Below are 41426 nucleotides of genomic sequence, written 5' to 3'. Positions count from 1 at the left end.
TGTGTGGTGGCCGGGTGTGACGCGCCACCGCAGTACACCCAGGCCCACCACGTCACCTGGTGGTCCCGAGGCGGCACCACCGACATCGACAACCTCGCCCTGGTCTGCACCACCCACCACACCGCCATCCACGACGGCACCATCGACCTGACCATGAGCAACGGCCGCGCGCACACCATCCCACCTCGGTGGCTCGACCCGGCACAGAGACCGAGACTGAACCGAGTCCACGACCGACCACCGTGAGGTGGCAGCACGCCGGTTTCACCGTGGGGGGCGGCGTTGCCCCCTGTGGTGACCCGGGCGCTAGCATGGCCGGGCTCGGGCGCGTCCCTCCATATGCGAGCGGTGAGCGCCGATGCCGTCGTCTAAGGAGTACGCCATGCGCCGCTCTGCCTTGCCTCGGGTTGGTCTCGTACGTGGTGTCGCCGTCGTTCTCGGCCTGACCCTCGTCCTGGCCGGCTGTGGTGGCGGCAAGGATGCCGAGACCGGTCCGATCACCTACGGCGGGTCCACGTGGCTCGGGCACTATCCGGCGATGGTCGCGGTCGAGCAGGGCTTCTTCGAGAAGGCCGGGGTCGATGTCGACTTCAAGAGCTTCGACACGTCGAGCGCGCGGATGACGGCGGTCGCGTCGGGCGACGTCGACTTCGCCTCGACCGGGGCGGTGTCCGCGCTCTCGCTGATGGCCTCGGGTGACGACTCGTTCGTGCTCATCGGCAGCCAGGACAAGTATCTGCGGCAGGAGGGGCTGGTCGCGCAGCGCTCGGTGAAGACCATGGCCGACCTGCGGGGCAAGCGCATCGGCGTGCCGTTCTCGTCGTCCAGTCACGTGATCCTGCTCGACATGCTCGACAAGGCCGGGCTCGACCCGAAGAAGGACGTCAAGCTCGTGAACATGGACGGCACGGACATGGTCCAGCCGTTCCGCTCCGGGCAGATCGACGCGGCGACCGTCTGGCAGCCGAGCTTCGCCGAGCTGCGCAAGCTGCCCGGTGCGCACGTGCTCGGCTACGACACCGACACCTCGTTCTTCAAGCAGTATGGCTTCGCGCCGGGACCCGACGTTCTCGTCATGCGCAAGGAGTTCGTCGAGGACCAGCCGGAGCGTGCGCGCAAGGTCGCCGACGCGTACTTCCAGGGACTCGACTGGTTGAAGGCCGACGCCAAGCGTGCCGTCCCCGTGCTCACCGGGTACACCAAGCTCGAGGCGAAGGAGCAGCAGGACTACCTCGCCGACGTCACCTGGCTGGGCAAGGACGATCAGGTGAAGTTCATGGCGGCCGACGGCGAGTTCGTGAAGTCACTCGACGACCTGGCCGCGCTGATGGCCAGGCACAAGCTCATCGGGCAGGCACCGAAGGTCGGCGACTGGGTCAACACCGATGTCTACTCGGGCGGCTGACCCCGCGGGCGACGAGCGGACGGCGCCCGCTCGTCGCCGTGGCGTGAGCCGGTGGCGCTGGCCGCTCGTCAGCGCGGTGTCGGCTGTCGGGTTCGTCGTCGTGTGGGCGGCCGTGACGTCGAGCGGTGTGGTGCCCAGCCTGTTCCTGCCGTCGCCGCAGCGGGTCGTGACCGCCGGTGTCGAGCTGCTCGGCAACGGCGCCCTGCTCGCGGACATCGGTGCCAGCATGCGCCGGGTGCTGGTCGGCTTCGTCGCCGCGGCCGTCGTGGGCGTCCCCGCCGGTGCGTTGCTGGCCCAGTCCCGGTGGGCAAAGGCCGTGTTCGACCCGCTCCTGTCGCTCATCCGACCGCTGCCGTCGATGGCGTGGATCCCGTTGACGCTGCTGTGGCTCGGCATCACCGAGGCGCAGAAGTACACCATCGTGTTCATGGGGACGGTCGCGCCGCTCACGCTCGCGATGTACGCGGCCGCGTCGAGCATCGACCCGGTGCTCGTCAAGGCCGCGCGCAACCTCGGTGCGTCGAAGCTCGCCGTGCTGCGACTGGTGGTGCTTCCCGGTTCGCTGCCGCACATCCTGTCGGGGCTGCGGGTGATGCTGGGCGTGTCGTGGACCTGCGTGATCTCCGCCGAGCTCGTGGCCGCCGACAAGGGCCTCGGGTTCCTCATCATGAACGCCCGCGAGTACTTCCGCACCGACCAGGTGCTCGTCGGCATGGTGCTGATCAGCATGGTGGTGCTCGCCACCGACCTCGTGTTGAACCTCGTGGAACGGAGGCTGCTGCGGTGGCGCGAGTGAGCGACGACGCCTCGGCGGTGGCCGTACGCGGACTGACCAAGACGTTCCGGAGCAACAAGCGCGAGGTCACCGTGCTCGACGGCATCGACCTCACCGTCGAGCAGGGTGAGCTCCTGGTCATCCTCGGCGCGTCCGGGTGTGGCAAGACGACCCTGCTGAACATCGTCGCCGGCTTCGAGGAGCCCACGGCGGGCACGGTCGAGGCGCTCGGCGAGCCCGTCCGCGCACCCGGCCCCGACCGCGTCATGGTGTTCCAGCAGTACGCGCTGTTCCCCTGGATGACCGTCATCGACAACGTCGCGTTCGGGCTGCGGCTCGCCGGCGTCCCCCGCGCGGAACGCCGGGAGATCGCGCGCCGCCACATCGCGATGGTGAACCTCGAGGGCTTCGAGGACGCGTACATCAAGGAGCTGTCCGGCGGGATGAAGCAGCGCATCGCCATCGCGCGCGGGCTGGCGACCGACCCGCAGGTGCTGCTGATGGACGAGCCGTTCGCCGCCGTCGACGCGATGACCCGGTCGATGCTGCAGACCGAGCTCGTCGACCTGCACACGCGCACGCACAAGACGATCCTGTTCATCACGCACTCCGTCGACGAGGCGTTGCTGCTCTCGACCCGCATCCTCGTCATGTCGTCGCGACCCGGTCGGGTGCTCGAGCTGATCGACAACCCGCTGCCGCGACCGCGCACGCAGGATCTGATGGCGAGCCAGGAGTTCCAGGAGCTACGTCGCCGGGTGTGGCATGCCGTCGAGAACGAGGTGCGGAAGACGTCGGGCCTGCCCGTCGCGTCCGAGTAGCCTGCGCGGGTGGTTGTGGGTGGCGATCGGAACGACGTGCGCCGGCGGCGAGCCGTCGCGCAGCGGCTGCACCGGCCGCCGGTCTCCGGTGTCGGTGAGCTCGTCCGCGGGCTGCTGGCCGTACAGGCACAGGACGTCCGCGCGTATCCGCACGCGTTGCGCGCCAGGGCGACCGGCCTGGCGATGGCGGACCTCGACGCCGCGCGCGAACGCGGTGAGGTCGTGGTCACCTGGCTGATGCGCGGCACCCTGCACCTCGTCAACGCCGAGGACGCCGCCTGGCTGCACGCGCTGACCGCCGGCCGGCAGGCGACGTCCGGGGAGCGGCGTCTCCGCCAGCTCGGCGTGGCCGAGGTCGCCGACCGGGCGGTGGAGGTGGTGGACGAAGCGCTCGCCGACGGTGCACCGCACACGCGGGCCGAGCTGACCGAACGGCTGGCCGGGATCGGCGTGCCGGCGCAGGGGCAGGCCGCGATCCACCTGCTCGGCCTCGCCGCACGGCGCCAGGTCTGCGTCCTCGGCCCGGCGGTCGGCGGCGAGCCGGCGTACGTGTCGTGGCGCGCGTGGCTCGGCGACGCGGACGTGCCGGTCGACGATCCGCACGCCGAGCTGGCCCGCCGCTACCTGGCCGCCCACGGTCCGGCGACCGACGCCGATCTCGCCACCTGGTCCGGGCTGCCGCTGCGCGACGTCCGTGCGGGTCTGCGGGCGATCGGCGACGAGCTGGTCTCCGAACCGGACGGGCTGCTCGCTCTGCGCGGGCCCATGCCCGACGAGTCGCCGCCGCTTCCGGCACGACTGCTGCCGGCGTTCGACCCGTACCTGCTCGGCTGGCACGACCGCACGTTCGCCGTCGATCCCGCGCACGCGACGAAGGTCGCTCCCGGCGGCGGTGTCGTCAAGGCGAGCGCCGCGGTCGACGGCCGGCTCGTGGCGACCTGGCGTACGTCACGGCAGTCCGGCGCGTTGCGGGTCACCCTGGAGCCGTTCGAACCGCTGGACGGTGACGTCGAAGCCGCGCTCGGTGAGGACGCAGCAGAGGCAGGGCGCTTCGAGAGCTGACCGGTGTCCGGGACCGGGAGCGGGCCCGTCGGGGGCACCCTCACCGTGCCCTGACACGGTGAGGGTGCCGTTCACGTGTTGCGGCGGCGGGGTGACGACTGGCAACTCAGTCCGCCTGCCAGCACCGCCACGATCTCGCTCTCCGGGTCGGCCAGGTGGGTGACGTCGGTGCTCGGGTCGTGGCGGACCAGGACGAGGTCGGCGCGTGCGCCGGGGGTCAGGGTGCCCAGCTCGCCCGCGCGGTCGAGCAGGTCTGCCGCGACGCAGGTGGCGGACCGCAGGACGTCCCACGGCTCCTGGACGGCCGCGCGGAGCGCGAACTCCTCGTTCTGCCTGCGCCGCATCGCACCGAGCAGGTCGGTGCCGAACGCGATCGAGGCGCCGGCGTCCGTCGCGAGCTGGAGGGCGTGCAGGCCGGCGTCGTGCACGTCGCGGACCTTCGCGAGGTTCTCCTCGGTGAAGCCGTCGCGGGTGCCCTCCTCGAGCAGGGCGGCGTACGTCACCAGCGTCGGCACGTAGTACGCGTCCGCGGGGGCGAACCGTGCCGCCGTCTCCTCGTCGAGCAGGTTGCCGTGCTCGATCGTGCGCACGCCCAGGGCGAGCGCGCGCGCCACCGCCGCGGCGGTGTACGCGTGTGCCGCGACGTAGATCCCCGCGCGGCGGGCCTCGTCGACGACGGCGCGGATCTCGTCGTCGCTGTACTGCAGGGCGTCGATCGGGTCGGTGGGGCTGGCGCAGCCGCCGGACACCATCACCTTGAGGTGGGTGGCGCCGCGCCTGATCTCGTCTCGTGCGGCCCTGCGCACCTCCGCGACGCCGTCGGCGATCCGGCCGATCCCCGGGTGAGCCTGACCGTCGTCCCAGGCGTATGCGCCGCGCGGCCGCAGGTCGCCGTGCCCGCCGGTCTGCGACAGCGCCTTGCCGCAGTGGAAGACGCGCGGGCCCGGCAGCAGCCCGGCGGCCACCGCCTGGCCGAGCCCGTAGTCGGCGCCGCCCGCGTCGCGCACCGTCGTGAACCCGCGCGCCAGCGTCGCCCGCATCTCCGCGGCCGCCGACAGCGCGACGTACGACGGGGAGCTCTGGGTGAGCTCGTACTCGTCGGCGGTGACGGCCGTGAGGTGGACGTGGCAGTCGATCAGGCCCGGTAGCGCGTACAGGTCGCTGCCGTCGACGTCGCCGTCACGCTGCGGCGAGCCATCGTCCGCCTCGACGGACACGATCCGGCCGTCCTCGATCCGGATCCTGCGGTCCGCGGTGACCATACGGTCGCGCGGCTCGACGACGGAGACGTGCCGGATGTCGAGGACGCGCTTGCTCACGAGGGGAGGTCCTGCCTTCTCGTCGCGCCGTCGGCCACCATGAAACCGTAGTCGCCCGGCCAGACGCGGGTGAACGGCTCCCTGGTGAGTACGAGCACCGTCGGCTGGTACGGCGCGGTGATCGTCTCGAGCGTCTCGAAGGTGTGCGGGTCGACGACGCGTCCGAGCACGGTGTCCTTGTCGATCTCGTCGAGCAGTGACGTGGTGGGGAACTCCGAGAGTAGCGCGCCGCCGACCGTCGGGCGCAGCACCGACAGGGTGGTCACGACGTACTGGTCCGCGGGTGGCGGGGTCGGCTCGCCGGTCAGCATCCCCAGTGTCCGCAAGACGTTCAGGCCGCCGGCGACGCCGCGGTCGAGGTACGCGCCCGTCCGTTGGCCGCCGCCGCCGAGCTCGCTGACCATGCACGCGATGCCGTTCTCCAGCGCCCATCCCGTGGCCGAGCCCTCGTACGCCTCGTGGTGGTAGAGCAGTGTGCACCCGTACGCCCGTGACATCTCCGCACCGGCGCGGTGGATGTACGCGTACTCCACCGTCGGGTGGGTGCCGCCGGAGTGGAAGTCGATGAAGTGGTCGGCGCCGTCGAGGATCTCGATGAGCACCGCGGCGAGCTGCTCGGTCAGTGATCCGCGCCTGTCGCCGGGGAAGATCCGGTTGAGGTTGAGGCCGTCCTGTGGCGTGTGTCGCGTGCCGGATTCGTAGGAGTACGGGTTGGCGACCGGTACGGCGGTGACCGTGCCCGAGAGCTGCTCGGGGTCGATGCTCTCGACCAGGCGGCGCACCGTCTCCGAGCCCATCGGCTCGTCGCCGTGGATGCCGCCGAAGAGCACCATGCGGGGACCTGGCCGCGCGCCTTTGATCGTGTGGACGGCGAGGCTCAGGTGGTGGCCGTTGCCGAGGGTCGTCACCGGTACCTGCCGAAGTTCACGTCCTGGTGTGGAAGCCACGATGGCTCAGTCCTTCCTGTTGACGAGTGTGGTCAGCGCGCCGGAACGGGCGAGCAGCGCGGCGACGACGGCGGCGCCGAGCACGGCCGCGGCGATGAGGATGGCCGACAGCGCCGCGAGCGTGGGGTCCTGGTACTTCTGCATGTACGTGAACATCCAGACCGGCACGGTGGTCTGGTCGGGCGTCAGCAGGAACACGGTCATGTCGACCTCGTCGAAGCTGATGATGAACGCGAACAGCGCCGCCGCGACCACCGCGGAGCGCACCTGCGGCAGCGTCGCGAGCAGGAACGCCCGCAGCGGACGGGCACCGAGGTCCGCGGCCGCCTCGTCGAGCGTCGCGTCGGCGCGCACCAGCGCCGCCGTCATCACGATCACCACGAACGGCAGCGTGATGACGACGTGGGTGAGCACCAGCCCCGCGACGCCGCCGAACAGCCCGATCCGGTGCAGGAAGATGAACCCGGCGAAGCCGAACGCGACCTTGGGCACGACCGTCGGCGACAGGCTGAACGACTCCACCAGCCGCGAGCCGGGCGCCCGGTGACGCACCAGCGCCAGCGCCGTCGCCGTCCCGAGGGCGGTCGCCAGGATCGTCGCGGGCACCGCGACCTGCAGGCTCAGCACCGTCGCCGCGCCGAGTCCGTCCTGGGCGAGCAGGTTCGCGTACCAGCGCGTCGACCATCCCGGTGGCGGCCAGGCGCCGTACGCGACCGACGAGAACGAGTTCACGACGATCACCACGAGGGGTGCGAGCACGAACACGAAGACGGCGACCAGCCAGGCCGTCCAGCCCGGCCCTGCACGATGCGTCGACGCGGACGCCGTCACGCCGCCGCTGCTGCGCCTGATCCTGCGTTGCATCGCGCTGAACACGGCGAGCGCGACCACCGCGATCGCGAGCAACGTGTACGACGTCACCGCGGCCATCGCCCAGTCGACGTTGTTGACGTCGTCGTAGACCGAGGTCGCGAGCACGCGCACGCGCCCGCCGCCGAGGAGCGCGGGGGTGGCGAAGGAACTGATCGACAGCGCGAAGACGAGCTGACCGCCGGCGATCACGCCGGGCAGGGTCAGCGGCACGCTCACCCGCCGGAACCGCGTGAACGCGCCCGCGCCGAGGTCGCCGGCCGCGTCGCCGAGGGCGGGGTCGAGCTGGCGCAGCGAGCTGAGGACGGGGAAGACCATGAACGGCAGCAGGATGTGCACGAGCGCGAGCACGACGGACGTCTGCGTGTAGAGCAGCGGCACCTGGCCGAGGCCGAGCGCGGCGAGCACGGTGTTCACGAGCCCGCTGTCGCCGAGGATGAGCTCCCAGCCGTACGTGCGGGCAATCACGCTGGTGAGCAGCGGCGCGAAGACGACGAACAGGCCGACGTACCGCAATGTGCCCGACCGGATGCGGTGCAGGGCGTACGCCGTCGGCCACCCGACGAGCGCGGTGACGGCCGTGACGACGAGGCCGAGCTCGACGGTCTGGCCGACCACCTGCCAGCGGTACCCGGTGGTGAGGAACTCGGCCCACGTCGCCACGGTGCCGCCGACGTCGGAGCCGTCCGGGAGGGTGCGGTGGAAGCTGTACTCCAGCAGGGTGAGCATGCCGCCCACGAACACGGCGAGCAGCAGCACCACCGTCGGGGCGGCGAGCAGGTAGCCGGTGCGGGTGTGGCGGTCAGATGCGAGACGTGACATCGCGTTCCCACTGCTGCTGCCAGTCGGCAACGTGACGCCCGACGACGTCGAAGTCGATGTCGATGAACCCGTCGCGTGTCTTCTCGCTGAAGGCGGGCAGCCCGCGGAGGCTCTCCGGCAGCTTCGCCTTGCTGTTGGCGGGCGTCTCGACGCTGACCTCGGCCCAGCGGCTGCACCACTTCGGCGAGATCATCTGGTCGATCATGTCGTGCGCGACCTCGAGCTGGTCCTGGCTCGAGTCCTTCACGGCCTGCAGGTACACAGGTTGCTGGATCGCGCCCTCGTCGGGGACGACGTAGGTCAGCGGCGCGCCCGACCTGATCCACTGCTGCGAGGTGCCGGCGAAGTACGAGGTCAGCGGCGCGGTGCCGTTGCTCAGCACGTTGAGGTACTGCGGGTTCGACTCCACCATCAGCCGGATCTGCTTCGCGTTCTTGCGCCAGATGTCCCAGCCGGGAGCAATGTCCTTCTCGCTGCCGCCGTTCAGGCGTGCGGCCATGACGAGCGCGTACCAGGGTCCCTTGAACAGGCACAGCTTGCCGCGGTACGTGTCGTCCCACAGCGCCTTCCACGACGTCGGCCCGTCGGTGATCTTCTCCTTGTTGTAGACGAGGCCGTACTGGTCGGTGCCGATCCCGATGCCGTACCCGTCCTCGCGCTGCATCGACTCGTAGATCTCCTCGGCGTGGGTCAGCGCACCGTAGTCGAGCTTCTCCCACATGTCGTCGTCGACTCCCTGCACGGTCGTCGTCGGGTTGAAGAAGCCGAGGTTCACCAGCGGGGACTCGGGGTCGGCCTTGCGCTGCGCGAGCATCTTCGTGTAGCCGACGGTGTTGGACTGCTCGTAGATCGCGATCTCCACGTTGCGGTGCTTGCGCTGGTACTCCTCCGCGAACTCCTTCGGCATCTTCGCGAGGTCGCCACCGAGGAACGCGAACAGCGTGACCTTGAGCTTGCCCTTGCTGCCGCTCGACGAGCCGCCCTGCGACGGTTCGATGCCGCTGCAGGCGCTGCCGAACGCGGCGGTTCCGGCGAGGGCGGCGCCGGCCTTGAAGAGACCCCGGCGGGAGGTTCGGTGGTCGAGAACGTTCTTGTCGGCTGCCATGACATGTCTCCTTGGCGGTGGTTCTCGGGGTTCGGGAGTCAGGCGTCGAGTACCGCGGTCACATGGCTCTGCCAGCCGGCTTCGACGCGTTGTCCGGGCGTGGGATGGAAGGCGGCGTCCGCCGACAGCTCCGAGCTGATCCGCGGCCCGGCGTCGAGCTGGATGGTGTAGCGCACGACGGACCCCTGGAACACGACGTCTCCGACGACGCCGGTGAAGCGGTTGTCGTAGCCGTCACGCAGTTCCTCGGCGATGGCCACGTGCTCGGGACGTACGCTCGCGATCCTGCCGGGGGTGGGCAGGGTGACGGTGATCCCGCCGGACTCCAGGGTCTCGCCCACGTCGGGGCCCTCGAAGAGGTTGGTGTCACCGAGGAACGTCGCGGTGAAGCGGGTGCGCGGCGACCGGTACAGCTCGCGCGGCGGACCGACCTGCTCGACCCGGCCGGCGTTCATGACGGCGATGCGGTCGGACATCGCGAACGCCTCGCCCTGGTCGTGGGTGACGTAGACGAAGGTGGTGCCCGAGTCCTGCTGGATGCGCTTCAATGCGGCCTGCATCTGGATGCGGAGGTTGAGGTCGAGGGAGCTGAGGGGCTCGTCGAGCAGGAGCAGCGCCGGCTCGTTCGCGAGAGCCCGCGCGATCGCGACGCGCTGCTGCTGCCCGCCGGACAGCTGGTCGGGGTAGCGGTCGCCGTAGCCGGCGAGGTCGACGAGCTTCAGCATCTCGGTGACCTTCGCCGCGACGTCACGACGTCCGCCGCGTCGCAGGGACGGCCCGAACGCGATGTTCTTCGCGACCGTCAGGTGCGGGAACAGCGCGAGGCGCTGGAAGACGAGGTTCGTCGGGCGGCGGTGCGGAGGCACGCGTTCCATAGCCACGCCGCGGATCAGGACGGTACCGGCGCTCGGCCGTTCGAGCCCGGCGAGGATGCGGAGCAGGGTGGTCTTGCCGCATCCGGACGGGCCGAGCAGCGAGAAGAACTCGCCGCGCCCGACGGTGAGGTCGACCCCGTCGACCGCGACGACACCACCGGGGAACTCCTTGCGGATGTCGCGCAGCTCGGCGTCGGGGAGCGTCTCGGTGGGCATCATGAGTCGTCCATTCGAGCGAAGGCCTTGTCCGCGACCTCGACCAGCCGGTCGACGTCGGACACGGTGTGCGCCGTCGAGAGGGCCGCGTGGAGCAGCGGCTTGCCGGGCAGGACCATGTGCTCGTCCGCCGCGACCTCCCGCAGCAGCCGGTAGCGCGTCGCGTTGGTCGTCGCGGCGGACCGGTAGTCGGTGACCTCACCGTCGAGGAAGTACGGCTGGAAGTGCCCGCCCGCACCGGCGATCCTGGCGACGATGCCGTACCGCTGCGACAGCTCGGCGAAGCCGTCGCGCAGGCGCCCGGTCAGGTCGTCGAGTCGTCGCTGCGCCGACCCGTCGGCGAGGCGTGGCAGGGTCGCGGCAGCGGCGGCGACCGCCACCCCGTGGCCGTTGTACGTACCGACCCAGCCCACCGGGCCCGAGCGGGCCGGGTTGGTGAGCTCCATCAGCTCCCGGCTGCCCTCGACCGCGGCGAGCGGGTAGCCGTTGGCGAGCGCCTTGCCGTAGCAGGTGAGGTCGGGCTGCACGCCGTACGTCTCGCGGGCGCCGCCGGGGGCGAGGCGGAACCCGGTGAGCAACTCGTCGAAGACCAGCACGACGCCGAGTTCGGCCGTCAGTGCGCGGACGCCGTCGAGGTACGCCTGCGTGGCCGGCACGAACCCGATGTCGATGAGCACCGGTTCGAGCACCACGGCGGCCAGCTCGCCGGCGTGGGCACGCAGCAGCCGCTCGGTGGCCGGCAGGTCGTTGAACGGCAGCACCAGGGTCTGCTCGTCGGAGAGCCCGCCGGACGAGGGCGGCGCGTGCGGCGCGTCGGCAGGACCGCGTTCGTGGTCGCCCGGCCACGTCGACACCCACAGCGCGTCGGACCAGCCGTGGTACGCACCCTCGGCCTTCGCCACGCGCCGCCGTCCGGTGGCGTGCCTGGCGATCCGCAGCGCGTGCAGCAGTGCCTCGGTGCCGGTGTTGGCGAGCCTCACCTGGCCGAAGTCGGGGATGATCGCGGCGAGCTGCTCGGCGACGCGCACGGCGGCCTCGGTCTCCATGCCGGTGGTGAGCCCGGCGCGGACGGCGGCCGCGACCGTGTCGTCGACCTCGTGGTCGCTGTGGCCGAGCATGATCGCGCCGTTGCCCATGGTGTAGTCGAGGTACCGCTCGCCGTCGACGTCCCAGAGGTGGGCGCCGGACGCGCGGGCGTAGAACGTCGGGTGGGGTGCCTCGTACCTGGTGTTCGAGTGCACTCCTCCCGGCACGTGCGCAGCGGCGCGTGCGTGGAGTTGGGCGGACCGTGACGACTCCGGCATTCAGTGACTCCTCGGGGAGAAGGACAGGGCGTCGACACGGTCGAGGAGGGCGGGCACCACGTCCGCGGCCGCGTCGAGGGTGAACCGGGCTGCCGGCCCGGCGATGGAGAGGCCGCCGACGGCGCGTCCGGCGTGGTCCCTGATCGCCGCGGCCCGGCAGCGCAGGCCGACGGTGTAGGTCTCCTCGTCGACGGCGAATCCCTCGGCATGTGCGTCGGCCAGCTCGCCGGCGAGGCCGGCGAGGATCGTGGACGCGTCGTCTCCGGCGGCCGTGCGTACCAGCCGGACGCGACGCTCCTCCGGCAATCCGGCGAGGATCGCCTTGCCGAGTGCGGACGTGTGCGGCGTGATGATGTCGCCGACGCGCGCGACGGCGCGCAGCGACTGCTGCGACTCGGTTCGCGCCACGAGCACGATGGAGTCGCCGATCAGCAGGCCCGCGCTCACGCTCTCGCCGCTGCCGGCCGACAGGGCACGGGTTGCGGCGACGAGGCGGTCGGTGTCGTGGAACTGGTCGAGCACCCGGAGCGCCACGTGGGTCAGCCGCGGGCCCGCGGTGTACCTGCCGCCGTCTCCCTGGAGCAGGAAGCCCTTCTCGGTCAGCAGCGCGACGAGCCGCGACGTCGTGGACAGCGGGGTGCCGGCCGCCTCGGCGATCTCGGACAGGTTCGGCGCGTCGGGTGCCGTGATCGTCGCGTCGAGCACGTCCAGCAGGCGACCCATGTAGCTCGCCTGTGGTCTTCCACTGACTGGAATCGAGATCTCAGTCATCGGCAGAGACTAGGTCGCCCCGTTCGGCCTGTCAACGGGTCGGACGCCGGCGTGCGGAGACCTCAGGACGCCGGGCGGCGCAGCTCCTGGACGACGCGGGAGAAGCCGTCCCGGCCGTGCCCGCTGTCGATGGCGCGTGGGGCCAGTCCCCGGACGAGCGCAGGCAGGGCGGGATCCACGCCCCGCGCCTCGCTGGCGTGCACGATGTGGTCGAGTCCGGCACGGTCCATCTCGAGGTTGTCGTCGTCGCCCGGGTGGCGGGCGCTGTCCACGTCGTGAGCGAGTCCCCTGAGGGTCTCGGGCAGGATCGCGACGACGTCCTCGGCGTAGGGGAGGAACTCCTTCGCCGGTACTCCGTCGGCGGCGACCAACGCCGCGGCATGCAGGAAGGCGGTCATGCCGGCGAAGAACAGGTCCAGCATCCCGATCTCGTACAGCGACGCAAGCCCCGGATCGGCGCCGAGGTGCTCCGAGCGGCCGCCGAGTGCCGCCAGGGTCGTGCGATGCGTGTCGTACAGGTGGCGGTCGCCGCTGTAGATCAGCAGCGACTCGGGGCGGCCGACCAGCGGCGTGGGCACCATGATCGCCCCGTCGAGGTAGTCGACCTGCAGTTCCGCGGCCCGGCGGGCCGTCTCCCTGGCGTCCTCGGGAGTCGACGAGGTCAGGTTCACGACGGTACGCCCGGTCAACCGGTCGCCGGCGGCGTCGAGGAGCTCGTGGACCGCCCGGTGGTCCAGGACGCAGATCACCACGAGCGGGCCGGCGCTCGCCGCGGCCGGCAGGTTCTCGGCGCGTACGGCGCCTGCTGTCACGAGGGCGTCGGCCCGGCCGGGTGTGCGGTTCCACACGGTCGTCGGGTGCCCGGTGGCCAGGAACGCGCGCGCCAGCGCCGTGCCCATCGCGCCGAGTCCGAGGACGGTGACGGGGGTCTTGCTGTCTCGATCGGTCATACCGTCACGCTAGAGTCTGACATCGATGTGAGAGTCAAGGACCGATTTTCGGAGGGCACACGTGCGCATCGGCGAGCTGCAGCAACGCACCGGCGTCAGCCAACGGATGCTGCGGTACTACGAGGACCAGGGTCTGCTCGAGCCGGCTCGCCGCCCGTCCGGCTACCGCGACTACGGCGACACGGACGTCGCGCGCGTCGGGCACGTCCGCACCCTGCTCGACGCAGGGCTGTCGACCGCCACGATCGCCGAGCTGCTGCCATGCATGAGCGCCGAGGGCGCTCGGCTCGTCGCCGACTGCCCCGAGCTCCTCGTCGACCTGCGGCGCGAACGCGACCGGCTCACCGGCGCCATCGGTGAGCTGGAGCGTGCGCGCGACGCCCTCGACGCGGTCATCACGACTGCGGTACCCGACACCGAACGGGCCGCCTCCGACCTGGTCAGCGGTGCCGCCACGAGGTGCGACTCCGCCGCCTGACGCCAGGCGCCCGCGCGCCGCCGGCGAGGGCGTCGGGATCGTCACATCGCTTCCTCGCGACGCGCCGCGGGCACCGCGTGAGGGTGTCCGACGGAGCGCCTAGGCTCGTGCTCCGTGCCCTGCCGCCGACCAGTGAAGGACCGCGTCGAACGTGCTCGAGACCAGCAACGCCCTTGAGCTCACCGACGCCCGTCCCCTCCGTCACTGGCAGAGTGCCGCCCTTTCCGCGTACGAGCAGACCACGTCCGAGCAGGGTGCCGGCAAGGACTTCCTGGTCACGGCGACGCCGGGCGCCGGCAAGACGACGTTCGCGCTGACGCTCGCCGTGCGGATGCTCGGCTCGCGACAGGTCGACCGGCTCATCGTGGTCTGCCCGACCGACCACCTGCGCACCCAGTGGGCAGACGCCGCTGGCCGCGCCGGCATCGTGCTCGACCCGACGCTGAGCAACGCGGTCGGGCCCGTGCGCGGTGATGCAGACGGCTACGTCACGACGTACGCGCAGGTGGCGGCGGCGCCGATGCTGCACCGCGCGCGCACCGACAACAAGCGCACCCTCGTCGTGCTCGACGAGATCCACCACGCCGGCGACGGGCTGTCGTGGGGCGACGCGGTCGCTGAGGCGTTCGATCCCGCGCGACGGCGGCTCGCGCTCACGGGCACCCCCTTTCGCACCCGTCCCGACGAGCGCATCCCGTTCGTCCGCTACGAGGACGACGGCGAAGGCGGGCTGGCCAGCGTCGCCGACTTCACCTACGGCTATCGCGAGGCGCTCGCCGACGGCGTCGTGCGGCCGGTGGTGTTCGCCGCGTACACCGGGGTGTCGCGGTGGCGCAACAGCGCGGGCGAGGTGGTCGCGGCCTCGCTCAGCGAGGCCGGCACCCGGCAGACCGAGGAGGCGGCGTGGCGCACCGCGCTCGACCCGAAGGGTCGGTGGGTGCCGCACGTGATCGCGGCGATGGACGACCGGATCGGCCAGCTCCGCGAGCACGGCATGCCCGACGCCGCCGGCCTGGTGCTCGCGTCCGACCAGGAGTCGGCGCGCGCGTACGCCGCCATCGTCGAGCGTGTCACCGGCGAGAAGCCCGAGCTCATCCTGTCCGAGGACACCAAGGCCAACGGGCGTATCCGCGACTTCACCACCAGCACGAAGCGCATCGCGGTGTGCGTGCGGATGATCAGCGAGGGCGTCGACGTCCCGCGGGCCGCCTGCCTGGCTTGGTTGACGTCGTACCGCACGCCGCTCTTCTTCGCCCAGGCCGTCGGCCGCGTCGTGCGCAACCGCAGGCCGGGCGAGAGCGCGACGGTGTTCCTCCCCGCCGTCCGGCCGCTGCTCGCCCTCGCCGCCGAGTTAGAGAACGAGCGCAACCACGTCCTCCCGCCGCCCGAGCCGGGCAGCGACGACCTCGACCCACTGCCGCCGCCGGAGCGCACGGGCGAGAACGGCACCCACGAGTCCCTCGAGGCCGAGGCCGAGTTCGCCCACGTCCTGCACGGCGGCCGGGCCGTGATGGCTCAGCTCCCCGACCTCACCGAGGACGACGAGGAGTTCCTCGGCCTGCCCGGCCTGCTCTCGCCCGAGCAGACCGCGGTGCTGCTGTCCCGGCGCGACCAGGAGATCCGCAAGCGCACCGGCACGCGGCTCGAGGAGGCGCGGGAGCCCGAGGTCGCCGACTGGGAGAAGACCGCGAACCTGCGCCGCGAGGTCAACGCCCTCGTCGCCCAGGTCGCGGCCCGCACCGGCGACACCCACGCCGCGGTGCACGTCGCGCTCCGCAAGGCCGTGCCGGGCCCCTCGTCGGCGACGGCGTCCCTGAAGCTCCTGACCGACCGCCGCGACCACTTGCTCGCCGAGCTCTGACCCCTCACGTCCCGTTCGGACGTCTGCTGGTCACCCCGAACCCGCTGCACTTCACTGGGCGCGTCCTGTTGATTCGTCTTGGGTGACCGATTTGCGAGCGGACGCGCCCAGTGGAGTGGTGGTGTCAAGTTGGTGTTGCCTCACTTCAGTCTGTCCGCGACCTGCTTCGGGGACCACCCGAGCCGGGCCATCCATGCGACCACCACGGCCCACACCACACTGCCCGGCGTCAGCTTCCTACCCCCTCGTACGGATCCAGACAACCGTCGGGTATCCGTGCCCGGTTGTGTCACACCTCAGCCTGATAATGGGACGATGAAGGTCTTCTTGAGCTCCTTGATTGCGGGATACGAGCCACTGCGCAACGCGGCCAAGTCGGGAGCGACCACCCTCGGGCATACCGTTGTACGCGCCGAGGACTTCGGAGCGTCCCCGGAGAGCCTCAATCCGGTTGCCTTGCCGGGGTTCGCAGTGCCGATGCGGTCGTACTGATCCTCGGCGCCAGGTACGGGCACCTGCAGGCGCTGGTCGACCAGGTAGGTCGCGTGGGCCCGCTGGGCGTGCATGGTATCGGCGGTGACGACCGCGCCGGAGAGCTCGATCCGGTCCAGAAGCGTTGCGAACATGGGGATCTCGTCGGTGTTAGCCACGACATCAACCTGACCCAGCACCATGCCGTGAGTGTGGTCCAGGGCCGACAGCAGATGCCGGCCAGGTAGATCAGGGCTGCTCGACCCACGCAGGGTCTTGCCGTCGACCGCGACCAGCCGCCGCGAACCCGGTGACGGCGTGGTGCACTGCTGCGCCCAGGCGCCGATCCGATCGTCAAAGGCGTCAGCATCCAGCCTCTGCAGGGTTCGGCGGATCGTGGACTCACACGGCACGACACCAGCGATCCGCTCGCGGACCTCGGCGTCAGTATCGGCGGCCCACTCGGCGATCGCGGCGAACGAGCGGGCACCGGCCAGCACCGCACACACCGCCACCGTCAAGATCGTGGACAGTCCATGACGGATCCCGCGTCGGGCCCGGGGATCGGCCACCGGCGCCAGAACCGACAGCACGGTGGCACGGTCGGCATCCACGGACTCAACGCGGCGAGCAAGTGGCCGATCGTGGGATCGATCGGCGATGATGACGCGGCGGGCATGGTTCCTCTGGTGATCCGGCAGGCCTGAGAACCGCCATGATCAACACCGGGGCCGTGCCCGCGCCGCTATCCGCTCACACCGGCGTGTCGCCGACCCACCGCCCCTGCACCACGACTTTGCCGACCCCTGGGGGGTCAAGGGGGCGATTGCTCAGTCGTCGCCGGCCACCTCGAACAGGCCCGACGCCAAGGGAAGTCAGCCCGCGGGCATCTGAATCTTGCTGAGAACCTTCGCCAACAGGATGAGGTCGTCGTTGGTCAGGCCAGACGCGAACTGCGCCTCGATAGCGCGGACGTAGACCGGGGCCGCGGTGCGGAACTCAGATAGTCCGGACTTCGTGATGACCGCGTACGCGGAGCGCCGATCATCCGGATGCTCCTCTTTGCTGACGAGGCCACGGTTGACTAGCTCATCCACCAGGCGACTGACACGGGTCCGACTCAGAACGACTCGTTCGGCGAGGTCGCTCATCCGCAGCCGCCCCTCAGGCTCCATTGCCAGTTCAAGCAGCACGTCGTACCACGACAGCGGCAAACCGGTCTGACCCTGGACTTCCTTGTCCAGCGCGGGAACAAGCGAGGCGTGCACCTGTAGCAGTGCGCCCCAAGCATCGGCAGCGAGCTTCTTGCGAGAGGGCATGCGACAAGCCTAGTCGATGTTGCGTGCGCACGCACGCATGGTTATGGTTGTGTGCGCACGCACATAGCAACCGGAAGGAAGCATCATGACCGAACTCATCAGCCGCGACGATCTCAAGGCGGCCATCGACTCGGGGACCGTCACCGTGGTCGACGCGCTCGGAGGCATGTACTACGAGCAGCAGCACCTGCCAGGGGCTTTACCGCTGGCTGAAGCCGACGTGGCGGCCAAGGCGTCACTCCTGTTGCCGAACAAGGAAGCAGCGATTGTCACCTACTGCTCCAACGAATCCTGCCCGAACAGCCAGGCCGTCGCGAACCTGCTCGCAGCGGCCGGCTACACCCACGTCCGCAAGTACCGTGAAGGCATCCAGGACTGGGTAGAAGCCGGCCAGCCGATCGAGTCCGGCGTGTACGCGAACGCCTGACACACTCGCCCATCAACAATCGGGCCTCGCCGTCGACGCCAGTCGACGGTGAGGCCCGACTTCTTGTTTGGCGTCCCACGGGCCGGTCAACCTCGCTCGGACCTGCCCGGCGTCCGCGGCTCGCAGCAAGTAGTTACACACCGTGGTTGGGTCGAAATCGAGTCGGACGGCCGAGATGCGGCGCGCCGTCGTCGAACGACGGGACTTTCTCGAAGCCCGCGCAGCCGCGGTCCTCGATCAGGCGCTCCGCGATGGTGACGATTGGGTTGCCTTGCTCGGCACACCACCGAATGAGGAACGGGCCGCGGGCAGTCGGCATGGTTCCTCTGGTGATCCGGCAGGCCTGAGAACCGCCATGATCAACACCGGGGCCGTGCCCGCGCCGCTATCCGCTCACACCGGCGTGTCGCCGACCCACCGCCCCTGCACCACGACTTTGCCGACCCCCTGGACCCACCCCGATCCCCTCACGCTCCACCACCGACAACCAAGCCCCAGCCACCCCAACGAGTCCGATGCAACACATCCTGGAACTCACGGAGGGGATCGGGGGTCAGTCCGACGCCACCGTCGGGGTCGTCACCGGTGCGGTCGTGTCGATGCCTCTGGTCTCGCGGGCCCTCGACACGGCGATCACGGTCACCACGCAGGTGGCGATGAGGAACAGGCACACCGACCGGTAGCCGCCGGTCGCCTCGAGCAGCGCGACGGCGATCAGCGGAGCGAAGCCGCCGACGACCGCGCCGCCGATCTCGCGGCCCATGCCGAAGCCGCTGTAACGTACCCGCGCGGAGAACAGCTCGGCGAAGAACGCGCCCTGGGGGCCGAACATCGCGCCGATGCCGATCGCGATGCCGACCACCATGGCGAACAGCACGGCTCCGGTGTTCCTCGTCTCGAGCAGGGCGAAGAACGGGAACGCGAAGAGCCCGGAGAAGATCGCGCCGCCGATGAAGACGGGACGGCGTCCGATCCGGTCGGACAGGGCACCGAACAGCGGGGTGGCGACCAGCGCGACCGTCGCGGCGATCGACACGCCGGTCAGGCCGAGACCCTCGGGCAGGTGGAGGTAGTCGGCGATGTAGGTGAGCGAGAACGTCTGGTAGGTGTAGCTCACACCGTTCTGCGCGCAGATGGCGCCGATGACGATGAGCAGCGGCCTCCACTCCTTGCGCAGCATCGTCCCGACCGGCAGCTTCACCTTCTCGCCAGAGCCCTCCAGCCGCTCGAACGCGGGGGTCTCCGCGAGCTTCGACCTGATCACCAGGCCGAGCACGATGATGACGCCGCTCGCGAGGAACGGCAGGCGCCAGCCCCAGGACATGAACTGCGCGTCCGGCAGTGCGCTGGCGGCGGCGAACGCGCCGGACGACATCAGCAGCCCGAGGTACACGCCGATGGCCGGCCACGAACCCTGGAGACCGCGGTGGCGCGGGTCCGCGTGCTCGACGGCCATGATCGCCGCGCCGCCGTACTCCGCACCCGCGCCGAAACCCTGTAGGAGGCGGAGCAGGACGAGCAGGACGGGTGACCACACGCCGACGGCCGCGTACCCGGGGAGTAGGCCGATGCCGATCGTCGCCGCACCCATCAGCACGAGCGTGAACACCAGCACCCGCTTGCGGCCGATGCGGTCGCCGAGGTTGCCGAAGAACATCCCGCCGAGGGGGCGGATGAGGAAGCCGACGGCGTACGTGGCGAACGCCTGCATGGTGCCGGCGACGGGGCTCGAGTTGGGGAAGACCAGCTCGTTGAAGACGAGCGCGGCGGCGGCGCCGTAGAGGAAGAAGTCGTACCACTCCAGCGCGGATCCGGCCAGCGCTGCCGCGCCGACGGCACGCATCGACTGCTTCTTCCTCGGTGCGGCATGGGGTGACTGCGTCATTGCACCTCCAGGGCGAACTGCAGAGACGGTAGGACGAGCGTCCGGCACTCGTCAATAGTTCATCAGACAAATCTGTCGCATTCATCAGACAAACGTTGCGTGGAGAAGACTCGGTCGCGTACATTCCTGAGACAGAGCTCGGCCACGTCGTCGAGCGGGGGAGGACGTACGTGAGCCGGACCTATCCGAACCGCGGTCAGCACGGCCGCGCGGTCCATGCCCTCGGGGTGCGCATCGTCTCGGGGGAGTGGCCTGCCGGTGAGCCGCTGCCCACCGAGGAGGCGCTCGTCGCCGAGCTCGACGTCGGCCGCTCCGCGCTCAGGGAGGCGATGAAGGTGTTGGCGGGCAAGGGTCTTCTCGAGACCCGCACCCGCGCCGGCACCCTGGTACGCCACCGCGAGTCGTGGAACCTGATGGACCCCGACGTCCTCGGCTGGCAGTTCGAACGGCAGCCGTCCGCGCGCAACCTCGACGACCTCTCGCAGCTGCGGCTCGTGCTCGAGCCCGCGGCCGCGCGGATGGCCGCGGTGCACGCCGACGAGGCGGCGGTGAAGGAGATCGCCAACGCGTTCGCGGACATGGAGTCGTCCGTCGGCGACCCGGAGGCGTTCATCGTGGCCGACCTCGCGTTCCACGCGGCGATCTTCGCCGCGACCGGGAACGAGCTGCTCGTGCACCTGAACGAGATGATGGCCGTCGCGATGTCGGCGCACCGGCACGTGCACACCGACAACCCGCGCACCTATCGCCGTACGCTGCCCGACCATGACCGCGTGCTCGACGCGATCCGCAGGCACCACGCCGCCAAGGCCGAGACGCTCATGCGCGTGCTCGTGGAGCAGGCGCGCAAGGACGTGCTCAACGCGGCGAAGCGGGTCGCCGGCGCGAACGGCCCGGCGGTTCGCCGCAAGCGCGGCAGCTGACGGACGACGACGAGGAGGCGTACATGGGAGTGCTCGACGGTTACCGCGTACTCGACCTGTCCATCGCGATGTCAGGACCGTTCGCGACGATGCGGCTCGGCGACCTCGGCGCCGACGTCGTCAAGGTCGAGCCCGTGACCGGCGAATGGCAGCGACACGTGTCGGCTGGGGGCTCCGGCGGCAACCGGATCAACGTGTCGTTCCTCTCGCTGAACAGGAACAAGCGCAGCCTCGCCGTGAACCTCAAGACCGACGAGGGTCGCCGCCTCGTCCACGAGCTGGTGGAGCAGTCCGACGTCTTCCTGCAGAACTACCGCCCGGGCGTCGCGGGACGCCTCGGCGTCGACTACGAGACCGTCCAGGCGGTCAACCCGCGCATCGTGTACGTCTCGATCTCCGGCTACGGCGAGAGCGGTCCCTACGCCCAGCGGCCAGGACAGGACCTCCTCCTGCAGGGCCTGTCGGGCGCGATGATGAGCGCCGGCCGTCGTGACGACCCGCCGCACCCGGCGCCGATGTACATCGCCGATGCGGTGACGGCGTACACCGCGTTCGAGGGGGTCCTGGCCGCGCTGCTGCACCGGGAGCGCACCGGTGAGGGACAGCTCGTCGAGGTCAACATGCTCGACGCGATGATCGCGTTGCAGATGCAGGAGATGAGCGTCTTCACCGCCGGCGGCATGGAGCAGCGTCGCACCGACGAGCCGCACGCGCACTGCTACATCCGCGCGCCGTACGCGGCGTTCGCGACGGCCGACGGTCACCTCGTGCTCGCCTTCCCGCCGTTGCGCCGGCTCGGCGAGGTGCTCGACCTGTCATCGCTGCTGACCATGGACGACGAGACCGACGGGCACGCACGCCGCGACGAGATCCACCGCCTGGTCGCGGAGCGACTCGCCGGCGGCACCACCGCCCACTGGCTCGAGCTCTTCGAGCGCGCGGGCTTCTGGGCGGGGCCCGTGCACGCGTACGCCGACGTCGTCGGTGACCCGCAGGTCGCGCACAACGGCTCGCTCGTCACGTACGAGCACCCCACCGAGGGCGAGATCACGACGCCGGGGTTCCCGATCCGCTTCGGCCGCACGCCGTCCGCGGTGAGCCGCGGCGCGCCGCTGACCGGCGAGCACACCCGTGAGCTGCTCACCGAGATCGGCGTGCCGGGCGACGAGGTCGACCGGCTGATCGCCGCCGAGGTGGTGGCGGAGACGACCCACCACATCATCGAGAGGGCCGAGGTGAACCCGTGACCGGAGTGCAGACCGACGAGGTGACGTTCGAGGTCGAAGGACACGTCGCAGTCCTGACCCTGAACCGGCCGGCCAAGCTCAACGCCGTCACGCCGGAGATGACCACCGACATCCGCGCGCACGCCGATCGGGTGAACGGCGACAGGGACATCAGGGCCATGGTCCTCACCGGCGCGGGGCAGAGGTCGTTCTGCGCGGGCAGCGACATCCGCGAGCTCGACGCCTACGACACGGCGTGGGAGTTCCGCGACCGGCCCGACTACTGCGACGCGATCCGCGGCATCCGCAAGCCCGTCGTGGCGGCGATCAACGGCTACGCGTACGGCGGCGGACTCGAGCTCGCGATGTCGTCCGACATCAGGATTGCGTCGACGCTCGCGTCGTTCGCCGCGCCGGAGATCAAGCTCGGCTGGGTGGGCGGCGGCGGTCAGGTCGCGTTCCTCGTGCACAGCATCGGGCCGTCCAACGCCGCGATCATGACCCTGACCGGCGACCCGGTCGGTCCCGAACGCGCGCTCGCCTGGGGACTGGTCAGCGAGGTCGTCGAGCCCGGTGAGCTGCTGCCGACGGCGCGCGAGCTCGCGGAGCGGATCGCCGCTCGCCCGCCGATCGCCGTGCAGACCGGCAAGCTCAACCTCAAGGCCGTCCACTCGCTGCCGCTGGAGAACGCCATCCAGTACGAGCGCGACCTGCAGACGTTCTGCTTCACTACCGAGGACGCCGCGGAGGGACGCGCCGCCTTCAAGGAGAAGCGCGAGCCCCGGTTCACCGGGAGGTGACTCATGTCCACCGACCTGACCGGACGGGTCTGCCTGGTCACGGGTGGCGGGAGTGGCATCGGCGCGTCCAGCGCCCGGGCACTCGCTCGCGCCGGAGCGACGGTCGTGCTCACCAGCCGTGACAGGGAACGGCTCGACCGGGTCGCGAGCGAGATCACCGGTGCCGGCGGGCGGGCGGACGTCGTCCCGTGCGACCTGTCCGGCGAGTCGGCCGGCGGCCTCGTCGACGAGACCGCCGGCAGGCACGGACGTCTCGACGTGCTCGTCCACGCGGCGGGCAACCAGGTCCGCAAGCCCACGGCCGAGTTCACGCTCGCCGACTGGGACGCGGTGATGGAGGTGCACCTGCGGTCCGGGTTCGTCCTCGCGCAGGCCGCCGTCCGGCACATGACCGCGCGCGGTTCGGGGGCGCTCGTGTTCGTCGGGTCGATGACCAGCGCACGGCTCGGGCATCCCTCGACGGTCGCGTACGCCGCGGCGAAGAGCGGCCTGCTCGGTCTCGCCCGTACGCTCGCCGTCGAGTACGCGGCGGACGGCGTGCGCGTCAACACCGTGCTGCCCGGCTTCATCGCCACCGACATGGCCGCGCAGGTGACCGAGACACCGCAGCGACGCGCGCTCGTCTCGCGCATCCCGCAGGGCAGGTACGGCGATCCCGACGAGGTGGGGGACGTCGTCGCGTTCCTCGCCGGCGACGACGCGCGGTACGTCACCGGCGAGACGGTCACCGTCGACGGCGGTTGGAGCGTGGCATGAACGCGATCCCGACCCGGATGCGCGGCTTCCGCAAGCTCAGTCGCCGTCCCGACGACGTCGCCGTCGTCGACCTCGACGTCCCCGAGCCCGGTCCGGACGAACTGCTCGTCGAGGTCGCCGGCTGCGGCGTGTGCGGCAGCGACCTGCACGCCGTGCACGCCGACCGCGGGTACGAGTCGATGCGCATCCCCGTCGTGCTCGGGCACGAGTTCGCGGGCCGCGTCGTCGCGGCGGGCCGTGACGCGACCGCCGGCGTGGGTGACCTGGTCGTCGCCGTGTCGATCCAGGGCTGCGGCGGCTGCGTCCGGTGCCAGGGCGGGCGCTCGCAGCTGTGCGCCGATCGGCGCATCCTCGGCATCCACACCGACGGTGGGCTCGCCGGGTACGTCCGCGTCGCGTCGCGGCACCTCGTCCCGGTGCCCGACGGGCTCGGCCCCGTCGAGGCCGCGCTCGCCGAACCGCTGTCGGTGGCGGTGCACGCCGTGCTCGAACGGACATCGATCACACCGGGCACGCGGGTGGTGGTGACAGGGCCCGGGCCGATCGGCCTGCTCGCCGCCCGGCTCGCCCACGTCGCCGGCGCCGAGGTGCTCGTGCTGGGCACTGCGGCGGACACGGCCCTGCGGCTGCCGTTCGCGGAACGGCTCGGCGTCGCGACGGCGAACCTCTCGGACGTCGCCGCCGCCGAGGCGATCAGGTCGCGCTTCGGGGCAGCGGCACCGGACACGTGGCTGGAGGCCTCGGGTGCCGTGCCGGCGTTCGGCGCCGCGGTCGGCGAGATCGGTCCAGGCGGCCAGATCACGGTCATCGCCCAGTACGCCTCGCCGGTCGAGTTCTTCGTCCCCGACCTGCTCCGCCGCGACGTCACGCTCGCCTTCAGCTACGCCGCCAACGCCGCCGCGTACGACACCGCGCTGCGCCTGCTGGCGACCGGCGTCGTCCCCACGGCCGAGTTCCAGACGAGGTACGCGCTCGACGACACCCCGACCGCGCTCGCGGACGTCGCGGCGGGGCGCGTGGTCAAGGCGGTCGTGGTGCCCGGCGGCTGACCCGCGCGTGAGGGTTGTCAGACCTCAGCGGGCGATGACCCGCTTGAGGTTCTGCCACGTCGCCGGGACCGTCGTGAACGGCACCCTGACCGTGCCTGGGCACGGTCAGGGTGCCCCTCACGGGGCGCTCCTGGATCAGGACCTGCGGATCGCGCTCAGGGTCGGCGTCTCGGTCGAGCGGACGCCGCTGCGCACCATGATGCGGACGCGGTCGGCGCGGAAGAGATCGCGGGCGAACTCCACCGCGAGCCCGGCGACCGAGTACGCCGTGCGCTCGATCAGCATGAGCGGCGCACCCTCGTCGACGCCCAGCAGGCCGGCCTCGTCGGCGGAGGCGCTGACGGGTTCGAGGTACTCGGTCGCCGTGTGCGGCTCCTGGTCGTAGTGCCGGGCGAGCAGTGCGTAGAGCGAGCCGCCCAGCCGGTGGTCGAGCAGGTCGGGGAAGGGTCCGGCGGGGAACGACGAGCGCTCGAGCGCGAGCGGCGTGCGGTTCGCCGACCGTACGCGGACGACCTCGTGCACGAGGCTGCCGGCGGCGACCTCCAGCGCCTTCGCGACCGGCCGGGACGCCGGCACGGTCTCGGCCCGCAGCACCTTCGCGCCGGCACGCAGGTGGGCACGGCGCATCTGCGCGGTGAAGCCCGCGAGGCCGGTGAGGTCGCACTCGATCTTGGGCTCCGCGACGAACGCGCCGCCTGCCCGACCGGGGATGCGGACGAGCACGCCCTTGCGTTCCAGCCCGGCGAGCGCCTGGCGCAGCGTCATCCGGCTGACGCCGAGCGCCGCCGCGAACTCGCGTTCGGCGGGCAGCCGGTCGCCCGGGGAGATCTCGCCCTTCGCGATCGCGTCGACGAGCCACTGCTCGATCCGCGTGTGCGCGGGGATGCGCGCGTCCTGACGCAGGTCGGGAAGCGAGCGGAGCACGTCGTCGAGCACGACCTCAGCTTAGGCTGCCTCGGCCGAGCACACCGCATTGCGGGCGAGGACGCGGATCGTGTAGGCGGCGCGACACGGCAGTGGTGTTCACACCGTGAGTCGGGGGTTCCCACATGCTGCCGCCGATGGGAACCCCCGAATCGCGACGTGCAGCGGTGCCTCACCCCACCGGACGGGCAACCCGTGGCGCTAGATCGGCGTGACGTAGGCGCCGGAGATGCCGCCGTCGACGAGGAACGTCGACGCCGTGACGAAGGACGCGTCGTCGCTGGCCAGGAACGCGACCGCGGCGGCGATCTCCTCCACCCTCGCGAAGCGTCCCATCGGCACGTGGACCAGCCGGCGCTGGGCGCGCTCGGGGTCCTTGGCGAACAGCTCGCGCAGCAGCGGGGTGTCGACCGGGCCCGGGCACAGCGCGTTGACCCTGATGCCCTCGCGCGCGAACTGCACGCCGAGCTCGCGTGACATCGCGAGCACGCCGCCCTTCGACGCGGTGTACGAGATCTGCGACGTCGCCGCGCCCATCACCGCCACGAACGACGCCGTGTTGATGATCGATCCCCGTCCCTGCTGCTGCATGTACGGCAGCGCGGCCTGGCAGCACAGGTAGACCGAGGTGAGGTTGACCTGCTGCACCTTCTGCCACGCGTCGATGCCGGTGGTGAGGATCGAGTCGTCGTCGGGCGGGGAGATGCCGGCGTTGTTGAACGCGATGTCGACCGAGCCGTAGGTCTCGTGCGCGGTGCGGAAGAGACCCTGGACGTCTGACTCGCTGGTGACGTCGCAGTGGACGTAGAGCCCGTCGACCGATGATGCGGCCGCGGCGCCCGCCGCGTCGGCGACGTCGGCGACGACCACCTTCGCGCCCTCGCTCGCGAGCCGTTCCACCGTGGCGAGCCCGATGCCGCTCGCCCCGCCGGTGACGACGGCCACCCTGCCTTCGAGACGTGTCACGCGTCTCAACCCTCCGTGTCGACGTAGACGTTCTTGGTCTCGGTGAACGCGTCGAGCGCGTCCGGGCCGAGCTCCCGGCCGAGGCCGGACTGCTTGTACCCGCCGAACGGCGTCGAGTAACGCACCGACGAGTGCGAGTTCACCGACAGGTTGCCGGCCTCGACGGCCCGCGCGACGCGGAACGCCCGGCCGAGGTCGCGGGTCCAGATCGACCCGGACAGGCCGTAGTCGGAGTCGTTCGCGAGGCGTACGGCGTCGGCCTCGTCGTCGAACGGCGCCACCGCCACGACCGGGCCGAAGATCTCCTCGCGCCACTGCCGCGCCCGTGGGTCGACGGGCGCGAGCACGGTCGGCGGGTACCAGTAGCCGGGGCCGTCCGGGCAGCTGCCGCGGAACGCGACCGGCGCGTCGTCGGGCACGTACGACGCGACCGTCTCGCGCTGGCCGGCCGAGATAAGCGGCCCCATCTCGGTGGCCACGTCACCAGGCGGCCCGACGACGACGCCCCGCACCGCGGGTTCGAGCAGCTCCATGAACCGGTCGAGGACCGAGCGCTGCACGAGGATCCGCGAGCGTGCGCAGCAGTCCTGGCCGGCGTTGTCGAACACGCCGTACGGCGCCGTCGCCGCCGCACGTTCGAGGTCGGCGTCGGCGAACACGACGTTCGCGCTCTTGCCGCCCAGCTCCAGCGTCACGCGCTTCACCTGCTCGGCGCCGCGCGCCATGATCTGCTTGCCGACGCTCGTCGACCCGGTGAAGACGACCTTGCGGACGTCCGGGTGTGTCACGAACCTGTCGCCGACGACCGAACCCTTGCCGGGCAGGACGGTGAAGACGTGCTCCGGCAGTCCGGCCGCGAGCGCGAGCTCGGCCAGCCGCAGCGCGGTCAGCGGCGTCAGCTCGGCGGGCTTGAGCACGACGGTGTTGCCCGCCGCGAGGGCGGGCGCGAAGCCCCAGCCGGCGATCGGCATCGGGAAGTTCCACGGCACGATCACACCGACGACGCCGAGCGGCTCCTTGAACGTCACGTCGATGCCGCCGGCGACGGGGATCTGCTGGCCCAGCAGGCGTTCCGGCGCGGCGGCGTAGTAGTGCAGCACGTCGCGGACGTTGCCCGCCTCCCAGCGTGCGTTGCCGATGGTGTGGCCGGAGTTGACGACCTCCAGGCCGGCGAGGTGTTCGACGTCCGCGTCGACGGCGTCGGCGAACCTGCGCAGCAGCCGTCCCCGGTCGGCCGGCGCCACCGCACGCCACGACTCCTGCGCCGCACGTGCGCGGGCGATCGCCGCGTCGGTCTCCTCGACGGTGGTCGCAGGGACCGCCCTGACCACCTGCTCGGTGGCCGGGTTGACCACCTCGAACGCCGTCGCCGTCACGATGACCTCCCTGCGTCGATGGCGTGTACGAGTCCCTCGAACAGCCTGATGTCGGACGAGTCCTCCTCCGGGTGCCACTGCACCCCGAGCGCGAACCGCGCGGACGGCACCTCGACCGCCTCGACCGTGCCGTCGTCGGCCCAGCCCACGACGTCGAGCGCGGACGCCACCGTCGCGACCGCCTGGTGGTGGTGGCACTGCACGTCGTGCTCCGCGCCGAGTAGCGCCGCCGTGCTGCCGCCCTTCAGCGTCACGTGTGTCGGCCCGAAGACCCCGACGACCGGCCGGTGGCCCTCGTGCCCGACGGTGTCGGGCAGGTGCTGGACGAGTGTGCCGCCGAGCGCGACGTTGAGGATCTGCATCCCGCGACACACGCCGAGGAGCGGCAGGTCGGCGTCGAGTGCACGGCGGACGAGGGCAAGCTCCCACGCGTCACGCTCGGGTCGGGTGCCGATGGTCTGCTCGTGCTGTTCCTCGCCGTACGCCGACGGCTCCACGTCGGCACCTCCGGTCACGACGAGCGCGTCCACGGTGTCGACGAGCTGCGCCGCACCGTCGGCGACCGGCGGCAGCAGTACCGGAAGGCCGCCGGCGCGGAACACCGCGTCGACGTACGTGCGCTGCAGCATCGCGAACTCGGTGTCCCACGCGAGCATCCGCGCGCGCTCGCGGTGCGTCGTGAGCCCGACGAGCGGGCGGGTCGCCTCAGAGCCGTTCGAAGCCACGGAACCTTTCCCAGTCCGTCACGGTCGAGTCGTACGCGGCGAGCTCGATCCGTGCCGCGTTGAGGTAGTGGTCGATGACCTCGTCGCCGAACGCCTGGCGCGCGACCTTGCTCGTGGCGAGCAGGCCGGCCGCCTCGTGCATCGTCGCGGGCACGTGCGGCTTGTCCGAGTCGTACGCGTTGCCCACGAACTCCGGCTCCAGCGGCAGCTCGTTCTCGATGCCGTGCAGCCCGGCCGCGACGAGTGCCGCGACGGCGAGGTACGGGTTCACGTCGCCGCCCGCGACGCGGTTCTCCACCCGCAGCGACTGGCCGTGTCCGACGACCCGCAGGGCGCACGTGCGGTTGTCCATTCCCCACGCGATCGCCGTCGGCGCGAAGCTGCCGGGGATGAACCGCTTGTAGGAGTTGATGTTCGGTGCGAAGAAGTACGTGAGCTCGCGCAGGCAGGCCAGCTGGCCGGCGAGGAAGTGCCCCATCAGAGGCGAGAAGCCGTTCGCGCCGCCACCGGCGAGCACGGGATCACCGTCGTCGGAGCGCAGGCTGATGTGGATGTGGCAGGAGTTGCCCTCGCGCTCGTCGTACTTCGCCATGAACGTGAGGCTCATGCCCTGGGCGTCCGCGATCTCCTTCGCGCCCGTCTTGTAGACGCTGTGGTTGTCGCAGGTCGTGAGCGCGTCGTCGTACCGGAACGCGATCTCGTGCTGGCCGAGGTTGCACTCGCCCTTCGCCGACTCGACGTAGAGCCCCGCACCCTCCATGTCGAGCCTGATGCGGCGCAGCAGCCCTTCGATCCTGCTGGTGCCGAGCATCGAGTAGTCGACGTTGTAGAGGTTCGCCGGCTCGAGCTTCCGGTAGCCGCTGCGCCACGCCTCCTCGTACGTGTCGCGGAACACCATGAACTCCAGCTCGGTGCCGACGTACGCGCCGAGCCCGCGCTCGGCGAGCCGGTCGAGCTGGCCGCGCAGCAGCTGGCGCGGGGACGCGACGACGGGCGTGCCGTCCGCCCAGCCGAGGTCGCACTGCACCATGACGGTGCCCTCGAGCCACGGCACGCGACGCAGCGTCGACATGTCGGGACGCAGCACGAAGTCGCCGTAGCCGCGGTCCCAGGACGACATCGCGTAGCCACCCACGGTGTTCATGTCCACGTCGACGGCGAGCAGGTAGTTGCAGGCCTCTGCGTGGTTCGGCACGACCTCCTCGAGGAAGTACCGCGCCGCGCACCGCTTGCCCTGGAGGCGACCCTGCATGTCGGTGATGACGACGAGGACGGTGTCGACCTCGCGGGCGTCGACGAGCACCCGCAGCTCCTCGACGGTGAACCTCTCCTCGGATCGCGGCAACGTAGGGCTCCTCGCTTTGCTGGCGGTCGGCCTTCAGCGTATGCGTTCGCCCGTGGGGTCGAAGAGGGGCTCGCGCTCGACGACGCCAGGCACCCAGTCGCCGAAGACCTCGACGGCCACCGTGGTGCCGATCTCGGCGCGGTCGGTCGGCAGGTACGCGTACGCGATCGAGCGCCCGACCGAGTAGCCGTACCCGCCGGACGTGACCCGGCCGGCGACCTCGTCGCCGACCCTGACGGGCTCGTTGCCGAGCACGACGGCGCTCGGGTCGTCGAGGGTGAGGCAGCGCAGCCGCCTGGTGGTGCCGGCCTCGCGCGCGGCGACGAGCGCGTCGCGTCCGCAGAAGCCGCCGGGCTTGTCGAGCTTCACGCAGAAGCCGAGACCCGCCTCGTACGGAGTCACCTCCGGGCCGATGTCCGAGCCCCACGCCCGGTAGCCCTTCTCCAGCCGCATGCTCTCGATCGCGCGGTAGCCGCCGGCCGTCATGCCGTGCGGCTCGCCCGCCTCCCACAGCGTGCGCCACAGCGCGGCGCCGTACTCGCTCGAGCAGTACAGCTCCCAGCCGAGCTCACCGACGTACGTGACCCGCAGCGCGCGCGCCGGCACGTCACCGACGGTGATCTCGCGCATCCGCATGAACGGGAACGCGGCGTCGCCGACGTCGGCCGGGGTGAGCGAGCCGAGGATGTCGCGTGCCCGCGGACCCCACAGCGCGAAGCACGCGTACTGCCCGGTCACGTCGGCGATGCGGACGGACGCGCCGAGTCGCGTCGCCTGCGTGCGCAGCCAACCCATGTCGTGTGAGCCGAACGCCGTGCCGGTGACCACGACGAACGCGTCGTCGTCGACCCGGGTGACCGTGACGTCGCACTCGATGCCGCCGCGCTCGTTGAGCGCCTGCGTGTAGGCGACGCCGCCGACCGCACCCGGGATCGTGTTGTCGCACACCCGGTCGAGGAACGTCGCGGCGTCGGCGCCTGACACCTCGATCTTGGCGAACGACGACTCGTCGAACAGCCCGGCCGACTCCCGCGTCGTCAGGTGCTCGGCGCCCACGGCGGGGGACCAGCTCCGGCCCGCCCATCCCTGCGGGGCGAGCAACGCGTCGCCCCGCGCCTCGTTGGCGGTGTAGTAGTCGACCCGCTCCCAGCCGGCCTTCTCGCCGAACTTCGCGCCGTGGGCCTGGTGCCACGGGTACGCGGGTGAGGTGCGCAGCGGACGTCCCGCCGACCGTTCCCTGTCCGGGTACGGGATGTCGTAGTACGTCTCGTAGTTCTCGACCGTCCTGGCGAGCGTGTACGACGGTGACCGGTAGTGCCGGCCGAAGCGCCGTACGTCCATGTGCCACAGGTCCATCGACGGCTCGCCGCCGACGATCCACTCGGCCATCACCTTGCCGATACCGCCGGCGCCGGCGAGACCGTGCGCGCAGAAGCCGGCGGCGACGTAGAACCCGCCGACCTCGGTCTCGCCGAGGCAGAACTCGTTGTCCGGTGTGAACGCCTCCGGCCCGTTGATCAGCGTGCGGATGCCGACGTCGGCCATCGCGGGCACGCGCACCTGGGAGTTCTCGGTGATCTCGACGAACCTGTCCCAGTCCTCGGGCAGCAGGCGGCCGTTGAAGTCCGGCGGGATCGCGTCGTACGACGTGCGGCTCGCGGTCCACGGCAGCGAGTCGCGCTCGTAGCCGCCCATCACCAGGCCGTCGACCTCCTCGCGGTAGTACACGAGCAGGTCCGGGTCGCGCAGCGTCGGCAGTGGCCGGTCACGCGGCTCGAGGAAGGCCTCCGTCACGAGGTACTGGTGCGACATCGGGATCAGCGGCACGCGGACGTCGAGCATGCGGCCGATCTCCGCGGCGAACATGCCCCCGCAGTTGACGACGACCTCGCACGCGATGTCGCCACGGTCGGTGCGGACCGTCGTCACCCGTCCCTTGTCCTGCTCGATGCCGACGACGCGGGTGTGGGGGTGGATTGCCGCGCCCGCCCCCCGGGCGAGCGCGGCGAGTGCGTAGCAGAGCTGGGACGGGTCGGCGTAGCCGTCGGTGGGCAGGTACGCGGCGCCCAGCACGCCGTCGGTGACCATCAGGGGGAACAGCTCGGCCGCCTCGGCCGCGGAGATCTCCTCCATCGCGAGGCCGAACGTGCGGGCCCACCCGATCTGCCGCCTGATCTCCTCCAGCCGTTCCGGCGACGACGCCAGCCGGATGCCGCCGCTCTCCACCCACCCCGAGGGGTGCTCGGTCCCTTGGAGCTCCCGGTACAGCTCGACTGAGTACATGTTCATCCGGGTGAGCGTGGGGTCGGACCGCAGCTGGCCGACGAGTCCGGCGGAGTGGAACGTCGAGCCGCTGGTCAGCTCGTTCCTGTCGAGCAGGACGACGTCCCGCTCGCCGAGCTGGGTGAGGTGGTAGGCGACGCTCGCACCGCCCACGCCGCCACCGATGACGACGACGCGCGCCGCGGACGGTAACGGCCTCTCGGTAGGCATGACGTCGAGCGTAGCCATCGACCCCGTGAACGGTCTAGACCGTAGAAACGTGAGGTCTCGGTCTAGACCGTTAGTCGCACGCGCTCTACCATCTCGCCAATGGGAACCTCCTCCCGCGTGAACACCGAGGTCGAGCTGCTCGCCCTGCTCGACCGGATACCGGCCGCGTCCGGACACCCGCGCACCGTGGAGGACCTCCCCGGCGGGTTGACGAACCGCAACGTCAAGGTCACAACCCCGCAGGGCTCGGTGGTGGTGCGGATCTCGGCGAGCGACGGCGCGCTGCTCTCCATCGACCGTGACCACGAGCACGCCAACTCCACCGCCGCGGCGCGGGCGGGAGTCGGTGCGCCGGTCGTCGACTACCTGCGGGACGACGGTGTGCTCGTCGTGGGGTTCCTCGAGGGACGCACCCTCGGCAACGCCGACCTGAACGACCCGGCGATCCTGCCGCGGGTCGCGGACGCGTGCCGTCGACTCCACGCGGGGCCGCGCTTCGTCAACGACTTCGACATGTTCGAGGTGCAGCTGCGCTACCTCGACGTCGTGCGGCGGAACGGCTTCCGGTTGCCCGACCGCTACCTGGAGTTCATGCCCGTCGTCGACCGGATCCGCGGCGCGCTCGGCGTGCGTCCGCTCGCCACCGTGCCGTGTAACAACGACCTGCTCCCCGAGAACTTCATCGACGACGGTGAGCGGCTGTGGCTCATCGACTACGAGTACGCAGGAAACAACGACCCGTGCTTCGAGCTCGGGAACATCTGGAGCGAGGCCGACATGCCCGTCGATCACCTGGACGCACTCGTCGGCGCCTACTACGGGCGACCGTCGCCGGCCCGCGTCGCCAGGGCGCGCCTGTTCGGCCTGATGTCGAAGTTCGGCTGGACGCTGTGGGCGTCGATCCAGGACGGCGGCAGGTCCGCAGACTTCGACTTCTGGTCGTGGGGGATGGAGAAGTACGACCGCGCCGTCGCGGAGTTCGACGGTCCGGACCTCGAACGCCTCGTCGAGGACGTGCAGGGAGAGGACTAGACATGTCCACCACCGACAAGCCCACGCCGGAGCTCTCCGACGACGAACGGACCCTGCACAAGCTCGGCTACGCGCAGGTGCTGTTCCGCGAGATGGGCGGCTTCTCGAACTTCGCCATCTCGTTCACGATCATCTCGATCCTCGCCGGCTGCCTCACCTCGTACTACATCGCGTTCAACAACGGTGGCCCCGTCGCGGTGACCTGGGGCTGGCTGCTCGTCGGCGTGTTCTGCACGATCGTCGCGATGGCGATGGGCGAGGTCGCGTCGTCGATGCCGACGGCCGGTGCACTGTACTTCTGGGCATCGAAGCTCGGTGGTCCGGCGTGGGGCTGGTTCACGGGCTGGTTCAACCTGGTCGGCCAGATCGCCGTCACGGCCGCGATCGACTACGGTGCCGCGATCTTCACCACGGCCCTGCTGAACCTGTGGTTCCCCGGTCTCGTGCCGGAGGGCGGCACCGGCATCTTCCTCGTCTACACCGTGATCGTCGCCCTGCACCTGCTGCTCAACCTGCTCGAGGTCAACGTCCTCGCGCTGTTCAACCGCATCTCCGCCTGGTGGCACATGGTCGGCGTGCTGGTGATCGTGGGCGTCCTCGTCGTCGTCCCCGACCGGCACCAGTCGGTCGGCTTCGTCTTCACCGAGACCATCAACAACTCCGGCTTCGGCGGGACGGGCTTCGGTGACGTGGGCTTCTGGTTCGTGTTCGGCATCGGACTGCTGATGGCGCAGTACACGATCACCGGGTACGACGCGTCCGCGCACATGAGCGAGGAGACCAGGAAGGCGTCGCGCGCGGCCGCCTGGGGCATGGTGATGGCGGTCGTCGTCTCGGTGGTCTTCGGCTTCATCCTGCTGGTCGCGGTCACGTTCGCCGTGCCCGATGTCCAGGGCACGCTCGACTCCGCCGGCAACGCGGTCGCGTACATCTGGGAGACCTCGATGGGCCAGGGGTGGGCGGAGTTCCTCCTCCTGATCGCGGTCGTCGGGCAGTTCTTCTGCGGCACGGCGTCGGTGACGTCGGCGTCACGGATGATGTTCGCGTTCTCCCGCGACGGTGCGGTGCCCGGCTGGCAGATCTGGCGCCGCGTCTCCAAGCGCCGTGTCCCGGTGTACGCGGTCGCCGCGATCGTCGTGCTCTCGTGGGCGCTGATGATCCCGACCCTCGTCAACGAGTTCGTCGGCTACCTCGTCGGCACCTCGATCGCCGTGATCGGCCTGTACATCGCGTTCCTGCTGCCGATCCTGCTCAGGCTCAAGGCGGGCGCCAGGTTCGAGCGCGGCGCCTGGACCCTCGGCCCCCACTACAAGTGGATCGGCGTCCTCGCGAGCGTCTGGATCGTCTTCGTCTGCGTCCTCTTCCTGATGCCCGTCTCACCCGCCGGCATCCCCGGCAACCCGGAGTTCACCTGGGAGGTCGTGAACTACGCACCGCTCACGGTGGGCGGCGCCTTCGTCCTGTTCGGCGGCTGGTTCCTGATCTCCGCGCGCAAGTGGTTCAAGGGCCCGGTGCGCGAGGCCTCGACCGAGGAGGAGCTCACCTCGATCGAGAAGTCGTTGGACGCCGAGAAGAAGACCTGACGCGGAGTCGGGCTTGCCGGCACCCTCGACGCATCGCACGTACGCTGATCCCCGGCCGTCCGACATGAACGGGAGACGCATGCGCATCAGCAGGATCGAGACGTTCCGGGTCCCGCCGCGGTGGATCCTCGTACGACTCGAGACCGACGACGGCCTGCACGGCTGGGGCGAGGCGATCGTCCCGAAGCGTGCCAACGCGGTGACCGGCGCGGTCGCGGATCTCGCGGCCAACGTCGTCGGCGCCGACGCGTCCCGCATCGAGGATCTCTGGCAGCGGATGCGTCGTGACGGCTTCTTCCGCGGTGGTCCCGTCCTGTCGACCGCCGCCGCCGCGGTCGAGCAGGCGCTGTGGGACGTGAAGGGAAAGGCGCACGGCCTGCCGGTGTACGAGTTCCTCGGCGGCCTGGCCCGCGACGACGTCCAGCTGTACGCCTGGATCGGCGGCGACCGGCCGGACGACGTCGTCGCACAGGCGGCCGCCAGGCGCGAGCAGGGCTTCGCCGCGGTCAAGATGAACGCGACCGAGGAGCTCGACTACATCGACGACCACGCGAAGCTCGACGCGGTCGTGGCCCGGGTGGCGGCCCTTCGCGACGCGTACGGCCACGACCTGCGCATCGCGCTGGACTTCCACGGACGCGTGCACCGGGCGATGGCGAAGACGCTGCTCGCCGAGCTCGACCAGTTCGCGCTGATGTGGGTCGAGGAGCCGCTCGGCCCCGGCCACGAGAGCTCGCTCGCCGAGGTCACCCGGGTCGCACACCGCACGCCGATCGCCACGGGCGAGCGGCTCACGTCACGCGCGGAGTTCGTCCCGCTGCTCGAACAGCGGGTCGTCGACGTCATCCAGCCCGACGTCTCGCTCACCGGCCTGTTCGAGCTGGAGAAGATCTGCCGCATGGCCGAGGCGTACGACGTCGCCGTCGCGCCGCACTGCCCGAACGGCCCGGTGTCGCTGGCCGCGTCGCTGCAGGTCGGGTTCTGTGCCGGCAACGTGGTCATCCAGGAACAGAGTGTCGGCCTGCACTACAACCGCGGCTACGCCGGGCTGCCGCCCGCAGAGATGCACGACTACCTCGTCGATCCCACCCCACTGGTGCCCAAGGACGGCCGGCTGGCCGCGCCCACAGGCCCGGGCCTCGGCATCGACATCGACGAGGACGTCGTCCGCGAACGCGACGGCACCTGGCAGCTCCGCGACCCCAACTGGCGCACGGAAGACGGCCGCTACGCCGAGTGGTAGTCGCCCGTTACGCGCCCACGGCCTCGCGGAGGACATCGCGCAGGGCGACGGTCTCGGTCAGGTTGTCGACGAGGTTGCAGCCGAGCCAGTCGGCCCAGACGTACTCGCAGGCGAGGTAGCCGGCGTAGTCGTGCGACCGTAGCGCCGCCACCATGCGGCCGAAGTCGATCGTGCTGGTCCGCATGCTCGCCTGCAGTGCGCCGTTGGTGGCGCCGCGGCACTGCACGTGGCCGGCGTGCGCGGTCAGCGGTTCGATCTGCTCGTCGGTGAACCCGGCGTACGAGAAGTGTCCGTAGTCGAGCGTCACCGTGAGCCCCGGTACCCGCGCGAGCAACGCCAGCGCACGCTCCGGCGTGTCGACGATCGACCCCACGTGCGGTTCGACGGACAGTCGCAGGCCGGACTCTCCCGCCAGCGAGACGCGCTTGCCCAGCTCGTCCGCCGCGCGGTCGACCGCCTGCTCCCAGGTGTCGCCGTCATACGACACCCCGGGGAGGATCGTGACGCCGGGACTGCCGACGAGCGAGGCGAGGCGCAGCGCACGTTCGTACGCCGGCCGGCCGCGCTCGACCTCGGCGGGGTCGGGGTGGTTGACCGACATCGTCTCGAAGTCCGGCGCCTGGTAGAAGACGTCGGCGACGGCGAGGCCGCGCGACTCGCAGCTCTCCCTGACCCGGCCGGCCCAGAACTCGACGTCGGTGCCGATCTCCTCGGGCTTGAGGTGCGACCTGCCGTGCATGAGGCCGAGGTCGACGGCGGAGAAGCCGAGCGCCGCGACGAGGTCGAGCGCGACACCGTGCGACACCGCCGGCCACGTGTAGTCGGCACAGGACAGCGCCAACTGCCTCGGTCGCTCTGGCATCCGGTCCCCTCCTTGCATCTGGAAACCTTTCCAGGAAAGCTTAGGGCCGGCCACCCGCGCGATTCAAGCGCCGTGCGGGGTCATGTGGCGACCGCTGGGAGGTTCAGGTGCAGAGGTACTGCTTCACCTTCTCTATCGTCCCCGGCATGGAGCAGGAGTACGAGCGTCGCCACCGCGAGGTGTGGCCCGACCTCGTGGCGGCACTGCGGGAGAACGGGGTGTCCAACTACTCGCTCTTCCGGCGCGGTCGCTCCGTCATCGCCTATGCCGAATGCGAACCGGACGGCCCGACGGCGTTCGCCGCGGTGGGGCGCACGGAGGTGAACCAGCGATGGTCGGAGTGGTTCGGCGACGTGCTCGTCGACCTGACCGACGAGAACGGCGACCTCAACGTCGTCGACGAGGTCTGGCACCTGCCGTGACCAGGCGGTCTTGACACAGGCGCCCCGGGCGTACTAGATACTCCGGTGGGCGAACCTGGAAAGGTTTCCAGCGAAGGGAGCACACATGGCTGATCACGCGTCGCTGACCGCGAGGGACGAGGCGCAGGTCTCCCGTAGCCATTGGCGCCCGGCGATCCTCGCCGCGACGGCGAGCTACTTCGACGCCGGCGCCATCGTGGCCGGCGCCGTCGCGTTGCCGCTGTGGGCCGAGGAGTTCAGTCTCGGCACGACCGCGGTCGGCCTGATCGGCGCCTTCAGCGCGAACGGCATCTCGACCGGCATCGGCGCGCTGGTGGGCGGCTACCTCGGCGACCGGTTCGGGCGGCGGGTCATCTACACCTGGGACCTGCTGCTGTACATCGTGGGCGTCCTCGTCATCGTGTTCGCGCCGAGTGCGGGAATCGTCATCCTGGGCTACGTGCTCACCGGGTTCGCGGCGGGTGCAGACATCCCCAACTCGATGTCCCTGCTCGCGGAGATCGCGCCACGAAAGTCGAGAAGCAAGATCGTCGGACTGGCGCCCGTGCTCTGGTACCTCGGACCGCTCGTGGTGACGGGGATGAGTGTCGCCATGCACTCGCTCGGCCTGCTCGGCGCGCGCATCATCTTCGCCCACCTCGCGGTCGTCGCCCTGGTGGTCTGGATCCTGCGGCGGAGCATGGTCGAGTCACCACGCTGGACCGAGCTGAAGGAGGCCGCACGCGAGAGTCAGGGCGCGACAGCGCGAAGCGTGCGGACGTCCCGGAGCGCGCTCAAGGCGGCGTTGCCGGCGTTCGTCTTCATGGGCGCCCTGGTGACGGTGTGGAACATCCCCGCCGGCACCTACGGCTTCTTCTTCCCCTACCTGCTGCGCACCGCGGGCGCGCACAGCGCGTTCGCCGCCGACTTCCTCAACATGATGCTGTTCGTCATCGGCATCATCACCCTGACCGTCTTCCTGTTCATCGGTGACCGGGTCAACAGGCGGGTGAGCTACGCCGTGTTCTCGGCCGTCGCGGCACTCGGCTTCTTCCTCTTCCTCTTCCTCTTCATGCCCGTCACCAGCACCGTCGCGGTCGTGCTCAACCTGATCCTGATGGGCGTCGGCGGCTTCTCCGTCACGTTCCATCTGTGGAGCGTCTGGTCGACCGAGCTCTTCGCGACGAACGTGCGGGCGAGCGCGCAGGGCTGGACGATCGCCGTGTCACGGGTCGCCCTCGGTCTCTGGAGCCTCGCTCTCCCGGCGATCACCGGGACCTTCGGGTTCACCACGGTGGCCGTCATGCTGGGATGCATGTACGTGTTCGGAGTCGTCTTCGGAGGACTGTTCGGGCCGTCGACGCAGGGCAAGTCGCTGGAGCAGATCCGCTTCTCATGGTCGGCGAACTTCAGGTCGTCTGGGTAAGCCCGACGCGGTCTCCACCAACGCGCCCACCCCCTGAGAGGAGACGATGAGAAAGCTCCGCCTCGGCGTCGTCGGCGCCGGCTCCTGGGCCGTCGCCGCGCACCTGCCGGCGCTGGCGGCCAGACGTGACGAGGTCGAGTTCGTCGCCGTCTGCCGTCCGGACGACGACGCCCTCGCCCGGGTCAGGGACCGCTTCGGCTTCGCGATCGCGTCGACGGACTACCGCGACGTCGTGGCGGCCGGCCTCGACATCTGCGTCGTCGCGAGCCCGTCCGCGTTCCATCACGAGCATGCCGTGGCCGCCCTCAAGTCCGGCGCGCACGTGTTGTGCGAGAAGCCGATGACGATCGACCCCGCGCAGGCGTGGGACCTCGTCGACGTCGCGAAGGGAGCGGGCAGGGAGCTGCTGATCAGCTTCGGCTGGAACTACTCGGCCCTGGTCTCGGCGGCCAGGCAACTCGTCGACGAACACGGCATCGGCCGTCTCGAGCAGATGTCGATCCACATGTCGTCCACCACCCGCGAGCTGCTGAGCAACACCGGCGCGTACCCCGACGCCGATCCCGACACCGTGCCCGAGCAGGCCACCTGGACCGATCCCGCGATCTCCGGCGGCGGCTACGGACAGGCTCAGCTCTCGCACGCGCTCGGCCTGGCGCTGCACCTGGTCCCCGAGCGGGTGAGCGCCGCGTACGCCCTGACGAGTGCGCCGCTCGGCGCGCCCGTCGAGCTGCACGACGCCGTCAGCCTGCGCTTCGAGGGTGGCGGCATCGGCACGCTTGCCGGTGGCTCGTCCCATGCCGGTGCGGGCGGCGACAAGCACGCGCTCGAGGTGCGGGCCATCGGCAGCGAGGGCCAGCTGCACGTCGACGTCGAACGCGAGATCGCGTGGCTCTACCGGCCGGACGGCGTCGACGTCCGCGTGCCGCTCGAACGCGACTCCGGACGCTACCCGTCGAGCGGCCCCGCGGACGCGCTCGTCGACGTCGCGTCCGGCCGCACCGAACGCAACCGCGCCCCCGGCGAGCTCGGCGCGCGCACGGTCGAGGCCCTCGACCTCGTGTACCGCAGCAGCAGGAGCGGGCGGCTGGAGGAGCGCCGTTGAGGATCGCATCGATCGAGCCGATTCCGCTCGCGTACGACGAGCCGAACGACCACGGCGGCACCAGGCAGGTGTGCCTGGTCAAGGTCGTCGCCGACGACGGCACGGTCGGGTGGGGCGAGGCCGTCACCATCTGGCCGGAGGCGAGCCGCGCGGTCGTCGAGATCGTGCGTGGACTCGCTGGCGTGCTCGTCGGACGTGACCCGCTCGCGACCTCGGCGCTGTGGTCCGCGATACGCGAGCACACCTGGTGGTACGGCGTCGGCGGCATCGCGACGTTCGCGCACGCCGCCCTCGACATGGCGCTGTGGGACATGCGCGGGCGCGCGACGGGACAACGCGTCCTCGACCTGCTCGGCGGTCCCGTCCACGACGGCCTGCCCGCCGTCGTCTCGTGCCACACGTCGCGCGGCGACCTGCGTGAGGGCGCCGAGGAGATCGCCGGCTGGGTCGAGCGCCACCAGGCGTGGGGCGCCAAGGTCGGCTTCGGCAAGCGGGGCGACGCCGCGCTCGGCATCGACCACGACCGCGACGTCGCCTTCGTACGTGCGCTCCGCGCGGCGCTCGGACCCGCGCCGCGCATGATGGTCGACATCGGCGCGCGGATCAGGTGGGACGTCGCGACGGCGGTCACCCGTGTGCGCGCGTTCGAGGAGCACGACCTGTACTGGGTCGAGGAGCCGCTGGGCGCCGACGACCCCGAGGGCTACGCCACGCTGCGCGCGAAGTCGACGACGCTGATCGCCTACGGCGAGCGCGAGTGGACCGTCGACGGCGTCGCGCGCATCGTTGCGACGGGCACCGTCGACGTCGTCGGCTGCGACCCCGGCCGCACCGAGGGCGTCACGGGATTCGCGCGCGCGTGCAGGATCGTGGAGTCCGGGCGAAGACAGGCCAACGCGCACGCCTGGGCCGGGCCGATCGCGTACGCCGCGTCGCTCGCCGTCTCGTACGCGTCGAGCGCCTGCCGCCAGTTCGAGGTGCAACCGCTCGTCAACCCGCTGCACGCCGACCTGGCCCACGCGCCCCTGCCGCGAGACGGCATCGTCCCACAGCCGCAGGGTCCCGGCCTCGGTCTCGAGGTCGACGAGTCCGCGGTCGCGCACTACCGCGCCGACCACTGAACCGATCACGAGGAGTTCGAACCGTGCAACCCGGTCCCGCACGTGCGTCCACCGACGGCAGCGAGAAGAAGTCCCAGCCGAAGCGTGCCGCGGGCGCGACACTCGTCGGCACCGTCCTGGAGTGGTACGACTTCACCCTCTACGGGCAGGCGGCCGCGCTGGTGTTCGCCGGCCAGTTCTTCGCGTCCGCGGAGAGCGGAGTGTTCGCGGCGCTGGCGACGTACGCGGTCGGCTACGTGGCGCGTCCGCTAGTGTCGCCCGCCGGAAATTCGTGTGATATATCGTGCGAGGGAGTCGAGGATTTCCTCCGCGGTCTTCTTCCACACGAACGGTTTCGGGTCCTCGTTCCACATCTTGATCCATTCGCGGACGTCTTTCTCCAGTGCC

Annotated in this window: 38 protein-coding genes and 1 pseudogene; 20 read left to right on the top strand and 19 right to left on the bottom strand. The window is 70.7% G+C overall.

What is annotated here, in order from left to right; translation table 11 throughout:
• From GEV10_16460 to GEV10_16440, 5 genes are all read left to right on the top strand, one after another.
• The coding region (locus GEV10_16460) for an HNH endonuclease (GenBank protein ID MQA80050.1) at positions 1 to 246 on the top strand (246 nt) is incomplete at its 5' end.
• A 112-nt stretch (positions 247 to 358) separates the two neighbouring features.
• Positions 359 to 1405 (top strand): PhnD/SsuA/transferrin family substrate-binding protein, encoded by a 1047-nt coding sequence (locus GEV10_16455; GenBank protein ID MQA80049.1) that lies wholly within the window; start codon positions 359 to 361, stop codon positions 1403 to 1405.
• The gene (locus tag GEV10_16450; protein MQA80048.1) at positions 1386 to 2201 is read left to right on the top strand and encodes an ABC transporter permease subunit; all 816 of its coding nucleotides are present in this window, start codon (positions 1386 to 1388) and stop codon (positions 2199 to 2201) included. Before GEV10_16455 ends, GEV10_16450 begins: the two co-directional genes overlap by 20 nt.
• Entirely contained in the window at positions 2198 to 3001 is an 804-nt protein-coding gene (locus GEV10_16445; protein ID MQA80047.1) for an ATP-binding cassette domain-containing protein, read from the top strand. Before GEV10_16450 ends, GEV10_16445 begins: the two co-directional genes overlap by 4 nt.
• Before the next feature lie 9 nt (positions 3002 to 3010).
• Positions 3011 to 4063, top strand: a complete 1053-nt coding sequence (locus tag GEV10_16440) for a winged helix DNA-binding domain-containing protein (GenBank protein ID MQA80046.1) — start codon at positions 3011 to 3013, stop codon at positions 4061 to 4063.
• Between the two features lie 71 nt (positions 4064 to 4134).
• Here the strand turns inward: GEV10_16440 and GEV10_16435 are convergent, their stop codons facing one another.
• From GEV10_16435 to GEV10_16400, 8 genes are all read right to left on the bottom strand, one after another.
• Positions 4135 to 5325, bottom strand: coding sequence for an amidohydrolase family protein (locus GEV10_16435; GenBank protein ID MQA80045.1), 1191 nt, complete (start codon positions 5323 to 5325; stop codon positions 4135 to 4137).
• Between the two features lie 53 nt (positions 5326 to 5378).
• The gene (locus GEV10_16430; protein ID MQA80044.1) at positions 5379 to 6329 is read right to left on the bottom strand and encodes a hypothetical protein; all 951 of its coding nucleotides are present in this window, start codon (positions 6327 to 6329) and stop codon (positions 5379 to 5381) included.
• A 6-nt stretch (positions 6330 to 6335) separates the two neighbouring features.
• Entirely contained in the window at positions 6336 to 8021 is a 1686-nt protein-coding gene (locus GEV10_16425) for an ABC transporter permease subunit (protein MQA80043.1), read from the bottom strand.
• Positions 8002 to 9126, bottom strand: coding sequence for an extracellular solute-binding protein (locus GEV10_16420; GenBank protein MQA80042.1), 1125 nt, complete (start codon positions 9124 to 9126; stop codon positions 8002 to 8004). The genes GEV10_16425 and GEV10_16420 overlap by 20 nt, the downstream gene beginning before the upstream one ends.
• A 38-nt stretch (positions 9127 to 9164) precedes the next feature.
• Positions 9165 to 10217, bottom strand: coding sequence for an ATP-binding cassette domain-containing protein (locus GEV10_16415; GenBank protein MQA80041.1), 1053 nt, complete (start codon positions 10215 to 10217; stop codon positions 9165 to 9167).
• Positions 10217 to 11521 carry an aminotransferase class III-fold pyridoxal phosphate-dependent enzyme gene (locus GEV10_16410; GenBank protein ID MQA80040.1) on the bottom strand — a complete coding sequence of 435 codons (1305 nt, stop codon included), beginning with the start codon at positions 11519 to 11521 and terminating at the stop codon, positions 10217 to 10219. Before GEV10_16410 ends, GEV10_16415 begins: the two co-directional genes overlap by 1 nt.
• On the bottom strand, positions 11522 to 12292 hold the full coding sequence (locus tag GEV10_16405; protein MQA80039.1) for a helix-turn-helix domain-containing protein: 771 nt from the start codon (positions 12290 to 12292) through the stop codon (positions 11522 to 11524). It abuts the gene before it with no gap.
• A 62-nt stretch (positions 12293 to 12354) separates the two neighbouring features.
• On the bottom strand, positions 12355 to 13242 hold the full coding sequence (locus GEV10_16400) for an NAD(P)-dependent oxidoreductase (protein ID MQA80038.1): 888 nt from the start codon (positions 13240 to 13242) through the stop codon (positions 12355 to 12357).
• Between the two features lie 61 nt (positions 13243 to 13303).
• Here GEV10_16400 and GEV10_16395 point away from each other — a divergent pair, with 61 nt between their 5' ends.
• A complete protein-coding gene (locus GEV10_16395; GenBank protein ID MQA80037.1) occupies positions 13304 to 13720 on the top strand; it encodes a MerR family transcriptional regulator in 417 nt (138 codons plus the stop codon).
• A 151-nt stretch (positions 13721 to 13871) separates the two neighbouring features.
• The gene (locus tag GEV10_16390; protein MQA80036.1) at positions 13872 to 15581 is read left to right on the top strand and encodes a restriction endonuclease subunit R; all 1710 of its coding nucleotides are present in this window, start codon (positions 13872 to 13874) and stop codon (positions 15579 to 15581) included.
• A 296-nt stretch (positions 15582 to 15877) separates the two neighbouring features.
• Here GEV10_16390 and GEV10_16385 read toward each other — a convergent pair whose 3' ends face one another.
• Together GEV10_16385 and GEV10_16380 are read right to left on the bottom strand one after the other, a co-directional pair.
• Positions 15878 to 16753 carry an ISAs1 family transposase gene (locus GEV10_16385; GenBank protein MQA80035.1) on the bottom strand — a complete coding sequence of 292 codons (876 nt, stop codon included), beginning with the start codon at positions 16751 to 16753 and terminating at the stop codon, positions 15878 to 15880.
• A gap of 174 nt (positions 16754 to 16927) precedes the next feature.
• A complete protein-coding gene (locus tag GEV10_16380) occupies positions 16928 to 17371 on the bottom strand; it encodes a MarR family transcriptional regulator (GenBank protein ID MQA80034.1) in 444 nt (147 codons plus the stop codon).
• 85 nt (positions 17372 to 17456) lie between these two features.
• On the opposite strand from GEV10_16380, the gene GEV10_16375 reads away from it, so the two are divergent.
• Complete coding sequence (locus tag GEV10_16375) at positions 17457 to 17798, top strand: rhodanese-like domain-containing protein (GenBank protein ID MQA80033.1); 342 nt, start codon at positions 17457 to 17459, stop codon at positions 17796 to 17798.
• A 553-nt stretch (positions 17799 to 18351) separates the two neighbouring features.
• Here GEV10_16375 and GEV10_16370 read toward each other — a convergent pair.
• Complete coding sequence (locus GEV10_16370; protein MQA80032.1) at positions 18352 to 19683, bottom strand: MFS transporter; 1332 nt, start codon at positions 19681 to 19683, stop codon at positions 18352 to 18354.
• 170 nt (positions 19684 to 19853) lie between these two features.
• On the opposite strand from GEV10_16370, the gene GEV10_16365 reads away from it, so the two are divergent.
• From GEV10_16365 to GEV10_16345, 5 genes are read left to right on the top strand one after another with little or no spacing between them, the layout of a single operon-like run.
• The gene (locus GEV10_16365) at positions 19854 to 20606 is read left to right on the top strand and encodes an FCD domain-containing protein (GenBank protein ID MQA80031.1); all 753 of its coding nucleotides are present in this window, start codon (positions 19854 to 19856) and stop codon (positions 20604 to 20606) included.
• Positions 20607 to 20629: 23 nt separating this feature from the next.
• Positions 20630 to 21853 (top strand): CoA transferase, encoded by a 1224-nt coding sequence (locus GEV10_16360; protein MQA80030.1) that lies wholly within the window; start codon positions 20630 to 20632, stop codon positions 21851 to 21853.
• A 5-nt stretch (positions 21854 to 21858) separates the two neighbouring features.
• A complete protein-coding gene (locus GEV10_16355; GenBank protein ID MQA80029.1) occupies positions 21859 to 22632 on the top strand; it encodes an enoyl-CoA hydratase/isomerase family protein in 774 nt (257 codons plus the stop codon).
• Between the two features lie 3 nt (positions 22633 to 22635).
• On the top strand, positions 22636 to 23388 hold the full coding sequence (locus GEV10_16350; protein ID MQA80028.1) for an SDR family oxidoreductase: 753 nt from the start codon (positions 22636 to 22638) through the stop codon (positions 23386 to 23388).
• Entirely contained in the window at positions 23385 to 24437 is a 1053-nt protein-coding gene (locus tag GEV10_16345; GenBank protein ID MQA80027.1) for an alcohol dehydrogenase catalytic domain-containing protein, read from the top strand. Before GEV10_16350 ends, GEV10_16345 begins: the two co-directional genes overlap by 4 nt.
• A gap of 135 nt (positions 24438 to 24572) precedes the next feature.
• Here the strand turns inward: GEV10_16345 and GEV10_16340 are convergent, their stop codons facing one another.
• The 6 genes from GEV10_16340 to GEV10_16315 all read right to left on the bottom strand — a co-directional run bounded on the left by GEV10_16340 (position 24573) and on the right by GEV10_16315 (position 32266).
• On the bottom strand, positions 24573 to 25373 hold the full coding sequence (locus GEV10_16340; protein MQA80026.1) for a UTRA domain-containing protein: 801 nt from the start codon (positions 25371 to 25373) through the stop codon (positions 24573 to 24575).
• 189 nt (positions 25374 to 25562) lie between these two features.
• Complete coding sequence (locus GEV10_16335; GenBank protein ID MQA80025.1) at positions 25563 to 26327, bottom strand: 3-oxoacyl-ACP reductase; 765 nt, start codon at positions 26325 to 26327, stop codon at positions 25563 to 25565.
• A 5-nt stretch (positions 26328 to 26332) separates the two neighbouring features.
• Complete coding sequence (locus GEV10_16330; GenBank protein MQA80024.1) at positions 26333 to 27703, bottom strand: aldehyde dehydrogenase family protein; 1371 nt, start codon at positions 27701 to 27703, stop codon at positions 26333 to 26335.
• Complete coding sequence (locus GEV10_16325; protein ID MQA80023.1) at positions 27700 to 28428, bottom strand: gamma-glutamyl-gamma-aminobutyrate hydrolase family protein; 729 nt, start codon at positions 28426 to 28428, stop codon at positions 27700 to 27702. The genes GEV10_16330 and GEV10_16325 overlap by 4 nt, the downstream gene beginning before the upstream one ends.
• Positions 28409 to 29680 (bottom strand): glutamine synthetase, encoded by a 1272-nt coding sequence (locus GEV10_16320; GenBank protein MQA80022.1) that lies wholly within the window; start codon positions 29678 to 29680, stop codon positions 28409 to 28411. Before GEV10_16320 ends, GEV10_16325 begins: the two co-directional genes overlap by 20 nt.
• Before the next feature lie 126 nt (positions 29681 to 29806).
• On the bottom strand, positions 29807 to 32266 hold the full coding sequence (locus tag GEV10_16315) for an FAD-dependent oxidoreductase (GenBank protein ID MQA80021.1): 2460 nt from the start codon (positions 32264 to 32266) through the stop codon (positions 29807 to 29809).
• A gap of 99 nt (positions 32267 to 32365) precedes the next feature.
• On the opposite strand from GEV10_16315, the gene GEV10_16310 reads away from it, so the two are divergent.
• From GEV10_16310 to dgoD, 3 genes are all read left to right on the top strand, one after another.
• Entirely contained in the window at positions 32366 to 33298 is a 933-nt protein-coding gene (locus tag GEV10_16310) for a phosphotransferase (protein ID MQA80020.1), read from the top strand.
• Positions 33299 to 33300: 2 nt separating this feature from the next.
• Positions 33301 to 34881 (top strand): amino acid permease, encoded by a 1581-nt coding sequence (locus GEV10_16305; GenBank protein ID MQA80019.1) that lies wholly within the window; start codon positions 33301 to 33303, stop codon positions 34879 to 34881.
• 79 nt (positions 34882 to 34960) lie between these two features.
• Positions 34961 to 36124: a galactonate dehydratase gene (gene dgoD / locus GEV10_16300; protein ID MQA80018.1), complete on the top strand. Its 1164-nt coding sequence runs from the start codon at positions 34961 to 34963 to the stop codon at positions 36122 to 36124.
• 7 nt (positions 36125 to 36131) lie between these two features.
• Here the strand turns inward: dgoD and GEV10_16295 are convergent, their stop codons facing one another.
• Positions 36132 to 37004, bottom strand: coding sequence for a TIM barrel protein (locus GEV10_16295; protein MQA80017.1), 873 nt, complete (start codon positions 37002 to 37004; stop codon positions 36132 to 36134).
• A gap of 128 nt (positions 37005 to 37132) precedes the next feature.
• Here GEV10_16295 and GEV10_16290 point away from each other — a divergent pair, with 128 nt between their 5' ends.
• The 4 genes and pseudogenes from GEV10_16290 to GEV10_16275 all read left to right on the top strand — a co-directional run bounded on the left by GEV10_16290 (position 37133) and on the right by GEV10_16275 (position 40274).
• Positions 37133 to 37408 (top strand): L-rhamnose mutarotase, encoded by a 276-nt coding sequence (locus GEV10_16290; protein ID MQA80016.1) that lies wholly within the window; start codon positions 37133 to 37135, stop codon positions 37406 to 37408.
• Between the two features lie 85 nt (positions 37409 to 37493).
• Positions 37494 to 38813 (top strand): MFS transporter, encoded by a 1320-nt coding sequence (locus GEV10_16285; GenBank protein ID MQA80015.1) that lies wholly within the window; start codon positions 37494 to 37496, stop codon positions 38811 to 38813.
• A 46-nt stretch (positions 38814 to 38859) separates the two neighbouring features.
• Entirely contained in the window at positions 38860 to 39918 is a 1059-nt protein-coding gene (locus GEV10_16280; GenBank protein ID MQA80014.1) for a hypothetical protein, read from the top strand.
• Positions 39141 to 40274 (top strand): annotated as a pseudogene (locus GEV10_16275) (hypothetical protein). Before GEV10_16280 ends, GEV10_16275 begins: the two are co-directional and overlap by 778 nt.
• Positions 40275 to 41287: 1013 nt before the next feature.
• On the opposite strand, the gene GEV10_16270 reads toward GEV10_16275, so the two are convergent.
• A partial coding sequence (locus GEV10_16270) for an IS630 family transposase (GenBank protein ID MQA80013.1) occupies positions 41288 to 41426 on the bottom strand: 139 nt, incomplete at its 5' end.

The sequence above is a fragment of the Streptosporangiales bacterium genome (assembly GCA_009379955.1).
In the GTDB taxonomy this organism is placed as follows: Bacteria; Actinomycetota; Actinomycetes; order Streptosporangiales; family WHST01; genus WHST01.
The sequence above is the reverse complement of the archived record's forward strand: the minus strand, read 5'-3'. Positions and strand labels throughout refer to the sequence as shown.

Bases quoted from the DNA above. Each gene is read 5' to 3' on its own strand.
- GEV10_16455 (MQA80049.1), top strand. From the start codon at position 359: ATGCCGTCGTCTAAGGAGTACGCCATGCGCCGCTCTGCCTTGCCTCGG.
- GEV10_16450 (MQA80048.1), top strand. From the start codon at position 1,386: ATGTCTACTCGGGCGGCTGACCCCGCGGGCGACGAGCGGACGGCGCCC.
- GEV10_16435 (MQA80045.1), bottom strand. From the start codon at position 5,325: ATGGTCACCGCGGACCGCAGGATCCGGATCGAGGACGGCCGGATCGTG.
- GEV10_16425 (MQA80043.1), bottom strand. From the start codon at position 8,021: ATGTCACGTCTCGCATCTGACCGCCACACCCGCACCGGCTACCTGCTC.
- GEV10_16420 (MQA80042.1), bottom strand. From the start codon at position 9,126: ATGGCAGCCGACAAGAACGTTCTCGACCACCGAACCTCCCGCCGGGGT.
- GEV10_16415 (MQA80041.1), bottom strand. From the start codon at position 10,217: ATGCCCACCGAGACGCTCCCCGACGCCGAGCTGCGCGACATCCGCAAG.
- GEV10_16410 (MQA80040.1), bottom strand. From the start codon at position 11,521: ATGCCGGAGTCGTCACGGTCCGCCCAACTCCACGCACGCGCCGCTGCG.
- GEV10_16405 (MQA80039.1), bottom strand. From the start codon at position 12,292: ATGACTGAGATCTCGATTCCAGTCAGTGGAAGACCACAGGCGAGCTAC.
- GEV10_16400 (MQA80038.1), bottom strand. From the start codon at position 13,242: ATGACCGATCGAGACAGCAAGACCCCCGTCACCGTCCTCGGACTCGGC.
- GEV10_16380 (MQA80034.1), bottom strand. From the start codon at position 17,371: ATGCCCTCTCGCAAGAAGCTCGCTGCCGATGCTTGGGGCGCACTGCTA.
- GEV10_16375 (MQA80033.1), top strand. From the start codon at position 17,457: ATGACCGAACTCATCAGCCGCGACGATCTCAAGGCGGCCATCGACTCG.
- GEV10_16370 (MQA80032.1), bottom strand. From the start codon at position 19,683: ATGACGCAGTCACCCCATGCCGCACCGAGGAAGAAGCAGTCGATGCGT.
- GEV10_16360 (MQA80030.1), top strand. From the start codon at position 20,630: ATGGGAGTGCTCGACGGTTACCGCGTACTCGACCTGTCCATCGCGATG.
- GEV10_16350 (MQA80028.1), top strand. From the start codon at position 22,636: ATGTCCACCGACCTGACCGGACGGGTCTGCCTGGTCACGGGTGGCGGG.
- GEV10_16345 (MQA80027.1), top strand. From the start codon at position 23,385: ATGAACGCGATCCCGACCCGGATGCGCGGCTTCCGCAAGCTCAGTCGC.
- GEV10_16320 (MQA80022.1), bottom strand. From the start codon at position 29,680: ATGCAGGGTCGCCTCCAGGGCAAGCGGTGCGCGGCGCGGTACTTCCTC.
- GEV10_16315 (MQA80021.1), bottom strand. From the start codon at position 32,266: ATGCCTACCGAGAGGCCGTTACCGTCCGCGGCGCGCGTCGTCGTCATC.
- GEV10_16310 (MQA80020.1), top strand. From the start codon at position 32,366: ATGGGAACCTCCTCCCGCGTGAACACCGAGGTCGAGCTGCTCGCCCTG.
- GEV10_16305 (MQA80019.1), top strand. From the start codon at position 33,301: ATGTCCACCACCGACAAGCCCACGCCGGAGCTCTCCGACGACGAACGG.
- dgoD (MQA80018.1), top strand. From the start codon at position 34,961: ATGCGCATCAGCAGGATCGAGACGTTCCGGGTCCCGCCGCGGTGGATC.
- GEV10_16295 (MQA80017.1), bottom strand. From the start codon at position 37,004: ATGCAAGGAGGGGACCGGATGCCAGAGCGACCGAGGCAGTTGGCGCTG.
- GEV10_16290 (MQA80016.1), top strand. From the start codon at position 37,133: ATGGAGCAGGAGTACGAGCGTCGCCACCGCGAGGTGTGGCCCGACCTC.
- GEV10_16285 (MQA80015.1), top strand. From the start codon at position 37,494: ATGGCTGATCACGCGTCGCTGACCGCGAGGGACGAGGCGCAGGTCTCC.
- GEV10_16280 (MQA80014.1), top strand. From the start codon at position 38,860: ATGAGAAAGCTCCGCCTCGGCGTCGTCGGCGCCGGCTCCTGGGCCGTC.